Here is a 56,899-nt window from a genome sequence, read left to right on the forward strand (position 1 = left end):
CCCCCCTTTGGCGATCAATTTGCCCAGATCAACCATTATGCCGTGCGCTCTGCGCAGGCCTATCTGCTCAAACGGTATCGCGGGCGGGCCAATCACGAAAGCCATGTGCTGGACACCGGCTATTGGGACCGCTGGAACCGGGGCGGCTGCGAGGATAGGACAATTCAGCGCTATGCCGCGCTGACACAGGGCCTGCTGGATGTGTTCAAGGCCGATCCGGTGCTGGCGCGGATGCATCGCAAAGGGTTCCGCTGGCACAAGGCCAAGCTGGTCGAATTGCTGCAAGACGCGGCCTATGCCACGCTTTATGGCAAGATCGCGGCCTCTGATCCGGCGCTTGTGGTGCATAAGGATCGGGCTATCCGCGAATCGCGCGCATTGCTTTCCCAAGATCAGGATCAGACAGATGACGCGCCCCGCGCTTAAAGGTATCGGCACGCTCTGGATCGGTGGGCCGCTCAGCTTTCTGGAACAGATGTGCCTGTTGTCCTTTGTCGCCCAAGGCCACAAGGTCACGCTGTTTCATTACGGCGAGATCGCCAATGTCCCCGCCGAGATAGCGCTGGTCGACGCGCGCGAAATCCATGATCCCGCGATGATCATCTATAACAAGCAATTCGGCACCCCGGTCGTGCAATCCGATATCTTCCGGCTGCATATGCTGCGCCAGACCAATCTGATCTGGGCGGATTCCGATGTCTTGTGTCTTAAACCCTTTGATCTGCCCGGCGCGCATATGTTCGGCTATTTCCGGCGGCGCGAATTATGCAATGCGATCATTGGCTTGCCGCAGGACAGCGCGGGGCTGCGGGCCTATCTGGATTATGTGCAGGATGAATATCCGATCCCGCCCAACCTGTCGCCCGAGGACCGCGACAAGATGCTGGCGCTCAAGGCGCAAGGTCAGATCAAACATGCCTCTGAACAGGCGCATAGCGTCTATGGGCCGGGGGTTTTCACCCATTTCATGCAAGACAGCGGCGAAATTGCCCATGCGACCCCGCCATCGGTGTTTTATCCGCTGCCATTCCGGCAGGCCGGACAGATCAGCGATATCCATGCGCGCGACTTTCGCAAAGCCTATCTCAAAGAGGATACGCTGGGCGTGCATCTGTGGGGGCGGCGGATTCGCTGGTGGGTGCGCGGGCGCGGGATCGCGCGTTACAGCCTGATGGACCGCAGCCTGCGCAGCCTTGGCATCGACCCCAAATCCGCCCCGATCCCCGACCGCAGCGCGGCCTGATCCGCCCGTGGTGCAAGACTGCTTCCATCCGGGCATGAAATGATGTTACCACCGGGATGTTGTTTTGAACCAGTGCCGCAGGATAAGTTGTTATGACCAGTAAAGTGATCGGCGTTTTGCCCGGCAGTCCCGACCAAGACCCGCCGAAAAAGGCCCGCCGGATGTCCAAGGACAATGTCAGGCGCAAATTCCTCGAAAAACTGCCCAAAGGCGGCATTGCCGTTGAAATCGGCGTCTGGCAAGGCGCGTTTTCGCCCACGATCATCGAATTGATCGCGCCGGATAAATTGGTGCTGATCGACCCTTGGGCGCATATCGAGGATGACAGCCATGCCGAGGCTTTTGTCGGCCGCACCGGCAAGACCAAGATGGACAAGATATTTGACGGCGTGGTCAAGCAATTCGCCCCCGAAATCGCGGCGGGGCAGGTGGCGGTGATCCGGGATTTCTCGGTCCCGGCGCTGGCGCAATTCGCGGATCAGACGATTTCCTTTGCCTATGTCGATGGCGATCATTCCTATGAAGGCGTCAGCGCCGATCTGGCGGCATTGTTTCCCAAGATGAAACGCGGCGGGATCATGGCCTTTGACGATTACCACCGGCGCGGCTGGTGGGGCGATGGCGTGATCCGCGCGATCAATGAATTTCTGGGCGCGCATCCGCGTGATCTGCGCATCCGCGCGGTTGTCGGCGCGCAGATCGCGATCGAAGTGCTTGATCCGACCGACGCGCCCGCGTGACGCCAGCATCATGACATCGCCAGCCATGGGTGCCGCTTGCGTCTGATCGTTTCCACCATGAAGGACGAAGGCCCGTTCATCCTTGAATGGGTGGCGCATTATCTGGCGTTGGGCTTTGATCATTTCATCATCGCCAGCAATGATTGTTCAGATGGCACCGAGCGGATCCTGCAACGCTTGCAAGCCATCGGATTGGTGACCCATATCGACAATCCGGGGCCTTGGGATCAAGGGCCGCAGGCCAGCGCCTATCACCGCGCCATGGCCCATCCCAAATTCGCCGAGGCCACATGGGTGCTGGTCTGCGATGCGGATGAATTTCTGGATATCAAATGCGGCGATCACACATTGGACGCGCTTTTTGCGGCCTGTCCGGAGGCGAGTGTCTTTACCTTCATCTGGCAATTATTCGGCCATAACGGCGTGATCCAGTTCCGCGATCAGCCGGTGACAGCGCAATTCACCCGCTGCGCCGCGCCCCAGCAGATCCATCCGATGCAATCGCGCGCGATCAAGACGCTGTTTCGCAACAATGGCCATTACCGCCTGATTTCGACCCATCGGCCCAAAAGCATCCTGCCAAGACATGCGCGACAAAGCTATTGGGTGGACGGCAATGGCGCGCGGCTGACAGGTTTCGAACAGCAGGGCTGGGCCTTTCTGGGCACCGGTCAGGGCTATGGCGACGCGCTGGCGCGGATGAACCATTATGCGGTGCGCAGCATGGAATCCTATATGATGAAACGACTGCGCGGCGATGTGAACACGACCTCTTTTCATGGCAAAATGGAAAGCAGCGGTGAAATCTACTGGCGCTTGCATTGCTGGAATGATGTTGAAAATCATAACCTTGCGCAGCGAAGCGGCATTCTGGCGGCGGTGTTGGCGCGGTTGAAATCGGATGCTGTCCTGCTCCAGCTGCACCAGCAATCCGTCGCCTTTCACCAGGACCGCATCGCCGATCTGCGGGATCGGCCGCAATTCACCGCCTTTGTCACGAAATACGGCGATTATATGGGCGAGCGCAGGCATCTGCTCAAAGACAATGTGCTGACCGATCTTGATCAGGCCTATGACATCTCTACCTTTGACGCCGCCAAGGTTCTGTCGGATTTCCGGATCAGCAGATACCGCGAAATGCGCAAGCGGCGTCTGGTGCGCAAATGGCCCTGGTTTGCCGCCATGGACGCGCTGGAGACATCGACAGATCCCGCGGTTTTCAAACATATCGCCCAGGCTGGCGCGATCCCTGGCCCCCAGGCCGATCTGCCCAAGGCGCTGATCCAGGGCATTGCGGATGCCATCAGCGCCGCGCGCCCCCAAGCCCCCGCAACCCGCCGGTTTCTGGCGCAGGCCAGCACGCCGAAATGCCGGAACTGGCTGTTGATCGGGGGCAGGGACCGCGTCTTGATCGATGCCATTCTGGCCCGCGACGAGGTGGCGACATTGATCGTGGTTGACCCCTGGGGGTTTCGCGAGACCCAATTGGTCAGCGATCACATCATCGCCGATCCCGGCCGTCTGGCGCTGGATCATGCGTTTTTCCAGACCATCGCCATCTATGCTGATGCGCTGAAATCAGGCCGTTTGCGGATTGTGCGGTCCACGGCAGCCTCGGCCTTGAAACTGATCGAGGATCGCTCGCTGGATGTCGTGATGATCGCCGGCACCAAACCCGCAGGCCGCGTCATGCGGCTGATGGACCGCGCGACGCGCAAATTGCGCAAAGGCGGTCGGTTGATGTTCAACGGATATCGTATCCACAGCAATAATGGCCGCGAAATGATTGCTGCCATTCACAAATTCGCCGCCGCATCACCCGGTAACTGGCGCTTTATGGCCGCGCATGGGCCGCATCTGGCGCTGGAACGGCTGCCAAAGCGGTCGCAGGATGATGGCTAAGTTAACATAATACTTATTATGCGCCTTATTGATGCCCGGACAGGGCCGCGCCATCCGCCGCCCTGTCACGCCTCCGAGACATAGGATGTGCGGTCGCCTTTGGGTCGCGCCTCTTCGGGCATGACGCCGGTGACCAGATAGATCACCTGCTCGGCCATATTGGTGGTCAGATCGCCCATCCGTTCGATATTCTTGGCCATGAAATGCAGATGCATGCAGGCCGTGATATTGCGCGGGTCTTCCATCATGAAGGTCAGGAATTCGCGAAACAGCGCATTATACATCTGGTCGACTTCCTGATCGCGCTGGCGCACTTCTTCGGCCAGCGCCACATCGCCGCGCACATAGGCGTCGAGCGTGTCTTTCAACATGCCTTCGACCTCGCGCGCCATGCGGCGCAAAGCGGCGTCCGATCCGCTGACGGGTGGCATTTCGACCAGCACGCTGGTGCGTTTGGCGATATTCTTGGCGTAATCGCCGATCCGTTCCAGCGAAGCAGCCAGCCGCAGCACGGTCAGGATGGCGCGCAGATCCTTGGATACGGGCGCACGCAGCGCGATGGTGCGCGCGGCCTCTTCGTTGATCTGTTCTTCCAGCGCATCGATCACCTTATCGGCCTTGCGCACCACCTCAGCCAATTCGACATCGCGTTCGCCCAGCGACCGGGCCGCATTCATGATCGCATCCTCGACCAGCCCGCCCATCTTGACGATCAGCGTCGTGATTTCTTCGAGATCACGGTCATAGGCAGAGGAGATATGGTCATTCATCGCGGACTCCTGTGGGGAAAGATTCCATCGCTCGCACGGCGGATTGCTCGCTTTTGTGTCAATTGTGTAAATGTTTTATGACACCATTTCCACCGGCAAAAACACCGAGACCCGCGTGCCCTGTCCCAGCTCGCTTTCGATCAGCAGATGGCCCCGGTGCCGGTTGATGATATGTTTGACGATGGCAAGGCCCAGCCCGGTGCCCCCCACCTCGCGCGAGCGGTGCGTATCGACACGGTAGAATCTTTCGGTCAGCCGCGCGATATGATGCGCGGCAATACCGTCGCCCTTGTCGGTGACGCTGATCTGCACCCCCTGCCCGCGCAGCCGCAGATGATTGGTTGGTTCATGCAGCGCGACGATCAGCACCTTGCCGCTGCCGCCGTATTTGATGCCATTCTCGATCAGATTGGCAAAGACCTGCGTCAATTGCCCCGCATCGCCCGGCACGCGTAGCATCTCTTGTGCCAGATCCAGCCGGACCGTGACATCGGCGGCGGCGGCCTGCGGTTCCAGCCCCTTGATGACCGAGGCCAGCAAGCCGCAAAGATCGACCAATTCGCGCGGGCGGACGCGTTCATCCTCTTCCACGCGACTGAGCGAGAGCAGGTCATCGACCAGCCGCGTCATGCGTTCGGCCTCATGCGCCATGATCCCCAGAAACCTTGCGCGCGCCGCCGCGTCATCACGCGCCGCCCCGCCCAGCGTTTCGATGAACCCCAGCAAGGCAGTCAACGGCGTGCGCAATTCATGGCTGACATTGGCCACGAAATCGCGCCGCATCTTGCCGACATCCTCGGCCGCGCTTTGATCGGCAAAAGACAGCACGATATCGCGCCCCGCCGCAACGATATGCACCAGAAACGGCGTGTCCTTGTCCCGTTCGCGCGCCACGAACCGCACCGAGACCGCCCCCCCACAGCCCTGACCCGCGCGATCGCATCGATCACGCCGGGCTGGCGCAGCGCGGTGATATGGTGTTTGCCGGTCAGGTCGCGGCCCAGAATAGCATCCAGCGCGGGGTTGGTGGCACGAATGCGTTCATCCTGGCCAATCACCAGCACGGGCATCGGGATGGCGGCGATCAGCGCCGGGATGGTTTCGGTCAAGACGGGCCCTTTCATCTGTTTGACTGCTGTAGTGCGATCTTGATACCACACAGGCAAGAACAAATCTTGCCGGTGCAATCTGCGCGACAGGCCGGGTCACGATATGCTAGGTTTGTATCAAATACGTTAGATGGTTGAGAGGGCCCAAGGTTTTGCGGCGTCCTCAGGGTAATGGTGTTGATGATGAATGGCGCAGATGCGGCCTGCCTGCAGGGCATAGATATTCTGGTTGTCGGGGATCTGGATCAATGGCAGGCAAGTGGGCGATTGCGCGGGATACCGGCGGGTTGCGCCTATCTGGGGATCGCCCAGCTGACGCCTTTCACGCTGCGCCGCTATGCGCCCGCGCTGGTGCTGTCGCCCTTGGTCTGTGACGGGTTTGATGCGGTGGATGTGGCGCAACGCTTGCAGGCGGCGCGCTATCAGGGCCTTTACCGGGTGATCGCCGATGATTTGCCCGATGCACAGATCATCCGCAATGATATCCGCAACGCCGCCCCCGATCTGAATTTCGATCTGTTGGTGCTGCCGCCTGCCAGCCCCTAAAACGCGCGCAGATCCTGCCGGAACCGTGCCGCGTTTTGCTGATATTGCAGCGCCGAGGCTTGCAGCCGCGCAATAGCCGCCGCATCCAGGCTGCGCACCACCTTGCCCGGTGCGCCCATGACCAATGATCCGTCGGGGATCACCTTGCCTTCGGTCACCAGCGCCCCTGCCCCGATCAGGCAATTGTCCCCGATCACCGCGCCGTTCAACACAACGGCCCCCATGCCGATCAGGCTGTTGGCGCCAATGGTGCAGCCATGCAGCATCGCCTTATGGCCAATGGTACAGCCCGCGCCGATCACCAAAGGATGGCCCATATCGGTATGCAGGACGCAGTTTTCCTGAATATTGCTGCCTGCGCCGACCGTGATCATCTCATTATCGCCGCGCAGCGTGCTGCCGAACCAGATCGATGCCCCCGCCGCCAGCGTGACCCGCCCGATGATATGGCAACCGGGCGCAATCCAGGCATCATCTGCGATCACGGGTTCCAGATCGCCAAGCGCATAAAGGCTCATGTCAATTCTCCGAATTGGGCTTGCAGGCTGCGGACATGATCCACCAGCTGCGGTTGCTGGCTGCGGCGCAGCCGTTCGGCGCTGATGATGGTTTTCAGCGCATTTTCCGTCGCGTCGATATCGGCATTCACCAGCACATAATCATAGCCGTCCCAATGGCTGATTTCATCCCAGCTTTTCTGCATCCGCTTTTCGATCACCTCGGCGCTGTCCTGGCCGCGTGTGACCAGACGGCGGTGCAATTCGGGGATCGAGGGTGGCAGGATGAAGATCGACAGCACATGCGGGCTCAGGCTGGAATTGCTGATCTGCTGCGCGCCCTGCCAATCGATATCGAACAAGACATCGCGGCCGGCTTCAATCGCCGCCTGCACCGGTGCCTTGGGAGAGCCGTAATAATTGCCAAAGACTAGCGCATGTTCCAGCATGTCACCCGCCGCAACCTGGGCCTGGAAATCATCCTTGCTGACAAAGCAATAATCGCGCCCGTCCAGTTCGCCTTCGCGCGGGGGCCGCGTGGTGGCGGATACCGAAAAGCGCAGGCTGTCGTCCCACTGGCGCAAGCGCCCCGCAAGCGTCGATTTGCCCGCACCCGAAGGCGAGGAGAGGATGATCAAAAGGCCGCGGCGCTGCATGGTTTACTCCACATTCTGGATCTGTTCGCGCATCTGGTCGATCACCGCCTTGAGATCAAGGCCGATCGCCGTCAAAGGCGCTGATTGCGCCTTGGCGCATAATGTATTGGCTTCGCGATTGAATTCCTGCGCCAGAAAATCCAGCTTGCGCCCGGCGGGCTGGTCTTGCGCCAGCAGCGCCTGGGCGGCGGCGACATGGGCGCGCAGACGGTCGATTTCCTCGGTCACGTCGGATTTGACCGCGATCAGCGCCAGTTCCTGGGTGATCCGCGCGGGGTCGGTTTCGGGTACACTGTCGGTCACCTTTGCCAAGGCTGCGACCAGTGCCGCGCGTTGCTGGGGTGCGCGGTCTGCGGCGGCCGCTCCGGCCAGATCGGTCAGATCGGCGATCTGTGCCAGCTGCGCGGCAATGACAGGATGCAGCGCAGCACCTTCGGCGGCGCGCATCTGCAGGAAATCCGCCAAAAGCGCGCTGAAATCCTGCGTCAGCGCCGCCACCAGATCGGCGCTGTCATCGCCCGCCACGGCCGCCCCCAGCACGCCGCGTTGCGCCAGCACATCGGCGGCGGTGGGCTGCGCCAGCGTGACCCCCATCGCAAAGGCGCGTTCCTGCACGATATCCAGCGCCTTGAGCACAAAGGCCAGCTGGGTTTCATTCACCGCCAGCGTGTTTGCAGTTTCATCCCGCGTCAGGCGCAGCGCCACATTGATTGATCCGCGCGCGATCATCGGGCTGATCGCGGCCCGGATGGCCCGTTCCAACCGATCCAGCCCATCGGGCAGCCGCAGCCGCAGATCCAGCCCGCGCGCATTGACCCCGCGCATGTCCCAGACCCAGCTGACCGGCCCCAGATCGCCGGTTCGGCTGGCAAAGGCGGTCATGGAACGGATCATTGCGGCACCTCTTGTTGGCCCTGTCCCCTTACGGGAAAACCACCGCTTGGGGCAAGTCTGCTGTCACGGCACATTAACCCGTTAACACTTTGTTAAGTGAATCCATCGGTAACTTGGTCTAGGGTGGCCCTATGTCACGAGTATCCGCCCTTTTGCCGGGCATTTGTTAACAAGGTCGAGGTGTCCATGTCCATTCATCACGACAGTTCCGGTCATGGTCACCACGGCCTGCCCGGGGCTGGTCATCCTGTTCTGCGCAATCTTGAAACCTATTGGCAATCTTTGCGCCATGCGCGCCATATCCCCGCGCGCAACGATATCGCGCCGCATGGGATCGACGCGGCGCTGCCCTATGCGTTCATCCTGCAACGGGTCGCCCCCGGCGTGGCGCGGATGCGCGTGGCCGGGCAGAAGATCCACAACCTGTTATGCATGGATGCGCGCGGCATGCCGATCAGCGTGCTTTTCGCGCCCGACAGCCGCGACCAGCTGCGCGATCTGGTGGAAACCGCCTTTGCCCAGCCCGCCATCGTCGCGGCCAGCCTGATTTCGCCCGCGCAAAGGTTCCGCCCTGCCCTGTCCGCCACGATCCTGTTGCTGCCCTTGCGCGATGAAAAAGACCAGACAAGCCGCATCCTGGGCGCGCTGGTCAGCGATGGCGATAATGATGACAGGCCGCGCCGTTTTGATCTGGCCCCGGGCCGGGCGCTGCGGATCGAGCGGCTGGCAATCACCTTGGCCAGCAGCCAAAAGCTGCCAGATCCGGTCCCGGTGACAGCGCCGGTTTCGGCCCCTGTCACAGCATCAGGGGCGGGCCCAAGCCAAAGGCCGGACGCAGAACGCCCGGCCTTGCGATTGGTCGTCGATAACAGCTGATCAGCTGGCCTTGGCCTGTGCCAGCTTGTTGCGGCGTGCGGATAATTCCTCGGCCACCAGAAACGCCAGTTCCAGCGATTGCGACGCGTTCAGCCGCGGATCGCAGGCGGTGTGATAACGGTCCGACAGATCCTCATCCGTGACCGCGCGCACGCCGCCGGTGCATTCGGTCACATCCGCGCCGGTCATTTCGAAATGCACGCCCCCCGGGATCGTGCCTTCGGCATTATGGACGCCAAAGAATTCCTTGACCTCGCGCAGGACCGATTCAAAGGGCCGGGTCTTATAGCCGGTCGAGGATTTGATCGTATTGCCGTGCATCGCATCACAGGTCCACACGACATTGGCGCCCTCTTCCTGCACCGCGCGCACCAGCCGTGGCAGATGATCGCCCACCTGCCCCGCACCAAAGCGCGCGATCAGCGTCAGCCGGCCGGGTTCATTGCCGGGGTTCAGCGAAGCCATCAGCGCCTTCAGATGGCCGGATGTCATGCTGGGGCCGCATTTCAACCCGATCGGGTTCATCACGCCTTTACAAAATTCAACATGCGCGCCGTCTGGCTGGCGGGTGCGATCCCCGATCCAGATCATGTGGCCAGAGCCGGCCAGCATCTTGCCGGATGTGGAATCAAGGCGGCACAACGCCTCTTCATATTCCAGCAACAAGGCTTCGTGGCTGGTATAGAAATCCACGGTCTGCAATTCGTGGTTGGTGTCGGTGCTTAGCCCGGCGGCCTGCATGAAATCCAGCGTATCGCTGATCCGGCTGGCCATATCGGAATATTTCTTGACCTCATTGGCATCGGTAAAGCCAAGGGTCCATTTGTGAACCTCGTGGACATTGGCGAAACCACCGGTGGAAAAGGCGCGCAGCAGGTTCAGCGTGGCGGCGGCCTGTAAATAGGCCTGCAACATGCGGTCGGGGTCGGGATTGCGCGCCTCTGGCGTGAAATCAAAGCCGTTGATGATATCGCCGCGATAGCTGGGCAGTTCCACACCGTCAAAGGTTTCGGTCGGGGCCGAGCGCGGCTTGGCCATCTGGCCTGCCATGCGGCCAACCTTGACCACCGGCACTTTGGCGCCATAGGTCAGCACCATCGCCATCTGCAACAGCACTTTGAACGTGTCGCGGATACCATTGGCGGAAAATTCCGCAAAGCTTTCGGCGCAATCGCCGCCTTGCAGCAAAAACGCCTCGCCACGGCTGACGGCGGCCAGCTGCTTGGTCAATTTGCGGGCCTCGCCTGCAAAGACCAGCGGCGGATAGCTGGCAAGACGCGCCTCGACAGCCGCGAGTGCGGCGGGGTCGGTATAAGCGGGCATCTGGACCCGTGGCTTTTTGCGCCAATCCGTTTTCTGCCAGTCGGTCATGGTCTTGCTCCATCATCTGCGGTACCGTTGCGCGGTATAGCCTGCACCGCCGTCAAGGCCAATCCGAAACTGCGCCGTCCTTTCAAAATTGCCATTTGCCCCTTGTCGCGGATGTCGAAAACTGATGATGTCCGCCGACACCTGAGCCAGAGTAACAGCCCATGAGCCAAGCGCCGCAAATCATCGACGTCGGACCGACCGGCAAACCCCGTCGCTTCGTCTTCGTGCTGATGGACCAATTCACCATGCTATGCTTTGCCTGCGCGGTCGAAAGCCTGCGCATCGCGAACCGCACGGCGGGCAAAAAGCTTTATGATTGGGTGATTATCGGCGATGGCGGCGATGTGGCCTCTTGTTCGAACGGCTGCGCCTTCAAGCTGGAATCGGATCTGGTCGAGCTGGACCGCGACGATACGATCATGCTGTGCGGCGGGATCAATGTGCAAAAAGCCACCACCAAACGCGTGTTGAACTGGCTGCGCCGCGAGGCACGGCGCGGGGCCACCGTGGGCGGGCTTTGCACGGCGGGGTATACGATGGCCAAGGCCGGGCTGCTGGACGGCAAACGCGCGACGATCCATTGGGAAAATCAGGATAGTTTCATCGAGGAATTCGAAGAGGTCACGCTGACCAAATCGGTCTTTGTGGTGGATGGCAACCGGATCACCACGGCGGGCGGCACCGCCTCTATCGACCTGATGCTGAAACTGATCGCGGATCATCACGGCGAGGAATTGGCCAATGCGGTCGCCGATATCCTGATCTATTCCTCGATCCGCACCGATCAGGACACGCAGCGCCTGTCGATCCCGACCCGGATCGGCGTGCGCCATCCCAAATTGTCCCGCGTGATCCAGCTGATGGAAGGCAATATCGAGGAACCGATCAGCCCGGCGCTGCTGGCCCGCGATGTCGGCATGTCCACGCGCCAGCTGGAACGTCTGTTCCGCCGCTACCTGTCACGCAGCCCGAAACGCTATTACATGGAATTGCGCCTGCAAAAAGCGCGCAACCTGTTGATGCAGACCGATATGACGGTGATCAATGTGGCGCTGGCCTGCGGTTTTGCGTCACCGTCGCATTTTTCCAAATGCTACCGGTCGCATTATGACACGACCCCCTACCGCGAACGCGGCAGCCATGCGGCGCGTCTGTCAGTCTGAAAGGATCGCGGCGGATGGCACAAGGCCTTGCGCAGCAGCTGCCGCTTCGGGTTGCGGGGCTGACCAGCACCGGCGTGGCGGTCTATGGCGGCGGGCTGGGGCATATCGGCTTTTTGCTGGGCGGGTTGGGCATTGCGGGCATCGCGGCCTGGTATCTGTGCCGCCCGCCTGCCCTGCCCGCCCCGCCACCACCTGCCCCGCGCGAACCGGTGCTGCCGCCTGCCCCCGATCACGCCTATCTGGACACCGCCGCAGCGCATGATCTGACCAGCGGGGTGGCCTTTGCCGCGCAGATCAACGCGCTGGCGCCGCGGGCCAAGCTGCCCGTGCTGGGCCAGGCCGATCTGGCGCGGCTGGCGGCGGTGATCGACGCGCGCCAGCGCAAGAAAGCCCTGTTTCGCATGGCCCCGCCGATCGCCGTGATCCGCCAGCCGCGCCAGGGCATCGACATCACCCGCGCCGGGCGCAGCTGGCTGGGCGGGCTGCCGCAATTGGGCGGCGCGCCATGGCCGCGCGGGGCGCAGGATCAGCCGCTCCAGCATCTGGCACAGATCGCGCTGGACGATCTGCCCGCCCATCAGCTGCCGCCCGCGCTGCCGCGCCAGGGCAGCCTGTGTTTCTTTGCCAGCCCAATGCCCGGCGGCGATCTGGCGCATAAAGTGCTGTATATCCCGCCAAAGCGGCAGATGACCCCCGATCACCCCGCCCAAACCGCCGCCGCGCCGGTGCTTGCGCGCTGGCCGGTCGGGTTTCATCCGCTGCCCGCCCATGACAGCGCGGCCGCCATGGCGCTGGCCTTTGCCGATGACAAAGGCGGCGTGCCGGATGTTGATATCCCCTGGCTTTGGGATAGCGCGCAACGGGTGGTCCGCTCGCTGGTGCTGGCCGAAAAGGACATCCCCCGCACCATCGCAGAGGCCCGCACCCGTGTCGCCGATCACGGCGACAGATATGCCCCCGAACTGGATTTTCTGATCCAGAATGAACCCGCCTTCCGGCGCTATGTGCAGGCGGCGGTGCACTGGGTTGCGCAGCACGCGCCTTTCACGCCGATGGCCCCGGATGATGTGGCATTGCTGGAAGCTTTGTTCGGCCAGATCAGCACAAGGCCGCATCGCCAGCCCGGTTTCGCGCTTTTCTACCGCTATTCGCGCGGCCAGATCACGCGATTGCGCGCGGCGCGCAGGGCGACGCTGTTGACGCTGGCCCGCGCGGAGCCGGCGATCTATGACCTGCTGCCCGCAGCCGTCAAAACCGAACTGGACGCCCACCACCGCCTGCCCGCACGGGGCCAGTGGCACCAGATGTTTGGCCGCCCGGCGGACGGATCAGACAGCATCGGCGCGCATGAACATGACCATATGCTGCTGCAATTGCAGGCCGACCCGCTGCTTGACTGGGGCTGGGGCGACAGCGGGGTGATCCGGTTCTGGATCAGCACCGAGGATCTGGCGGCACGGCGCTGGGACGCGGTCGCCGTGACCTTGCAAAGCCCATGAGCCGGGCCTTGTGCCTGCTTTTGCGGCACGGGCCAATTTCCCCCGATCATCCACGTCTTAAGGCCAATTGCCTTTGCGTTCCGGCTTTCCTTTTGGAAACGGCCTGCTAATCTGCGCGCTAGGATAAAAAGTCCGATTAAGGGAGACGACAATGAAAAAATTGATGATGGCCACCACTGCCATGACATTGATCGCTGGCGGCGCTTTTGCGCAGGACGTCAAGATCGGTATCGTTCTGGGCTTCACCGGCCCGCTGGAATCGATCACGCCAGCCATGGCCGCCGGTGCCGAACTTGCCATGGCCGAAGTCACTGAATCCGGCCTGCTGCTGGATGGCGCAACCGTGACATCCGTGCGCGCGGACAGCACCTGTATCGACGCCAGCGCCGCAACCGCCGCGGCCGAACGTGTGGTCACCTCTGACGGTGTGACCGCGATCATGGGGGCCGATTGTTCCGGCGTCACCGGCGCGATCTTGCAAAACGTCGCACGGCCCAATGGGATCGTGATGATCTCGCCTTCTGCCACATCGCCCGGCCTGTCCACCGCCGAGGATGACGGCCTGTTCTTCCGCACAGCACCGTCTGATGCGCGTCAGGGCGTGATCATCACCAATATCCTGCAGGACCGTGGTTTTGATACTGTCGCCGTGACCTATACCAACAACGATTACGGCAAAGGTCTGGCCGATGCGTTCCAGGCCGAATTCGAGGCTGCTGGCGGCACCGTGACCATCTCGGCGGCGCATGAAGACGGCAAGGCCGATTATTCCGCCGAAGTCGGTGCATTGGCCGCTGCTGGCGGTGAAGTGCTGGTTGTCGCCGGTTATGTCGACCAAGGCGGGTCCGGCGTGATCCGTGCCGCGCTCGACACTGGCGCGTTTGATACGTTCTACCTGCCCGATGGCATGGTCGGCTCGGTGCTGAATGACCGTTTCGGCGCGGAATTGAACGGCACTTTCGGCGCCTATCCCGGCACTGACAGCCCGGGTGCTGCGCTCTTTGTCACCATGGCCGAAGGCGCGGGTTTCGATGGCACCAGTGCGTTTGCCCCCGAATCCTATGATGCGGCAGCGCTGATCATGCTGGCGATGGCCAAGGCCGGGTCCAGCAATTCGGCCGATTTCAAGGACCATGTCTTTGACGTCGCCAATGCACCGGGCGAAGTGATCTATCCGGGTGAACTGGCCAAGGCGCTGGAACTGATCGCCGCTGGTCAGGACGTCAATTACGAAGGCGCATCCGCCGTCGAATTGATCGGACCCGGCGAATCCGCTGGCAATTATCAGGAAATCGAATTCGTGGATGGGGTCTATTCCACCATCGGGTTCCGTTGATCTGACCGGATCATGACCTTGACGGCGCGGGGCCAGTCCCCGCGCCGTTTTTTCAAAGCAAGACGGGCGATAACGCCCGCGCGCGGGGAGCTAAAATGATCGTCGTTGAAAATCTGGTGAAAACCTTTGGTGGTTTTCGCGCTGTCGATGGCGCATCCTTGCGCATCGAACAAGGGTCGATCACCGGCCTGATCGGGCCGAATGGTGCCGGAAAAACCACGCTATTCAATGTGATCGCGGGCGTTCTTCAACCTACATCTGGCCGCGTGACCATGCTGGGCGAGGATATTACCGGCCTGCCGCCGCATGAATTGTTTCACAAGGGCCTGCTGCGCACCTTTCAGATCGCGCATGAATTTTCATCTATGACGGTGCGCGAAAACCTGATGATGGTCCCTGCCGGCCAATCGGGCGAAACGCTGTGGAACGCCTGGTTCGGCCGCAAGCGGATCGCCGATGAAGAACGCGCCCTGCGCGCCAAGGCCGATGAGGTCATCGAATTTCTGACCATCGAACATCTGAAAGACGAACGCGCGGGCAACCTGTCGGGCGGGCAGAAAAAGCTGCTGGAACTGGGCCGCACCATGATGGTGGATGCCAAGATCGTCTTTCTGGACGAGGTTGGCGCCGGTGTGAACCGCACCCTTTTGAACACGATTGGCGATGCGATCATCCGGCTGAACAAGGAACGCAATTACACTTTCGTCGTGATCGAACATGACATGGATTTCATCGGACGGCTGTGCGATCCGGTCATCTGCATGGCCGAAGGCCGTGTTTTGGCCGAGGGCACGCTGGCCGAAATCAAGGCCAATGAACAGGTGATCGAGGCCTATCTGGGCACCGGCCTGAAAAATAAAGACAAGGTAGCTGCGTCATGAATATCTGGATGCCCCCTCTGGCGGAGATCGTAACAAAGTGACCGAACCTTTCCTGATTGGCGACACCATGACCGGCGGTTATGGCAAAGGCCCCGATATTCTGCACGGCTGCACCATTGCCGTCGAAAAGGGCGAAATCGCCGTGATCGTCGGCCCCAATGGCGCAGGCAAATCCACCGCGATGAAAGCCGTGTTCGGCATGTTGAACGTCAATAGCGGTGCGGTGCGGCTGGATGGTGAAGACATCACCCATCTGACCCCGCAACAGCGCGTGGTCAAAGGCATGGGTTTTGTGCCGCAGACCTCGAACATCTTCACCTCGATGACGGTCGAGGAAAACCTCGAAATGGGCGCTTTTATCCGGCGCGATGATTTCAGCGATACGATGGCGCAGGTCTATGAGCTGTTCCCGATCCTGAAGGAAAAGCGCCATCAGGCGGCGGGCGAATTATCGGGTGGCCAGCGCCAGCAGGTCGCCGTGGGCCGCGCGCTGATGACCAAGCCCAAGGTGCTGATGCTGGACGAACCCACCGCAGGCGTCAGCCCGATCGTGATGGATGAACTTTTCGACCGTATCATCGAGGTTGCCCGCACCGGTATCCCGATCCTGATGGTGGAACAGAACGCGCGCCAAGCGCTTGAAATCGCAGACAAAGCCTATGTGCTGGTCCAGGGCCGCAACGCCCATACCGGCACCGGCAAACAATTGCTGGCCGATCCCGAAGTCCGCCGCAGCTTTTTGGGGGGATAGGCTATGGATGTCATCAATGCTTTGGTCGTGCTGGCCAATTTCGTGATCGTGCCGGGGCTGGCCTATGGCGCGCAGCTGGCGCTGGGGGCGCTGGGGGTCACGCTGATCTATGGGATCTTGCGGTTTTCCAATTTTGCACATGGCGACACGATGGCCTTTGGCACTGCGATCACGATCATCGGGACCAATGCGCTGATCGCCGCCGGTATCACTTTTGGCCCGCTGCCCACCGCGCTGATCGCCTTGCCGCTGGGGATCGCGGTCACGTGCCTTTTGCTGCTGGGCACCGATTGGGCGGTCTATAAATTCTACCGCAGCAAGAAAGCCGCGCCTGTGATCCTTGTCATCGTCTCGATGGGCGTGATGTTCGTCATGAACGGGGTCGTGCGTTTCATCATCGGGGTTGGCGATATCAATTTCGCCGATGGCGAGCGTTTCGTCGTCACCGCGCGCGGGTTCCGCGAAGCCACTGGCCTGGCCGAGGGGCTGGCGATCCGCACCACGCAGGTGATCACCGTTGTCGTGGCCCTGTTCGCCATGGCGCTGTTGTTCTGGTTCCTCAACAAGACCCGCACCGGCAAATCCATGCGCGCCTTTTCCGATAACGAGGATCTGGCGCTGTTGTTCGGCATCAATCCCGATTGGGTGGTCAAGGTGACATGGATGATCGTCGCGGCCTTGGCCACCACGGCGGGCGTGCTTTACGGATTGGACAAATCCTTCAAGGCATTCACCTATTTCCAGCTGTTGCTGCCGATCTTTGCCGCCGCCATCGTCGGCGGGCTGGGCAGCCCTTTGGGCGCCATTGCCGGGGGCTTTGTCATCGCCTTTAGCGAGGTCACCGTGACCTATGCCTGGCGGCGCGTCGTGGCCTATCTGCTGCCCGAGGATATGGCCCCAGAGGGTCTGTTGCAGCTGATGTCCACCGATTATAAATTTGCCGTCAGCTTTGCGATCCTGATCGTGGTCTTGCTGTTCAAGCCGACCGGCCTGTTCAAAGGGAAATCCGTATGAACCCCGCTATTCGCTCCCCGCTGCTGTTCGGTTTCGTCGCCATCCTGATGATCGGGACCGGCCTTGTGCAGGGCTGGAATTCGGCCTTGCTGATCCTCAATATGGGGCTGATTTCCGCGATCATGGCGCTGGGGGTCAACCTGCAATGGGGCTTTGCCGGGCTGTTCAACATCGGGGTGATGGGGTTCGTGGCCCTTGGGGGTCTGGCTGCCGTGCTGATCTCGACCCCGCCAACGACGGGTGCTTGGGCCGCGGGTGGCCTGAATATCGTGATCGGGCTTTTGCTGGGGGCGGCCACGGTGATCGGGGCGATCCTGGCGCAAAGCCGGATGGCGCCGGGCCGCGTGCGCAACCTGACGACGCTGGCCATTCTGGTGGTCGGTTTCTTTGTTTACCGCGCTGTGTTTGATCCGGGCGTTGATGCGATCGAGGCGATCAACCCATCGGTCAGCGGCAATATCGGGGGGCTGAACCTGCCGGTGCTGCTGTCCTGGCCTGTGGGCGGTCTGCTGGCTGCGGGGGCCGCATGGATCATCGGCAAGACCGCATTGGGGCTGCGGTCGGATTATCTGGCCATTGCCACGCTGGGCATCGCGGAAATCATCATCGCCGTGCTGAAAAACGAAGATTGGCTGTCGCGCGGTGTGAAAAACGTGATCGGTCTTGACCGGCCCGTCCCCTTTGAGATCGAATTGCAGCAAGACCCGGGCTTTGTCGAACGCGCCGTGGGGCTGGGGCTTGATCCGGTGACCGCCTCGGGGATCTATACCAAACTGGCCTATTCGGGGCTGTTTGTCGTGGTGCTGCTGATCCTGCTCTGGATGGCACAGATGGCGCTGAAAAGCCCTTGGGGCCGCATGATGCGCGCGATCCGCGACAATGAAACCGCCGCCCGGGCGATGGGCAAGGATGTCACCGCACGGCATTTGCAGATCTTCATCCTCGGATCCGCGATCTGCGGGATCGCGGGGGCGATGATGACCACGCTGGACGGGCAGCTGACGCCCGGCAGCTATCAGCCTTTGCGCTTTACCTTTCTGGTCTGGGTGATGGTGATCGTCGGCGGTTCGGGCAATAATTTCGGCGCGGTGCTGGGCGGTATCCTGATCTGGTGGCTTTGGGTGCAGGTGGAACCGATGGGGCTTGCCTTGATGCAACTTCTGTCCAGCGGGCTGGAAGATGGCAGCGCCTTGCAGACACGGATGATCGACGCGGCCGCCCATATGCGCCTGTTGACCATGGGGCTGCTGATGCTGATCGTGCTGCGGTTCAGCCCACGCGGGCTGATCCCCGAACGCTGACTTGTTCTTGGCCCCCGCCTTGATAGAAAGGCGGGGGAAATGAATAGGGTATTGCATGTTCACGTTGTTTCGCTGGGCTGTCCGTCTGACCACGGCCATGATCGTGCTGGGGGTCGGCCTGGCCGTGCTGGCCTGGTATTTCGCCACAAGGTCCCTGCCCGATTATAACGCCACGACCGCGGTCGCAGGCATCGCCGCCCCGGTCGAGATCGTGCGCGACAATGCCAATGTGCCGCATATTTTCGGGGCAAGCGATGACGACGTGTTCTTTGGCCTTGGCTATGCCCATGCGCAGGACCGGCTGTGGCAGATGACCATGCTGCGCCGCACGGTGCAGGGGCGGCTATCGGAACTTTACGGCAGCCGCACGCTGGGCATTGATAGCGTGCTGCGGCGCTATGATCTTTATACGGCGGCCACCGCGTCAGTCGCGGCGCAGGATGCGCGCACGCTGGCAGCACTGAATGCCTATGCAGCAGGTGTGAACGCCTGGCTGGACGAGGTGAACACGGGCGCCCTGGGCCGGGGCGCGCCGGAAATGTGGCTGTTCAACCATCCCATTGCCCCCTGGCAGCCCGCCGATTCCATCGCAATCTTGAAATTGATGGCGCTGCAATTGACATCAAGCCTGGAAAACGAGGTTTTGCGCGCAAGGGTCTCGCTGGTGATCAACCAGGACCGGCTGCGCGATATCCTGCCCGATGATCCGGGCAGCGGTGTGGCGGCCCTGCCGTCCTTCGCCGCATTGGTGCCCGGTGTCGCGCCGAACCAGCCCGGCACGCGCATGGCCCATGATCCGCTGATGCCGGTGCCGCAGCGGGCTTTTGCGGGGGCGTCGAACGCCTGGGCCGCCAATGCGACGCGGTCTGCGACGGGATCGACCCTGCTGGCCAATGACCCGCATCTGGGGCTGACCGCACCCAGTATCTGGTTTCTGGCGCGGCTTGACCTTGCGGATGGCGGCGTGATCGGTGGCACAATCCCCGGTGTACCGGTGGTGCTGACAGGGCGCAGCGCCAATCTGGGCTGGGGGCTGACCACGGCCAATGTCGATGATCAGGATGTGTTTCTCGAAGAGGTGAACCCCGCCAATCCCGCCGAATATCGCGGGCTTGATGGCTGGGAAAATTTCCGGACCCGCGATGCGATCATCACCGTCAAAGATGCGCCCGCCGTCACGATCCGCCTGCGCTGGACCCAGAACGGGCCGGTGATGCCGGGGGATCAATTCGATCTGGGCACGATCACCCCCCCCGGCCATGTCACCGCCATCGGCTGGACCGCGCTATCGCCAGCGGATACGTCAATGTCGGCGGCCATGGCGCTGATGCGCGCGCGCAATGTCGATCAGGCGATTGCGGCGGGGCAATTGCATGTCGCACCTGCGCAGAATATCACGCTGGCCGACCGCAACCGCGTGGCGATGCAGACCATCGGTGCCATGCCGATCCGCGATGCGGCGCATCAAAGCCAGGGGCGCTATCCCAGTTTCGGCTATCTGCCGCAAAACCGCTGGCAAGGCATTTTCCCCTATGAAGACAACCCCCGTTTCGTGAACCCCGCAGGCGGGATCGTCGGCAATACCAATAACAAGATGATCGACCGGCCCTTTCCGCGCCATGTATCCTTTGACTGGGGCGACACCCAGCGCGTGATCCGCTGGCGGCGGTTGATGCAGGCGCGCGAGGTTCATACCCGCGACAGTTTCATCGAGGCGCAGCTGGATAGTGTCAGTTTCACCGCGCGCACCTTGCTGACCTTCATGGGGGCCGATCTGTGGTTCACCGGCGATGCCGCCCCTGACGGCACGCCCGAACGCCGCCGCCAGATCGCGCTGGAATTGCTGGCCGCCTGGAATGGCGAGATGAACGAACATCTGCCCGAACCCTTGATCTATGCCGCTTGGGCACGGGCCTTTCAGGCGCGGGTGATCCGGGACGAGCTGGGGCCGCTGGCGGCCGAATTCACCCATCTGGACCCGGTGTTTCTGGAACGGATTTTCCGCGATATCGACGGCGCATCCATCTGGTGCGACGTGATCCAATCCGCCCCGGTCGAGACCTGCGCCGATATCGCGCGCCAAGCGCTGGACGAGGCGCTGATCTGGATCACCGAGACCCAAGGCAAAGCGGTCGAGGCTGTCCGCTGGGGCAATGCCCATGAGGCGATGCATGATCATCCGGTGCTGGGCACGACCCCGATCCTGGGCTGGATCGTCAATATCCGCCAATCCACCAGCGGCGGCGATAATACGCTGATGCGCGGCCGCACCCGTGGCACCGGCCCTGCGCCGTTCCAGAATGTGCATGCGGCGGGTTATCGCGGCGTTTATGATTTCGCCGATCCCGATAGTTCGGTGTTCATTTCCGCCACCGGCCAATCGGGCCATCCGCTGTCGCGCTATTACGACAATCTGGGCGAATTATGGCGGCGCGGTGAATATATCCCTATGTCGCTCGACCCCGATCTGGCCCGTGCGGCGGCTGTGGGTATCACGACATTGGTGCCGGTGGAGAGCGCGGAATAGAACTTTTATGCCTCCGGCGGGGATATTTGGGCTCGGAAGATGATGTTACAGGCGGTTGAACCGTTCCTGTTGCAGCGCGGTCCACAGCACTGTCATCCGGTAACCGTCTTCTGTCTGCTGGTCATCGGTGACGATGCCGGCCTCGAAGAGCCAGGCGCGTTTGCGCCCTTCGGCGAAGGTCAGGGTCAGGACCTGTTCTGCGCGCGGGTCTTTGAGCTTTTCAGGGATCGCGGCCAGCAGGGCGGCCATGCCTTCGCCATTTAGCGCCGAGACCGCGAAAAGATCCTCGGTGCGCGCGGCCTGATTGACGCGGCTTTCATAGGCTTCGCCTTGCAGCAGATCGACCTTGTTCCAGACCTCGATCAGGGGCGCGTTTTCGGCGACGCCCAGTTTTTGCAGGATCGCCATGACATCGCGCGCCTGTTCCTCGGTCTGGTCATGGCTGATATCGCGGATATGCAGGATCAGATCGGCGTCGAGCACTTCTTCCAATGTGGCGCGGAAGGCGGCGACCAATTCGGTCGGCAGATCAGAGATGAACCCCACCGTATCGGACATGATCACCTCGTCGCCCGTGGGCAGGGTGATCTTGCGCATCGTGGGGTCAAGGGTGGCGAAAAGCATATCCTTGGCCAGCACATCCGCGCCGGTCAGCATGTTGAACAAGGTGGATTTGCCCGCATTGGTATAGCCCACCAATGCCACGATCGGGAACGGCACTTTGGCGCGGGATGCGCGGTGCAGCGCGCGGGTTTTACCCACCTTTTCCAGCTGGCGGCGCAGACGCACCAATTGATCGTCGATGGCGCGCCTATCCGCCTCGATCTGGGTTTCGCCGGGGCCACCCACAAAGCCAAGCCCACCGCGCTGGCGTTCAAGATGGGTCCAGGCCCGCACAAGCCGGGTGCGTTGATAGGACAAAGCCGCCATTTCGACCTGCAACACGCCTTCGGAGGTGCGCGCACGGTCGCTGAAGATTTCCAGGATCAGCCCGGTCCGGTCCAGCAGTTTGACCCCCCAATCCTTTTCCAGATTGCGCTGTTGCACGGGCGTGACCGGCCCATCGACCAGCACCAGTTCCACATCGGCCGCCGTCAGCCTGTCCTTGAGTTCTGCAATCTTGCCTTTGCCGAATAATTTGCCCGCATGCAATTTTGGCAGGCGCACGATCTCGGCGCCGACGACATCAAGGTCGGGCAAGGCCGCGGCTAGCGCCACCGCTTCGGCCAGCGCCGGCACCGGGGCGCGGCGGCTGTGATCGGATTTCAGTTCAGGGTGCAGCACCCAGGCCCGCGTGACGGGCTTGTCGTGTTCGAGCAAAGCTATTCTTCGCCTTCATAAAGGCTGATCGGCTGCGCTGGCATGATCGTGGAAATCGCGCTTTTATAGACCAGCTGTGATTGACCATCGCGGCGCAGCAAGACGCAGAAGCTGTCGAACCAGGTGATCACACCCTGCAATTTGACACCATTCACCAGAAAGATCGTGACCGGCACCTTTGTCTTGCGGACATGGTTCAGAAATGCATCTTGCAGGTTTGCTTTATCGGCGGCCATGACGACATCCTTTGTCATTTTTCTTGTTTTTATGGCCGTGCTCCGGCCTTGCGGTCTGGCTGCCAGTATGTCGTGCCGGGCACAGAGTTTCCAGCCCCAAAAATGCAAAGCCCCCCGCGCCTAGCGTTGCCAGATCTCGGGGTTGAAAAGTGCGATGATCGCCAGCGTCTCGAGCCGGCCCAGCACCATGGCCCCGGCCAGCACCATCTTGGCGGCATCGGGCAGATCGGCATAGAAAATGGGCGTTTCGGCGGCAACCACGGCCAGCGGGCCGGTTGTTGACAGGGCCGCAACGGTCAGGACCATGGCAGTTTCAAACGCCACGCCGGTCAGCGATAAAAGCAGCATCACCGCCGCGATGCTGATCGCGAAAAGCATGAAGAACACCCAAGAGATATGCGCGCCCTGTCGCCGGATGCGCCGCGCATCGCGCCCGCCGCCGCCCACCGATGAGGGCGACAGCAACCGTTCCTGTTCGCGTTCCAGATGCCGGAACAGCGCATAGATCCGCAGCAGTTTCACCCCGCCGGCGGTGGTGGCCACCCCGCCCCCGATCAGCGCCAGCCCGATCAGGAACAGCCCCGGCGTGGACAGCCGCGACCAATCTGTCGCCGCGCCCCAATATTGCGATTCAAACCCTGTCGTCGTCAGGAAAGAAGTCACCGAAAACAGCGTCCCCCAAAGCGCGCTGAGCATGTCGGGCAGGTTGAAATCGGCCTGCCCTTCGCTCGCACCGAAGAAATGCCGCAAGAACAGCGCCGCCGTCGCCAGCCCGATCAGCACCAGCGCGGTCTTGAATTCGGGATCATGCCACAGCCGCTGGCGGCGTTCCCCTGCCAGCCCGCGCGAAAAGGTCAGCCGCGACAGGGCAAAGACGAAAAACGCAAAGATCAGCAATTCGCCAAGAAAGCCCGAGGCCGCGAAAGCCAGCCCGCCAATCGGCGTGATCCCCGATGTGGACAGCACCGCCATCGCATGGGCCAGCGCGATATAGGGCCGCTCGCCCAGGATCACCAGCCCGATCCACAGCATCGCGGTCAGCCCGGCATAGACCGGCGTCAGCGCCAACGTATAGCGCACCAGCCGTTCAGACGGGTCAGCGACCGCGCCGATCTGGGTGAAACTGCCGGTGGCCCCGCGCCCGACGGCGGCGGTGGCGCGGACCTCGAAGCCGCCAAGGTTCATCGGGGCAAAGATTGACACAGCCGTGATCCAGACCAGCAGCCCGCCCAGCCAGCCCACCATCGACCGCCACAGATGCTGCGAGGGTGTCAGATCAGCCCCGCCCGGATAGACGCTTGCCCCGGTGGTGGTGAAACTTGACACCATTTCGAACCAGGCATCCAGAAAGCTGGTATTGCCCACCGCCTCGTAGAAGGGCAGCGCGAACATCAAGGGCAGCACCGAAAAGGCGGCCAGCAAGCCGATCAGCTGGCTGCGCGCGATATTGGCGGGGGCATAGCCCGACATGGTCAGCCCGATCAGCAGCGTCAGCACCGAAAACAGGATGAAGCCGTAGAAAAACACCCGCATCGTGGTGAAATCCTCGACCACGGCGGCATGGGCGGCGGGCAGCAGCATGGCGATGGCGCCCAGCCCCATCAGCACCACAAAGAACGGAAGGCGGATGATCCACTGCATCAGAAAAAGTCGATACTGACCTGCAACAGCCGTTCCACCTCTGGGACATCGGCGGTCATGGCGAAAATGGCGATGACATCGCCTTCTTCGATCCTGGTCTCGGCGGTGGGGCGGATCACCTTGCCTTCCTTCATCATGCCGCCGATCAACGTGCCTTCGGGGAAATCGATATCCTTGATCTTCTGGCCCGCGATGGGCGAGGTGCTGAGAACCTGCGCCTCGATCACCTCGGCCTCGGCATCGCCGATGGAATAGACATTGCGCACCCGGCCATGCCTAATATGGCGCAGGATGGAACTGACCGTCGTGGCGCGCGGGTTGATATAGGCGTCGATATCCAGCGGCCCCATCAGCGGCACCAGCGTCGGGTCATTGACCAGACAGATCGCCATGGCACAGCCCATTTCCTTGGCGCGCACAGCGGCCAGCAGGTTGGTTTTATCGTCATCTGTGACCACCAGCACGGCATCGGCATTCATGATCCCGGCCTCGTCCAGCAGCGCGGTATCCAGCCCGTCGCCATGCAGCACAATGGTCCGGTCGAGCGCATCAGCGGCGCGTTCGGCGGCGGTGCGGTCTTTCTCGACCACTTTGACGCGGACCCGTTCAGAACGCGATTCCAGCGCCAGCGCCACGCCAAGCCCGACATTGCCGCCGCCGATAATGACGATCCGTTCCTGTTTCGACTGCGTCTTGCCAAAGATTTCCAGCGTGCGGTTCAAATCCTCGGTATGGGTGAACAGATAGCATTCATCGCCCGCGAAGATCTGATCCCCGGCAGAGGGAACGAACAAGCGCCCCTCGCGGCGGATGCCCACGACAATGGCGCGCAGGGTCGAAAACAGATCCGTCAGCTGGCGCAGCGGCGTGTTGATCACGGGGCAATCATCGGCAATCGTGATCCCCAGCAATTGCGCCCGCCCGTCTAGAAAACTTTCGGTATCAAAGGCGGCAGGGGCGGCAAGGCGCTGCAAGGCGGCCTCGGCCACTTCGCGTTCGGGGGAAATCACCACATCGATGGGCAGATGGTCCTTGCGGTAAAGATCGCCGTAGGCGGGGTCCAGATAGGTCTGCGCGCGCAGCCGCGCGATCTTGCGCTGCACGGCAAAGACCGAATGGGCGACCTGACAGGTGACCATATTGACCTCGTCCGAATAGGTGGCGGCGATCACCATATCGGCATCGCGCGCCCCTGCCCGTTCCAGCACATCGGGATGGCTGGCAAAGCCGGTCACGCCCTGCACATCCAGCGTATCGGTGGCACGGCGCACCAATTCGGGGTTGTTATCCACGACGGTGACGTCGTTTTGTTCGCCCGACAGATGGCGCGCGATCTGCCACCCGACCTGCCCTGCGCCGCAAATGATGACTTTCATGCAAGATCACCGTCGATATAGGCGACACGGCCGCCCGATTTCGATGTGGTCACCACGCCCAGCGATTTAAGCTTGCGATGCAGCGCCGAGCGTTCCATCCCCACGAAAGAGGCCGTGCGGCTGATATTGCCGCCGAACCGGTTGATCTGGGTCAGCAGATATTCGCGTTCGAACAATTCGCGCGCCTCGCGCAGGGGCAGCGTGGCCAGCCCGCCTGCCAGCACGATCCGGCCGGAATCGTCGGTGTTTTCCTCGGTCGAGGGCAATTCGCGCGCGGAGATGTCACCGCGACTTTCACCAAGGATCAGAACACGTTCCATGACGTTCTTCAACTGGCGCACATTGCCCGGCCAATGCATCGTCTGCAACAGCGCGCGCGCATCATCGGCCAATTTGCGCAAAGGCAGCCCTTGGGCCGTGTTGAACAGCGTGATGAAATGTTCCGCCAGCACGGGGATATCCTCGCGCCGTTCTTCCAGCGACGGGACCGCGATGGGCACGACATTCAGGCGGTGATATAATTCCTGCCGGAACACGCCTGCCACGATCGCGGCTGAAAGATCGCGGTTGGTGCTGGAAATCACGCGCAGATCGACCTGCACCTTATCGGTGCCGCCCACGCGCTGGAACCGCTGATCCACCAGAACCCGCAGGATTTTCGACTGCGTGCCCAAGGGCATATCGGCGACTTCGTCAAAATAGATCACCCCGCCATTGGCCTCTTCCAGCAGGCCGGGTTCGATCCCGCGGCCCGCATCCTCGCGGCCGAAAAGCACCTCTTCCATGCGGTCGGGGGCGATGGTGGCGGAACTGACGGTCACGAAAGGCGCATTGGCGCGGGCGGAATTGGCATGGATATAGCGCGCGGCGATTTCCTTGCCCGCACCCGCAGGGCCGGTCAGCATCACGCGGCCATTGGATTTCGTCACCTTGTCCAGCTGCGATTTCAACATCCGAAAAGCCGCACTTTCACCGATCATTTCGGCATGGACACCCTCGCCACGTTTGAGTTCGCTGTTTTCGCGGCGCAGGCGCGCGGTTTCCATCGCGCGGCGAATAACGACCATCAACTGGTCGATATTAAACGGCTTTTCGATGAAATCATACGCCCCCTGCTTGATCGCCGCGACCGCGATCTCGATATTGCCATGCCCCGAGATGATCACGATCGGCACATCGGGATGGTCGCGTTTGACGGTCTTGAGGATATCGATCCCGTCCATGCTGCTGTCTTTGAGCCAGATGTCGAGGATCATCAGCGCCGGCACCTCTGCCGCGATCTGCGCCATGCATTCATCCGACGTGCCCGCCAGCCGCGTGGTGAACCCTTCGTCGCGCAGGATATCGGAAATCAATTCCCGGATATCGCGTTCGTCATCTGTGATCAGGATATCGCCCATATCGTCCTCATGCTGGAATTCTTGCTTTTTCGTTCAATCGCTGCACCGCCGGCAGATGGATCACCGCCTGCGCGCCTGCGTGGCTATTGCCCGCAAAGATCGCGGCATCGGTCAGGATCAGCGTGCCGCCATGTTCTTCGATGATCTTTTTGACAATAGAAAGGCCAAGCCCGGTGCCTTTGTCGCGCGTCGTCACATAGGGTTCAAACAGGCGCGCGCGGTCTTCGGGCAGGCCGATGCCATTGTCGGAAATCGTGATGCTGACGCGGTTGGCCTCTTGCTGCATGGCGACCTTGATCTGCGGCGCGTAATCTGTGGCGCCGTGTTTTTCGATATAGGTTTCCGTGGCTTCGCCTGCGTTCTTGATCAGGTTCAGCAAGGCCTGCGAGATCATCGTCGCATCCATATCGGCCAGCACCGCATCACCTGGCAGATCGCTGGTGATCTTGACCTGCGGCTGGCCTGCGCGTTGCAGGGTGATCGCATCGGCCACCACCTTTTTCAGATCATTGAGCACCAGCACCGGTTCGGGCATCCGCGCGAATTTGGAAAATTCGTCAACAATCCGGCGCAAATCATTGGTTTGGCGCACGATCACATCGGTCATCTGGTCCAGCGCCTCGGCATCGTCACCGACCTGCGCGCGGAATTTGCGCTTGATCCGTTCGGCGGACAGCTGGATCGGGGTCAGCGGGTTCTTGATCTCATGCGCGATGCGGCGGGCGACATCGCCCCAAGCGGCCATGCGCTGCGCACTGACCAGATCGGTCACATCGTCAAAAGCCACCACATAACCTTCAAGCGCGCCACGTTCGGTGCGCCGCGGCGACATGCGCACCAGCAGGCTTTCTTGCTGGCCTTTGCGGATCAGGTTGATCTGGTCCTGCACAGACTCGTTGCCCGATTGGCGGACCTGTTCAAAAAGGGCGGCAAATTCCGGCACGGCGACCGAGAGCGAATGATCCGCGCTGTCGTCATTGACCGACAAAAGCCGCCGCGCCGACGGGTTCACAAAGGCCACGCGCCCATCCGCATCCAGCCCCACAACCCCCGATGTCACAGAGCTGAGCACCGAATCAAACAGCCGCCTGCGCCGTTCGGACATGCGGTTGCTGTTCAACAAAGCCTCGCGCTGGCCATGCAGCTGGCCGGTCATCTGGTTGAAATAATGGCCTAATTGCGAAATCTCGTCATCGCCTTCATCCTCGATCACGCGCACATCCAGATCGCCTGCCCCGACGCGCTGCGACGCCGAGACCAGCCGCCCGATCGGCCGCGACAACCGTTCGGCAAACCACAGCCCGCCCCAGACCGCCCCCAGGATCAGGATCAGCGCAAAGCCCAGATAAAGCAGCCCGAACTGGAACAACATCCGCCCCCGGTCACTGGCCAGCTGTTCATATTGCTGCACCGTTTCGGTGGTTTCATCCAGCAAGGCCAGCACATTGCCATCCACATCGCGGGTGACATAAAGAAACCGGTCGGGAAAGGTTTCCAGCGGGATCAGCGCACGGAATTCGTTATTCTCGGCATCCTCGAAAATCACCAGCCGTTCGGCGCGCGCGCGGGCGAAATCATCGGCGCCGGGGCGTTCGTAATCGAATTCATAAGACCCGACCGCCCGCGCCGCGATGGTCCCGGCACTGTCGATGACAAAAGCCTCGCTTAACCCGCGGTCGATCTGGCCCTGCACCTCGCCCAAGGCCAGCCGCAGATCGCCGTCATCCATGAACAGATCGCGCTGGCGTTCGCGGTTCAGATAGGCGGCCAGCCCCTGCGCATCGCGGGTCAGGTCCTGAATATGTTCATCCTCATAGGCCTGCGCGGTGGTCAGCGAGGTGCGCAGCACATTGCCCACAGGTTCCGAAAACAGCCCGTCCAAGGCCACCGACAGCAACAGCACCGAAAACACCGCGACCAGCACGGTGGGGATCAGCGCAAAGACCGCAAAAACGCTGGTCAGCCGCAGATGCAGCCGCGATCCGGCCGATTTCGCGCGCCGTGCCGCGATCATCCGGGCGACCAGCCGCATCACCAGCGCCATGACGATCAGGATATAGACAAGGTCGATCAGCAGCATCACCTGCAAAGCGCGCGAGGATGTCCCCTGCCCCAACGGCCCGACCACCCAATAGGTCAGCCCCGCCAGCACCGGCGCGCAGAGCAATAGCGTCAGCGTCAGCGCATTTTGCACATGCCGCTGCCGGAACCAGCGGCCCAGTCGCGTGAAATCCGTTCTCAGAAGGGTACGCTGCACGCGTGCCGCCTTTGATTGAGGCGGGGACGCCCCCCGCATGACCGCATTTGCCGTGGTGCCCCGCCTGCTGACGCAGGAAGGCCACGGTTCTGTTGCGCTTTTACATCAATTTGCGGCGGCGTGTCACGCGGATATCAAGGTCTGTGATCTTCTTGCGCAAAGTATTGCGGTTGATCCCCAGCAGATCGGCGCATTTCGCCTGATTGCCGCCGGTGGCATCCAGGGCGATTTCGATCAGCGGTCCTTCGACCTCTTTGAGGATGCGGTTGTAAAGGCCGGGTGGCGGCAGCACCCCGCCATGCAGGTCAAAATAGCGGCGCAGATGCTTGCCCACGCTGGCCGAGAGTTTTTCACCCTCCCCGCCAGAGCGCAAAGGCTCGATCGCGGGCTGGTTGCCCAGCACCATTTCCACCTCGGCGCGCGAAATCTCTTCCTCGGCGGCGGTAAAGACCAGACGGCGCACGGCATTTTCCAGCTGGCGCACATTGCCCGGCCAGCTATAGGCGCGCACCATATCGATGGCGGCTTGGCCAAAGCGGCGGGCGGGCGCGCCTTCGCGTTCGGCGCGGGCCAGAAAATGTTCGGCCAAAAGCGGGATATCATCCACCCTTTCGCGCAAGGATGGCACCGCGACAGTGACGCCGCCCAGACGGTAGAACAGGTCTTCGCGGAAAGACCCCTCTTCCATGCGGGCCATCAGGTCGTTTTGCGATGTGGCCATGATGCGCGGCGCGTTATCGCCCAGACTGTCCAGCATCCGCACGATCCGCGCCTGATCCGCCTCGGTCAGGTCGCTGACCTCGTCAAACAGGATCGTGCCGCCGCGCGCGCGCGACAGGATCGTGGATGGCCCGTCCATCCCATCCAGATCAGCGGGGGCGACAACGATAAACGGCAGGCTGCGCCGGTCCGAAAAATCATGCACGGCGCGCGCGATCAGGGATTTGCCAGTACCGCTTTCGCCGGTGATCAGCACCGGCAGCTGGGTGTTCATCACCCGCGCGACCAAGCGGTAAAGCGCCTGCATGACACCGGTGCGCCCGACCAGCGGCAGATCACCGGCCTGTTCCGAGGCCGCCATATCCGGGGCGCGCGAAATCCCCGCGCGGCGTTTGGTTTCCAGCGCGCGCGCGGCGCGTTTCATCAGATCGGGCAGATCAAAGGGTTTGGGCAGGTAATCATAGGCATCCGCCTCGGCGGCCTGAATGGCGGTCATGATCGTGTTTTGCGCCGAAATCACGATCACCGGCAGACCGGGGCGCAGGGCGGCGATTTTCGGCAGTTGATCCAGCCCGTTGCCATCGGGCATGACGACATCGGAAATCACCAGATCGCCCTTGCCCTCATCCACCCAGCGCATCAGCGTCACCAGCGAGGACGTGGCATGGACCTTGCAGCCCGCCCGCGTCAGGGCCTGTGTCAGGACGGTGCGAATCGTGCGGTCATCATCGGCAACCAGAATTGTCCCGTCCATCAATCTTCTCCTGTTTCAGTCTCTTTGGGCGCAAGCGGCAACGAGATGCGGAAACAGGTGCGCCCCGGCACCGAATCCACCGTGATCCACCCGCCACCATCCCCGATCAGTTTCGACACCAGCGCCAGCCCAAGGCCGGTGCCGTTTTCCTTGCCCGATACGAAAGGTTCAAACACATCGCCCGCGATGGCAGGCGGCAGGCCGGGGCCATCGTCGATAATCTCGATCTGCAGGGGCAGCCGCGATTGGGTGCCATCGGTGCGCCGCACCCGCAAAGAGGTGTCGTAAAACGTATGCAGCCGGATCGCGCCGCCGTCCTTATTGGCCTCGGCTGCGTTTTTCAGCAGGTTCAAAAACACCTGCAACAGCTGATCCGCATCCGCCATGGTGCGCGGCAGAGAGGGATCATAATCCTCGATATAAAGCATATGCGCGCCGAACCCGACCGAGGCCGATTGCCGCGCGCGGTCCAGCACATCATGGATATTCACCGGCTTAAGCAGCGGCGGGCGCAGATTGCCGAATTGTTCGACCTGTTCCAGCAATTTGACGATCCGGCGGCTTTCCTCGACGATCAGATCGGTCAATTCGCGGTCTTCGCTATTCAGCCCCATCGACAAAAGCTGCGCCGCCCCGGTGATCCCCGCCAGCGGGTTCTTGATTTCATGGGCCAGCATTTCGGCCATGCCGATCGCAGATTTCGCCGCCTTGGCCGAGGAATGGTTCTGCGTCACACGGCTGGCAATCTCGCGCGGGCTGATCATCACGATCATCACGTCATCGCTGCCTTGCAGCGGGGTGAATTGCAGATTGCACATCATTGGCGGGTTTTCCCCGCTGCCGACATCGACATCATTCACGAACAGCGACGTGCGGTTCTGGCGCGCGCGGGCGAAAGGCGCCTCTAGCGGGGCGTCGATCATCACCTTTTCCCAGATCCGCTGGCCGATCAGCGACCGTGTGGACAGGTTCAGGAAACTTTCCGCCGCAGGATTGCTTAGGATGATCGTATCCTCGCCGTCCAGCAGCAGCGCCGGCACCGGCAGCGACGACCAAAGTGCGGTATCTTGAATCATGCGGCCACCTGCATCGCCAAAGCATCCGCCAGATCGCGCAGCACCGCGTCGGGGTTGTCATGCGTCAGGATCGCCTTGCGCAGACGAATGGGCGTGCCAGCCGCATCCATATACCAGCCCAGATGTTTGCGCGCGACACGCCGCCCCAGATCCAGCCCGTAGAACGACAGCATCGCGCTGTAATGGCATGCGACCATATCGACCAAGGCTGCGCCCTGCGGCACCACTGGCAAGGCCGTGCCATGCAGCCGCGCCGCGACCTGCGCCAGCACCCAAGGCCGCCCCTGCGCGCCGCGCCCGATCATCACGCCATCGGCCCCCGACAGCGCCAGCGCCTTTTTCGCGGCCTCTGCCCCGGTGATATCGCCATTGGCGATGACGGGGATGCTGACCGCATCCTTGATTTGGCGGATCGCGGCCCAATCGGCAGCGCCTTTGTAGAATTGGCAGCGCGTGCGCCCGTGGATCGTGACCAGCCTGATGCCCGCATCCTGCGCGCGGCGCGCCACATCGGCGGCATTCAGGCAATCATGGTCCCAGCCCAGCCGCGTTTTCAGCGTCACGGGCAGTTTCACCGCTTTCACCACCGCATCGATCAGCCGCAAGGCGTGGTCGGGGTCGCGCAGCAAGGCCGACCCGGAATAGCCATTGGTGACCTTTTTCGCGGGACAGCCCATGTTGATGTCGATCATCGCGGCGCCATTGGCTTCGATCATGCGGGCGGCCTCGGCCATCCAATGCGCCTCGCGGCCCGCGATCTGCACGGCCGTGCCGGCCTGGTCATAGCCCAGTTCCGCCCTTTCGCGCACGCCGGGCTTGGCCTGCACCATTTCCTGGCTGGCGACCATTTCGCTGACGACCCAGCCCGCCCCGAAAGAGGCCACCAATTGCCGGAACGGCAGATCAGTGATCCCCGCCAGCGGCGCAAGGGCGACGGGCGGTTGCAAACGGACCCGGTCAAGAAGGATGGCGGTTGTTTCGGTCAAAAGATACTACATCTGCCTAAAGGGTAAGCGCTGCTGCGTGAGTAAGCCGGAAAGCACCACATCACAACGTCAGACGCATAGGATTATCACGCATTAAAAGCATATGCTTAAAAATTAGTCAAAGCGCCTGACAAAGAGACGAATTGCACCGCAGGGCGCAGCGGCTTACACCAAGCCAAACAACCACGGAACCGCCATGACCACCACCGCCATCATCGTCGCCGCAGGCCGCGGCAGCCGCGCAGGCGGCGACATTCCCAAGCAATGGCAATGCCTTGGCGGGCGCAGCATTGCCGCGCGGGCGATGCAGCCTTTCGCGGATCATCCTGACGTCGCGCATCTGGTGCTGGTGCTGCATCCGGACGATCTGGCCAGCGATATCTGGCGCGACACGCCCGCAGCGCAGGTTGTCGCGGGCGGGGCCACGCGCAAGGCCAGCGTGATGGCGGGGCTGGCCGCGGTGCCTGCGGGGACCAGCCGCGTGTTGATCCATGATGCCGCGCGCCCGCTGGTCAGTGCCGCGATCATCGACCGGGTGCTGGCGGCGCTTGGCACCCATCAAGGGGCTGCCCCGGCGGTGGTGGTGACCGATACGTTATGGCATGGCGCGGGCGATCTGGTGACCGGGGTGCATCCCCGCGACGGGCTCTACCGCGCGCAGACGCCGCAGGGGTTTCAGCTGGCCCCGCTGCTGGCCGCGCATCAGGCGCAGCAGGATGACGCCACCGATGATGTGGCCGTGGCCCGCGCCGCAGGGCTGGACGTGGCCATCGTGGCGGGCGATGAAAGCAATATAAAGATCACGACACCGGATGATTTTGCCCGCGCGGCACGCTTGATGAGGCAAGAGATGGATATCAGATGTGGCAATGGCTATGACGTGCACCGTTTCGGGCCGGGCGATCATGTCTGGCTTTGCGGGGTCAAGGTCCCGCATGGGCGCAGCCTGCAAGGGCATTCGGACGCCGATGTCGGCATGCATGCCGTGACCGATGCGATCTATGGCGCGCTGGGCAAGGGCGATATCGGCCAGCATTTCCCGCCATCCGATCCGCAATGGAAAGGCGCTAAAAGCCATATTTTCCTGCGCCATGCGGTTGGTCTGGCGCAGGATGCAGGCTATCAGATCAGCAATGTCGATTGCACCTTGGTCTGCGAATATCCCAAGATCGGCCCGCATCAAGGCGCGATGAAAGCCGCCCTTGCCGCCATCATGGGGCTGGACGCGGACAGGATCAGCGTCAAAGCCACCACATCCGAACGCTTGGGCTTTACCGGCCGCGAGGAAGGCATCGCCGCGCTGGCAACCGTGACCTTGGTGAAACCATGAGCAGGATCATCGCCACATTCTTTTATATCGGCCATCTGCGCCCTGCCCCCGGCACTTGGGGCTCGCTTGCCGCCCTGCCCGTTGCTTGGGCGCTGGTCATGCTGGCCGGTCCTTGGGCGCTGGTTGCGGGAATCCTGCTGGCCTATGGCCTTGGCCATTGGGCGACGGGGGTGCAAACCGCTGGCAAGGCCGACCACGACCCCTCCGAGATCGTGATCGACGAGGTCGCAGGCCAATGGGTCGCCTTGCTGCCTGTCGTCTTTGGTGCCGCGATGCGCGATGCGGACCTGCTGGCACTCTGGCCCGGCTGGGTCGCGGCCTTTGTGCTGTTCCGGCTGTTTGACATTACCAAATGGGGGCCCATCGGCTGGGCCGACCGGATGCATGGCCCCACGGGCGTGATGCTGGATGATGTGATCGCGGGCTTTTTCGCGGCCATCGGTGTCGTGGCTTTGGCCGCTTTGTTCCATCTGGTGCTGCTGTGACGGCAGCGGCGATCCTGACGGCCGCAAAAGCGCGCGGCATCCTGATCGCCACCGCCGAAAGCTGCACAGGCGGCATGGTCAGTGCGGCGCTGACCGATGTGGCGGGCAGTTCCGCCGTGTTTGACCGCGGCTTCGTGACCTATACCAATGCCGCCAAGATGCAGATGCTGGGTGTGCGGCAAAGCACGCTCGACGCCCATGGCGCGGTGTCCGAAGAGGTGGCAGGCGAAATGGCGCAAGGGGCGCTGGCCCATTCCACTGCGACGCTGGCGGTTGCGATCACCGGCATCGCAGGCCCCGGCGGATCAGAGCATAAACCCGAAGGCCGCGTCTGTTTCGGCCTTGCCATGCGGGATAGCTGCACCACCCAGACGGTCGAATTCGGTCCCTTGGGGCGCGCGCAGGTGCGCAGCGCCGCCCGGGATCACGCCTTGGGATTGCTGCTGGCGGCGCTGGCGCCGTAAAGATCCTGCGCGCGGCGTTCAAAGGCGCGCACGATCCGCTGCATCGCCTCGTTGAAAAACATGCCCGCAGCCCCCTGCAACAACCGGTTGCGGAATTCGAAATCCACAAAGAACGACACTTCGCAGCCGCCGTCCACATCGCGGAAATTCCACTGGCTTTCCATATGTTTGAACGGGCCGTCCAGATAGGCGGTGTCGATCCGCTTGATCTCGGGCCAGAGCGTGACCTTGGAGCCGAAAGTTTCGCGAAAGACTTTGAAGGAAATCACCAGATCGGCCAGCATCACCAGATGATCGCCGTGATCCTTGGTCTCGCGGATGCGGGCGGCCGCCGTCCAGGGCAGGAATTTGGGGTAATTGGCGACATCGCCCACAAGGGCATACATCTGGTCTGCGGAAAACGGCAGCACGCGGGTTTCGGAATGTTGTGGCATGGTCTGGCCCCTCTCGTGCGCGATGTCGGCCAAAACGCGGCCGGTTTCAAGGGCTTTGGTCCAGAAAGCCGCGGCATGGATTGTCGCAGCCGGGGATTTGCGGCACAACGGCGCAGCCAAAGACCGGAGACAGCCATGCCCACCGACCATCCCCCCTATGTCATCGACCAGATGATCAGCGCCAAATCCATCGCGGCGCGGATCGAAAGCCTAGCCCGCGAGATCGCGACCGAATTTGCCGGCACCGACAAGCTGGTGGTCGTGGGGCTGTTGCGCGGCTCTTTCGTCTTTATCGCCGATCTGGTGCGCGAGCTGGATCTGCCGGTCGAGGTCGATTTTCTGGAAGCATCATCTTATGGCGACGGCATGACCAGCAGCCGCGAGGTGCGGATCCTCAAGGATCTGCGCGGCCAGATCGAAGGGCGTGACGTGCTGGTGGTCGAGGATATCGTTGATACCGGCCATACGCTGGCCCATGTCACCAAATTCCTGTTGTCACGCAATCCCGCACGGCTGCGCAGCATCGCGCTGCTGGACAAGCCCGCCCGCCGCGAGGTTGATTTCAAGGCCGATTGGATCGGCTTTGAAATCCCCGATGAATTTGTCGTGGGCTATGGCATCGACTACGGCCAGCGCAACCGCAACCTGCCCTATATCGGCAAGGTCCGGTTCACGCAGTAAGCCGCCCTATCCGCGATGCGCCCCGGACTTGATCTGGGTGCCCGCCCCGGACTTGATCCGGGGCCTCGCGCTATTGAGTATTTTTGGAAAAAAGAAGCCAGGGCGTCAGCCGCGGCCGAGCTTTTTGTTTCGTGCCTCGCGCAGCCGCGCGAAATCATCGCCTGCGTGATAGGACGACCGGGTCAGCGGCGTGGCCGAAACCATCAAGAAGCCTTTGCCATAGGCGGCTTTTTCATAGCCTGCGAATTCTTCGGGCGTCACGAAGCGGTCGACCCGGTGGTGTTTCGGCGTCGGTTGCAGATATTGCCCGATGGTCAGAAAATCGATATCGGCGGCGCGCATATCATCCATCACCTGTTGGACCGATTGCTTGTCTTCGCCCAGCCCCACCATGATCCCCGATTTGGTGAACATCGCAGGGTCCAGTTCCTTGACCCGTTGCAGCAGGCGCAGGCTATGGAAATAGCGCGCGCCGGGCCGCACCTGCGGGTAAAGGCCGGGCACGGTTTCAAGATTGTGGTTGAACACATCGGGGCGTGCCGCGACCACGGTTTCCAGCACGGAGGGATCGCAGCGGATGAAATCGGGGGTCAGGATTTCAATCGTGGTGCCGGGCGATTGGCGGCGGATCGCGCGGATCGTCTGGGCGAAATGTTCCGCCCCGCCATCGGCGATATCGTCGCGGTCCACCGAGGTGATGACCACATGGTTCAGCCCCAGTTTCTTGACCGCATCGGCGACGCGGCCGGGTTCAAAGACATCCAGTGCCTCGGGCGGTTTGCCGGTGGCGATGTTGCAAAAGGTACAGGCCCGCGTGCAGATTTCGCCCATGATCATCATCGTGGCATGGCCCTGTGACCAGCATTCGCCGACATTGGGGCAGCCGGCCTCTTCGCAGACGGTGACCAGCTTATGTTCGCGCATGATGTCGCGGGTGGCTTTATACCCTTCAGAGGTCGGGGCCTTGACCCTGATCCAATCGGGTTTCTTGGGCTGGGGCGCATCCGCGCGGCGCTGTTTTTCCGGGTGACGCTGGGCCGGAATCTTTAGATCGCGTGGGGACATGGTTTCGCTCCGGTAAGTCATGTCTTACAGCTAGCCTTGCCGGGGCGATTTGTCCAATGCCAAGCATGGCCCGCATGGCGGACCTGCGGCCTGCGCATGGGATCAGCCGATCATCGGCCCATAGCGCCCCGCATTCTGCGCATAATGCCGCGCCAACCGGTCCAGCGCGATGCGCAGCACGATCTTGCCAGATCGCGCCGACCAGCCCATGGTCTTTTCGGTCTGTTCCAGCCCTTCAAGCAGGCAACAACAGCGCAGCACCACATCGCCCAGGCCGGGGCCGAGATCGGCAAGCGCGCTGCACACCCTGTCATAAGCGGCCCTGGCCGCCGGGGCCGCATCCGCCTGCAGCACTGGCACTTGCCCCAGCGCGGCCTGATCCCAGCCTGCCCCAGCGCCGGTTGCCAGCTGCGCCAGTTCGAAATCCTCGCGCAGCCGCTCGCCGGTGGCGACAAGCGCGCGCGACAAGAACAGCGCCCCGTCGCGGTCCCGCCGCCGGGCCAGCCCGACCAGCGGGCTTTCGGTGACATGATAGCGCGGTGCCGCTTGCTGTTCACGCCCCAGGCTGACCATGTCCCAGCAGCGATCCCGCGCCGCCGTGGCGCGTTTGTCGTCAAAGCCCCCGGCGCGGTTTTCATCCTGCGCGGTCAAGCGGCGCAATGCGGCGCGCCCGGTATGGGTGATGAAATAGCGCGCGACCCGCGCCTCGGGATCGGAGCAGGCGATCCAGTCTTTCAGCGCCATCGCCTGGGCAATTTCGCGGTCGACCTTGGTCGTGCAAAGCTGGTCGCCGGATTGGTCCTGGCGCACCACCACCGCGGCCGCCATATCGCGCGCCGCCGCCAGCACTGCCCCCGGTTCGCACAGCCGCCGCAGGATGCGCCGTGCCTCATGGTTGATGCGGGTTTGGGTCAGAGGGGCGGCCTGGTCGGGCGCGCCCAGCGGGATATCCAGGGTCATTGGTCCGGCTCCTTTGGGCTGCTGGCGGGGACCGGCGCTGGCCTGCGCCGAGAGGGATTTCAACGCGCCGTCGATCAGCAGGTCATCGCGGCGGATTTCCAGCTTGCGGACCTGGCGCAGCACCGTCGAGGGGTGACAATCCTGCGCCCGCGCAAGCGCGCGGATCGACATCCCGGATTCTGTATGCACCAGGTAATTGCGGACTGCCTCGGGCAGCCAAGCGGGGTAAGTGTCGGACCGTTCTGGCCCCGGCCGTACCGTCATTTTCCTGTTCCTTTCCTGTCCCCATCGCAGCCAGGCAAGACCCGCAGCCTGTCAGAGGCGGCGACTCAACCTGAACATGTGTGGTTACCCAATTGTCAACACAGCTTTGCGTCCGTCAATCATTGTTACGAAAGGATAAATAAATCTGAGGGCAGCGTTCTTAACTTTTGATGAATAGGCAACACCCGTTTGGGTTGTGCCATGCTCTGGGCAGAATCTTACCCGAAAGGCCCAAATATGCTTGATGTCATGACCCTGATCCGCAACCTGCGCCGCCCCAGCCTGCTGGCGCGCGCGGCCCGTTTTGGCGCGGATGATTACCGCCGCGAGACAATGCTGCCACGTTTGTTGAAAACGGAAAAATTGCCGCGCCCGGCGGCGGCAGTGATGGCGCTGCTGGACCTCGAGGCCGCCGTCGAAGACCAGCGCCGCGCGCAGACGGGCGATTATTCGCCCGCCCGCCATGTTGAATTGCTGATCGCGATCACCGGCGAGGCGCGGATGCTCTCGGCCAGCGCGTTGCGCGCGGTTTAGCCGAAAGCATCCGGCATAGAGGCTTTCTTGGCGGCGACATAGGCGCGCAGCCGCGCCTCGATCTCGGGATCAAGGGGGGCTGCTGATAGGTGTCGACCAGTTTCTGCACCCTTGCGCTGGCCAATGCGACCGTATCGCGCGCGCCTTCTTCGTCCCAAGTCTCGAAGGGTTTGTAATCGAACAGATCCGACCGCCAGAAGGCCGCTTTGAAATTGGATTGCGTATGTTCGCAGCCCAGGAAATGCCCGCCGGGGCCGACCTCGGCCAAAGCATCCATCGCCTGCCCGTTTTCGGACATATCCACGCCGCGCGCGAAATGATGCAATGTGCCCAACTGATCGGCATCCATGACGAATTTTTCAAAACTGGCGACCAGACCGCCTTCGAGCCAGCCACAGGCATGCAGCATGAAATTCACGCCCGACAAAAGCCCCATATTCAGGCTGTTGGCGGTTTCATAGGCGGCCTGCGCATCGGGCAGTTTACTGCCGCAGAACGACCCCGCAGAGCGGTATGGCAGGCCCATGCGCCGCGCGAGCTGCCCCGCGCCATAGGTGATCTGGCTGGCCTCTGGCGTCCCGAAGGTCGGCGCGCCGGAATTCATGTCGATCGAGGCCACGAAAGTGCCAAAAACCACCGGCGCGCCGGGGCGGATCAATTGCGAATAGGCGACGCCCGCCATGACCTCGGCCAAGACCTGCGTCAGCGTGCCGGCGACCGAAACGGGTGCCATCGCGCCGCCGACGATAAAGGGGCTGATGATCGAGGCCTGATTATGCCGCGCAAAAACCTCGAGCGCGCCCATCATGATACTGTCAAAAGTCAGCGGCGAGTTGATATTGATCAGCGAGGTCATCACCGTATTGTCGCGCACGAAATCCGCGCCGAACAGGATTTCGCACATCTCGATACTGTCTTGGGCGCGGCTGGGTTCGGTGACAGAGCCCATGAAGGGTTTGTCGCTCAGCACCATATGCGCCAGCAGCATATCCAGATGCCGCTTGTTGACCGGCACATCGGTCGGCTCGCAGACCGTGCCGCCCGAATGATGCAGCCATTTCGACATATAGGCCAGTTTCACGAATTTTTCGAAATCGGCCATGGTCGCATAGCGCCGCCCGCCTGCGGCATCGCGCACGAAAGGCGGGCCGTAAACCGGGGCCAGCACCAGATTCTTGCCGCCGACCACGACATTGCGTTCGGGGTTGCGGGCATGCTGGACATATTCCGATGGCGCGGTGGAACAGAGCTTGCGCGCCAGCCCGCGCGGGATGCGCACGCGTTCGCCGTCAATCTGCGCGCCCGCCGCTTTCCAGCGCGCCAAAGCATCAGGGTTATCAACGAAATTCACGCCGATTTCAGCCAGCACGGTTTCGGCATTCGCCTCGATCACGGTCAAGGCCTCTTCGGTCAAGACCTCGTAATTGGGGATATTGCGCGCGATATATTTCGCGGTTTCGACGCTGACCGCCGTGCGTTCGGCCCGCCGTGCGGCCCCGCCGCCACCGCGCGCGCGACGTGGTGAAGTAACAGCTGCATCCGACATGGCGATTCCTCTTTGGGCAAAGTTCGGGTCTTTCTACCGCCACCTCTGCCGCCGCCCTGCCGTGTTTACGCCCCTTCACAAGCGAAAACGACATCGCCCACGCGCGTCTTGCTCTTGCGCAAGGGCGCGACTGGCTTTACCGACTGCGGCATGGAAAACAGCACATATGAACGCTTGCTGATCATTGATTTCGGCAGCCAGGTGACACAATTGATCGCGCGGCGGCTGCGCGAATTGAATGTCTATTGCGAAATTCACCCGTTCAACAAGGTAACGGATGCATTTCTGGCCGATTTCGCGCCCAAGGCGGTGATCTTTTCGGGCGGCCCGGCCTCGGTTTTTGCCGAAGGCGCGCCGATGCCGCCCAAATCGGTCTTTGATCTGGGCGTGCCGATCCTGGGCATTTGCTATGGCCAGCAGGTCATGATGCATGTGCTGGGCGGCAAGGTGGAACGCGGGCATGGCACCGCCGAATTCGGCCGCGCCTTTGTGACGCCTGTCGAAAAGCTCGACCTGCTCGAAGGCTGGTTTTTGACCGACCGCGAACAGGTCTGGATGAGCCATGGCGACCATGTCTCCGCCATCGCGCCCGGTTTCGCGGTCTATGGCACCTCGCCCAATGCGCCTTTTGCGATCACGGCGGATGTGAACCGGCATTTTTATGCCGTGCAATTCCACCCCGAGGTGCATCACACCCCGAATGGCGCGCGGCTTTATGAAAACTTCGTGCGCATCGCAGGCTTTTCCGGCGATTGGACGATGAGCGCTTACCGCGACCAAGCCATCGCCGCGATCCGCGAACAGGTAGGCGATAAACAGGTGATCTGCGGCCTGTCGGGCGGCGTTGATTCCTCGGTCGCCGCCGTGCTGATCCACGAAGCGATCGGCGACCAGCTGACTTGCGTTTTCGTCGATCACGGGCTGTTGCGTCAGGGCGAGGCCGAAGAGGTCGTCACCATGTTCCGCGACCATTACAACATGCCGCTGATCCATGCCGATGAAAAGGAATTGTTCCTTGGCAAGCTCGAAGGGGTCTCTGACCCTGAAACCAAGCGCAAGATCATCGGCGGGCTGTTCATCGACGTGTTCCAGAAATATGCGAATGGCATCGAAGGTGCGGAATTTCTGGCCCAGGGCACGCTCTATCCCGATGTGATCGAATCGGTGTCGTTTTCGGGCGGGCCATCCGTGACGATCAAAAGCCATCACAATGTCGGCGGCCTGCCCGAGAAAATGGGCCTGAAACTGGTCGAACCCCTGCGCGAATTGTTCAAGGACGAAGTCCGCGCCTTGGGGGCCGAACTTGGCCTGCCGCCCAGTTTCATCGGGCGTCACCCCTTCCCCGGCCCCGGCCTTGCGATCCGCTGCCCCGGCGAGATTACCCGCGAAAAGCTGGACATCCTGCGCAAGGCCGATGCCGTGTTCATCGACCAGATCCGCAAACACGGGCTTTACGATGATATCTGGCAGGCTTTCGTCGCGATCCTGCCGGTGCGCACCGTGGGCGTGATGGGCGACGGGCGCACCTATGATTTCGCCTGTGCCCTGCGCGCGGTCACATCCGTTGACGGGATGACGGCGGATTATTACCCCTTCACCCATGATTTTCTGGGCGAAACCGCGACACGGATCATCAACGAGGTGACGGGGATCAACCGCGTGACCTATGATATCACCAGCAAACCCCCCGGCACGATTGAATGGGAATGATCCCCGCCAGACATTAAACACCAAAGCGGTCGTTCGTTGCATGGATGGCCTGTGATTGCTATCGTTTTACAGCTTAAGAGAGAATCTTCTTAAGCTTTTCAACTTTAGGAATGTGCCAATGTCAGTAAAATTTGTTTTAACTCTCACCACACTCATCGGACTTGCCGCATGTGGCGGCGGTGGCGGCGGCGGTGTTGCTGTGCCAAACAGCCCACAGCCCACGCTGATCCCGCTAGCGGCCGAAGGGTCGTACGACGGTTTGCGCAATACAGAAGCGACCGTGCTGAACCGTTTTTATAACGTGAACGGCAATCAAATCCGAACACGGGTCGCAGAAATGCCAACGCTGGGCAGCGTCACCTATGCCGGCATGGCCGCTTTTCCGACAAGAAACCGCACCACCACCGTTATCACCACCAACAATAATACCACGATCCGCCGGCCTGCTCCACAAATTGCCGCGCGTGCCACGATGGTGGCCGATTTCGCAAACGGCACTGTCAGCGGCACCATCGATCAATTCCGCGATTCCGCGAACACAGCCCTGCCGGGGTCACTGACCTTGAACGCCGCCCCCATCACCGGCAATACCTATGCCCGCACCACCCTGAGTGGTACCTATCCGGTGAATGGCACAGCACAAACGATCACCGGCGTGCAGCATTCAGGACGGTTCCTCGGACCAGACGCAAGCGGGATCGAGGGCACAATCGGATTCTTTGCCCCGCGCGCCGAAGGCGGGGAGCAACTGATCAACGGCACCGTGTTCGTCGGACGCTGACCCACCCAAAACGCCGCCCTGTCTCGGGGCGGCGTTTTGTTTGCATCAATAATGGCAAAGATGACCTCTGGCAGGCTTTCGTCGTGATCCTGCCGGTGCCCACCCTGGCTGTGACGGGCATCTACCGCGTGACCTATGATATCACCAGCAAACCCCCCGGCACGATTGAATGGGAATAGCCTTGCCAGCCGGTCCATCGCCGGTCTAGACCAAAGCGGTCATGCAGCGGCATGGCCGGTTTAGGGTTTTTGTGATGAGTCGCTGGTGTTTTGTTTCTGCCGCGCTGTTTGCGCTGCTACCTGGCTGTATGGGCGGCGCTGCCGTGATCGGCGCCCCGGCCTATCTGAGCCCCGCACCAGCGGGATCGTTTAACGCCTTGGTCAATGTCGAAACGCGGTTCCTGAACAGCTATTACGACCATGATTTCGTCTTGCGACAGACATCCGCCAGCCAGATGCCCCAGAATGGCACGGTCACCTATCAAGGTGCGGCTGCCTTTGCGACAGATGCGCGGGAAACCACGTTCCAAAGCAATGGAAGCGATCTGGTGGTGGCCCGCACGCTGCCAGCGATCACCGGGCGCGCCGTTTTGACGGCCAATTTCACCACCAATCAGGTCAGCGGCCATATCGCGGATTTCCAAGGCGCGGATGGCAGCGCCCTGCCCGGGCACGTCACCTTGCAAGCCGCAGATATCACGGCCAATCGCTATGGCAGCGGCATGGTTGCGGGGTCTTTCGCGGTGGACGGCACGGCCACCACCGTCACGGGCGGTGGCCATGGCGGGCAATTTGTCGGCAGCGATGCGGCGGGGATCTATGGCAATGTCACGCTGATCCTGCCACAGCCAAGCGCTGCGACCACGATCATCACCGGCACGATCACCGTCGAAAAGTGACCGCAATATGGTGCAATCTGGCTTGCGCGGCACAGCCCGCCATGCCGGATGATTGATCCGGTTTTCACCAGATTTGCACGGGCTTCATTGGCAGAGCGCTTAGATTCAGCGCGCCGTTATTGCGCACACGTTTCTCGGCGGCATCGGCCAAAATCAACGCCTCTTGAAGAGCATTTTGCAGCCAGAGTGATGATTGGAGCGTCAACAAACGTCGCGCCAGCCGGTCTTCGTTTTGGGCCAGCAAAATCTCTGCTGTTTTTGTGACATCTCGCAATTCGATTTCAAAAAACCGCTCTGCTCTGCGCCAATGGGCATAAGTTTCACCAAGCAATGGCTCTGGCATTTGAAAGGCCAGATGCATGAGGCGCTTGTAAACTGCGACGGCAGATTGCGTGACTTCGGCACCTTGTGGCACATGGCTGATCGTATCGGCGTTTTGCCCCGCATGGCGCGGGTCCAGAAAACGCGCGCTTTCGCCGGTGGTCAGATAGCGGTGCATGCCATATTCCAGCGGAATCTCGGTCATCCCCATGAAAACAGGCACAAGCGGCGCCGTGACAGCCCCCACTGGCGCATGCCACATGACGCGCAAAGCATCATGGCTGGGATGGACCAGCGGGACGACCTGGCCATAGCCGGCGGTATCCCCGGTCAGGCGTTCTGTCGCAATCGCCCAGATCATATCGTGAAGCCCAATTTTTTCCGGGCGGGCGGCGCGTTGGCGCATGGCGTCCTCGACCCAGGCTACCCCCTCCCAGCGGCCTTTGCCATCGCCATAGACCGCATTCACATCGAATGGCCCTTGCGCGGGATCATACCAGCCCTGATCAATCGCAAAGCTGATAAAATGATCGGGAAACAGAAAATCATCACTCGGGCAATCCGGCACGATCCCGATATAACCCGGCCTGCTGGCGCGGATACTGTCCGGCCCCAGCCTTTCAGCGACCCAGAGCTTGCGCGCGCCACTGAATTCGATCACCACCCAGGCCTCTTCGGGGTCTGCGATGATATGGGAATTGCCGCCATAGCAGGAATAACCATGTTCGGCGATCAGCATCGCGATCAGATCCACGCCTTCACGGGCATTGCGCGCGCGTTCCAGGACCAGCCGCGCCAGATCGGAATAATTCGGCCCGCATTGGTCGGGCGGGGTCATCTCGATCAATTCCTTGCGCGAGCTTGACCAGATATCGCGCACAGCAACCCCGTGTTCATTCAAGCCGCCATTGGTGATCGGGGCCGGGACGCCAAGATAATAGCTGTAGCTGACACGCAGATGCCGCAAGGTCTGTGGCACCTGCGGGATCGTGCTGCGCAAGCCCGGCAGATCCGCATTTGCCGAGACGCCAACCGCGATACTTGCCCCTGCTGGATGTTGCGCGCGCGGCGCGATTTCCAACCAATGGCTGGACGGCTCATCGCCATATCCGGCCAGCCAGGCGTGACCATCTGCGCTGTGATTGCGCCCAACATAAATGCCGTAGCTCATAAGCCCACTTGGATTGGATAATGACAAGACACCGCAGATGTCCCCTTGGTGGTCAGTTGCGGAACACGGCTGCTGCAATCCGCGCGCACAGCCGGGCAGCGCGGGTGAAATTCGCAGCCCCGCGGCCGTGCCGTCAAGGCCGGAGTTTCCCCCTGCAGAACGATGCGCTGGCGCCGCGTTGTCGGGTCTGGTTCGGGATTGGCTGACATCAGCGCCGCCGTATAGGGATGGCGGGGCTTTTCCATGATCTGCGCCACCGGCCCAATTTCAACAATCCGCCCCAGATACATGACCGCGATCCGATCCGCGATATGGCGCAGGATATTCAGATTATGGGTGATGATGACGGTGGTCAGCCCATGTTCGGCCTTGATCCCGTTCAGCAGGTTCAGAATTTCGCCCTGCACCGAGACATCCAGCCCAGCGGTCGGTTCATCCGCCAGCACGATCGCCGGTTGCAATGCAAGCGCCCGCGCGACACCCACGCGCCGCGCCTGACCACCCGAAAGTTGATGCGGATAGCGATCAAGGAAATCTGCGTTCAAACCCGCGCCTTCCAGCAACCTTTGCGCCGTTGCGATGGGGTTCCCGACATCCTGCCGGTGAATGGCGAAGGGTTCCAGCACCAATTCGCGCACCGTTTTGCGCGGGCTGAGTGATCCCACGGGATCTTGGAACATCATCGCCATCTGTCTGCGGACGGCCTGCCAATCGGGTCTTTGATGCAATGCGATGTCGTTGAAACAGATCTCACCCGCCGCCAAGGGCACCAATCCGTTTATCGCGCGCGCCAATGTTGTCTTGCCAGAACCGGATTCGCCCACGATGGCCAGGGTTTCGCCGCGCTGCACATCAAGCGATATCCCGTTCAGCGCCTGGACATTGCGCGCATCGCGCGGGGCCATCATGGCCTTTAGCCCGCGCAAGGATGGAAATGTGACCATCACATCGCGCAGCGTCAGGATCGGGGCGGTCATCGCAACGCCTCTGTCGCGAAATGACAGCGCGCCCAATGCGCGCCATTGATTGCCATCGGTGCGGGTCTTATGCGGCACAGATCTTTGGCCTTGTCGCAGCGGTCGCGGAAAATACAGCCCTCTGGGGGCGCGGTCAGATCCGGCAGATCGCCCTGAATAGCGGGCAAAACCGCGACCTTGGTTTTCATCCGGCCGGGATCGCATTCGATCAGCTTGGCCGTATAGGGATGGCTGGGATGCGCAAAGACTGCGGTCACCGGTCCTTCCTCGACCGCCTCGCCGGCATACATGACCACCACATTGTCGCACAGTTCCGCAATCACCCCCAGATGATGAGAGATAAAAAGGATCGCACAGCCGATATCGCGCTGCAATTCTTTCAGCAAGGCGATGATCTGCACCTCTAGCGTGGCATCCAGCGCCGTGGTCGGTTCATCCGCGATCAGCAATTTGGGGCGCATCAAAACGGCCATCGCGATGGCCACGCGCTGGCGCTGGCCACCAGAAAGCTGATGCGGATAGGCCGCAAGCTTGGCTTTGGGGTCCGGCAGCCCGACACGGGCCAGCGTTTCTGTCGCACAGCGCAGTTTTTCGGCGCGGCTGCGCCTTGCGCGGTATTGGATGTCCAGCATCTGGCGACCGATTGTCAGAACCGGGTTCAGCGATGTCATCGGATCTTGAAAAACCACTGAAATGTCACGGCCGCGCAGGTCCCGCAACCGCCGCCGAGAGGCGCCGACCAGGTCTTCGCCTTCCAGCCGGATCGTACCGGCGGCGATACGGGCGTTTTGCGGCATCAGCTGCAGCAGCGCATTGATCAAGGTGGACTTGCCGCAGCCCGATTCACCGACAATGCCGACAATCTGGCCCGGCGCGACATTCAGCGCGACATCGCGCAAGGCCTGCACCGCGCCTTGCTGGGTGGCGTAATGGACCGTCAGTCCTGCGACATTCAGGGTATCGGTCATCGTGACTTCCTCAATTTGGGATCAAGCTGGTCGCGCAGTGCCTCGCCCAGAAAGGTAAAGCCAAGGGTGACCAGAATGACCGGCAGCCCGCCTGCAACGATGATCCAGGGCGTTGTGCGGATGAAATCAAAACCGTCTTTCAGCGTGGCGCCCCAGCTAGGCGTGCCCGGTGGCACGCCGATGCCCAGAAAGCTCATCCCCGCTTCGATGGTGATGACGACGGGCAAATTCATCGCGGCAAGAATGAAGAATGGCCCCAGAACATTCGGAAGCACATGATGAAAGATGATCCGCGCCGATGATGCGCCCATCGCATGTTCCGCCAGAATGAATTCGGCATTTTTCAGCGTTAATGTCTGCGTGCGCACCACCCGCGCATATTCGGAAAACGACGTGATGACGACGACGATGATCACCGTGGACAGACCTCGCGGCAGCAGCGCCGCCAGCGCAAGCGCCAGAATGATGGTCGGATAGGCGCGCAGCGTGTCGAAAACGAACAGCAGCATATTGTCCAGCCAGCGCGGCCCAAACCCCGCAATCATCCCCAATGTCAGCCCGATCACGCTGGATATGCTGACCGCCACCAGCGCCACATAAAGCGCGATCCGGCTGCCCTGCGCCAAACGAGAGAACGTATCGCGCCCCAGATTATCCGTGCCCAGCCAATAGCGCGACGATGGCGGCGCAAAGCGGTCAGCAAGGTTCATCGCGCTGTAATCATGCGGCGAGATCACATCGGCGCATAGCGCCACCAAGATCAACGCTACGATGATGATCATGGCGAAAACGGCCATCGGTTCGGCCAGCAGCCGCCCCGGCAAGCTATGTCTGAAAGACCCCATCATGTGACCCTTTGCCTGGGGTCAAGTGCGGCATTGACCAGATCCGCGATCAGCGCGCAGGTGACAAAAAAGCCGATGGCGACCAGCATGGCCCCCATCACGACAGGGTAATTGCGCCCTGACACGCTTTCATAGATCAGTGACCCGATACCCGGACGCGAAAACACGATTTCCGCAAAGACCGCGCTGGATAACATGCCGCCAATGCCGACGCCCAGAACCTGCACCGCGGGCAGGATCGCCACGCGCAGCGCATATTGATAAATCACCATGCGGCGCGGCAGACCGAAAGCGCGCGCCGTGCGGATATAGTTTTCGCCCAATGTCTCTAGCATCGCGGCGCGCACGATCCGCGCGATATAGCCCACCCATGCCAGCCCGATGGCAAAAGAGGGCAGCGCCAGATGAAAAAGCCGGCTGCCCAGATCGCCGGACTCGCCCGCACCGATGGTCGGAAACCAGCGCAGGATCACGCCAAATAGCAACAAGGAATAAAGCGCGACAACAAATGACGGCGCCGCAATAAAGCCCACCGACAAGATGCCGCTGATCCTGTCTAGCCAGCTGTTGCGGTTATCTGCCGAAAATGCGCCAAGCATGATACCCAGCGCGGCCGACCAGAAAATCGCGCAAAAGACCAAGGCCATCGTATGCGGCAAAGCGTTGAACACAGCTTCGGCAACGGGGCGGTTGCGGTTGTAATCCGTCCCCATATCGCCGCCAAGAATACGCCCCCAGAAATTGACGATCTGCACCAGAACCGGATCATCCAGCCCCATATTCGCGCGAAACGCGGCGCGTAATTCCGGGGTGGCCCGTGGCCCCAGCAAGATCGTCGTGGGATCGCCCGGCAGGGTGATCATGATCGTGTATAAGGCCGATATGGCCACAAAGATGATGGCCAGCGCCAGTAGAACACGCTGAAAGGCATATTGCAGCATATCGTCCCCTTCCGACAAAACGACATGCCCCGCCTTGGTCACGGCAGGGCATGTTTTCACAGGGTCACGCGCGGCGGAAGAATTGCAACAGCGGCTGACCATCGGGGCGGGTGGCTGGCACAATGCTGTCGGCAAAAAGATTGGCGGTCACGCCATGCGTCAGGAACCGATAGCCGCCCGATTGCTCCATCAGATCCTGCATATGACGATACATCTCGTCACGCCGGGCCGGATCGCCTTCGGACAGCGCCGCGTCATGCAGCTGGTCGAATTCCGCATTGGAAAATTGTTCCCAGTTCCAGTCGCCGATCTGGTCAGACACAAACCATGCGGTGGCATAATAGGGGTCCGGCGTCATCGAAAAGCGCTTGATCGTCAGTTCAAGATCTTTCCAGCGGTCGCCATCGGCAGCGACGCCCAGGCTCCAGAAGGATCCGGATTCGTGGACAGTGATGTTCAGATCAATCCCCGCCTGCGCCATCATGGCCTGCATCACCTGCGCTGTGGTCGTATGGGTGACGTTGTTCAGCACATCGACATTCAGCGCCAGCCGGTCAATGCCTGCCGCATCCAGCAAGGCGCGGGCGCGGGCAAAATCGGCTTGTGGCGGGATCAATGTCGCTGGCCGGTGGCCGATCAGACCGGGGGCAATGATCCCGGTCGACGCCTCGGCCACATCAAAAAAGGCCGCTTGCAGGATCGAGGGCACATCGATGGCATACATGATCGCCTGACGCACCCGGATATCTTCGAATTTCGGATTCTGGATGTTCAGCCCGACCCAATGATAAAACAGCGCCGGATGCACATTCATCTGCGCCCCGATGGGCGGGTTGTCCCGCAGCCGTTGGACAGAGCCAGCCCCGATAGATGTAAAATCCACATCACCGGCATCCTTGGCGATTTCAGCCGCAGATTCATCGACAACAACGATCAGATCGACCCGTTCGAATGCGGCAGGCGCGCCAGAAAAATCGGGGTTGCGTTCCAGAACCCAGCGTTCGCCAAGGCGATGTTCAACGACTCGGTAAGGGCCGCAAACCGCTGGTGGCACCGCTGTAGTGATCTTGCCGCCCGCAGCCTCGACCGCTGCCTTGCAGATCACGGTGCCAGCCAGATACGGCAGCGCGATGGTCCAGATCGGCGCAAAGGGGCGGTCCATATGGATAATGCCCGCATAACGCCCTGTCACCTCGACATGCGAAAACGGGCCCAGATCGGGTTTGATGCGGGAATTATTCGCCTCGACCATATGGCGATCCATCGAGAATTTGACATCCTCGGCCGTGATCTCGCCAAATCCATCCGACCACATCTGCCCTTCTTTGAGGGTGAAGGTAATCGTGGTTGGGCTGGATTGCGTCATGCTTTCCGCCAGATCAAGCTGCCAATCCCATTCCTGACCCGGAACATATTGGATCAACTTGCGGTAGATGCAGCCATATAGCAGTTCTTCGAGAAATCCTGATGCATCCAGCGGATCATAATCATCAGGTTCGAGATAGGTCCGCACATTCAAGCGGCTGCCATCTGCCCAGGCGGCAATCGGGAACATGGCTGCGGCGCTGAGCGCTGCGGCCCCCGCAAAGACCTGTCGGCGTGTCGGGTCCGGTACGAACGAAAAGGTTTTCTGGTTACTCATGATGAACTCTTTCGGTGGTGGAACAGCGCGGTGGGTTGCGCGCATTCTGCGACGATGATGTGCCATCCTGCTGCCCGTGGCTGTTTGCATGCAACTACGCATTCCGCGAAAACTGCTTATGTCTGACGCGCTTGCTGCGTCATCTCGCGTCAGGCGGGCAGCTCTAGCGCGGTCAGCATATGCTGCCCCTCGCCGCCCGCTGCCAGCATCCGCGCCACATGCCGGGGCAGCGCCGGGCATTGTGGGGCGAAAATGCCGGTCTGTTTCATGCTTTTGCGCTTATCGATGGTCTTTCCCAGATATTCGAGAAACACCTGCGCCGCGAAAGGGGATCTGGCGCTGCGGCCCTGCACCCCAAGCGTCATACCTGTCAGGTATGCGGGCACCTCTGCCGCGGCCGGGAACAGGATTGTCTGCGACAGCGACCGCAACGCATTGGCATTATGGTCGATAATGAAGATCCGCCCCCCAAGCATCAGCGCGGTGCCAATATACCGGATGAAATGCGAGCGTCCCAAAAGGCTTTCTTCGGGCTGGATCCGCTCGGACAGGCGGGTGTAATAGACGCCTTTATATTCAACGATGCGCAACAGCGACCGGCGGATCATGCCCGGCCGGCTGGGGGTGTAATAGTAATAAAAGTAATAGCCGCAGTAAGGTTTCAGACTATCTGCCGACCCGACGATCATCCGGTCGATATGGGTCGCCGCCGGCCCGAGCGCACGCAGCAGATGCCGCGCACGCGGGCGCAAGGACACAAGATCGGCAAAGCGGCCATGGGGCAAAAGCAGCTCTTCTTCATCGACGCCGAAATAATCACAAATCCGCCGGGTATTGCGGGCCGAGGGGCGCGATGTCCCGCTCAGATATTTGGTGAATTGTTGCCGGTTGATACCCAGCCCCCGACAGACATCGGCGATGGAGGGGGCATAGCTGCACAGCAGCTTCAGATTGCGCGCAATATTGTCTTGCATATGCAAGTTGTATCTGGCGGCAGCAATTGCGCAAGCTGTATCGCGCCTGTTCGCGTCAGTTGACCGATCCGCCGTTCTGTTTTGCGTCAATCTGCGATCTAGGTTCCATCACGCGGGACAGAAAACTGCCAGTCGCGCGCGACAAGGCAATCCTTGCCTTCATATGCCTGCAGGCATGCGGCGATATGGAAAGACGTCGCATCGCAGGTCATGACCGTGCGCGTCTCGGTGCGGGTCTGCCAATGGGCGCGGCCGATTGTATAGCGCCACCGGGTTTCATGGCGGGCCGTCAGCGGGTCATCGGGATGGATGTCCCAGATTTCGGTGATCACCTTGCCCGATTCAATGCCCGTGCTTTCATGGCGCGTCAGCCCCGCATCCGTGATCAGTTGCAGCCTTTGGGTGCCATCGGGCAAGATCTCTGCCTGGCGGGTATACGCGGCGGCCCGCAAAACATGCGAGCGGCCTTGGCGCATCTGTTCAGGCGGGCCGAATTGCGGGCTGGCTTCGTTGATATCGGGCCGGACAGGAAGCGTCAGGGCACAGCCCGTTGGGTCCAATTGCAGTGACAAGGGCGCGGCAGAGGGCCAGATCATCGGCCAATAGGCCGTTGACAAGGACAGCCGCAGGCAATGTCCCGCCGGTAAGCGATAGGCGATATCATTCAACGAAAACGTCACGTCGACGGGCCTGCCCGGTATCAATGGCGTCACCCTGACATGCCCGTCATCATGGGTCAGGTTCATAACCCCCATGGTGATAAAGGCGACCGACCCATCCGGGCGGAGGTCACAAAGCCGCGCCACGACGAAACCGCTGGTCTGATCCGCTATCAGCCGCAGTTTCAACCGCGCCGCCCCGACAATATCCTTGCCGGTCACAAAGGGGGACGTGTCCAGCGTCAGGCATTGCGCATCATCGGCGCGCTGGTCATCGGCAAGTTCATCAAGGCTGCGCATCCCGGGGCAGAAACGTTGCCCCGCCAGCCCGATGGTCTGCGGGTTCGTGACATAAAGGGGTGCATCGCCCTGTGTCTCGCCAAGCCCGTGTTGTGACAGATAAAATATCTCGGTTCCAATCCGGGGCGATGGCCAGGATTGTTCGGCAATCCAGCGCCCGTTGCGGGCCGGCATGTGACGCGCGGGCGGATCGGATTCCATGACAAACATCCGGTAGGACATGTCGGGCGCGGTGCCTTCGCCTTTCAGCCAATGGTCAAACCATGCTTTCACCTCTGACAGAAACCCGATTGCCGGTTCCGGCCAAGCCACATTGGGATATCGATGCGCCCAAGGGCCATTGATCCCTGCAACGGGTGATGACAGCCCCGCAATCGTGCGCGGCACCGCGTTGGAATAGGCATCTGCCCAGCCGCCCACGGCAAGAATGGCCGCCGTCACCCCGCCATAATCCTCGCAGACAGAGCCGCGCTTCCAATAGGCATCCCGGCGCTGATGGGCCAGCCATGTCTCGATATGCAAAGGCTGGGTCCGCAGCCTGTCCAGCCAGATGTCACGCCATGCTTCGCCCAGGATTTCAGGGTCCGGCGGGCGCGCCGAATAGGCCAGCATCTGCGACGACCAGCCCTTGTTTTCCGTCAGCAGGCAGCCGCCCATGTAATGGATGTCATCGGCATAGCGGTCATCGGTGAAACAGATCGCGACAGCGGCTTTCAGGGCGGGTGGTGCCAGCTGCGCCAGTTGCAGCGCATTAAAGCCGCCCCAGCTGATGCCGATCATGCCGACCGCGCCGTTGCACCAGCTTTGTGCGGCCAGCCATGCGATGACTTGCAGACCATCATCCAGCTCGGCTGCGGAATATTCATCGCTCATATGGCCGTCGGAATCGCCGCTGCCACGAATATCGACGCGCACGCCCACATATCCGTTCTGGGCCAGCCAGCTATGGGTCAGCTCGTCGCGGGGCAAGGTGGCGTCGCGCCGGCGATATGGCAGATATTCCAGCACCGCTGGCGCAGCGTTATGCGCGGCTGTCTTCGGCATCCAGATGCGCGCCGCAAGGCGTGTCCCGTCGCGCATGGTGATCCAGACCGGGTCCAGCACCCGCAGGCCTGCAGGGTCGGTTGATGCGCCAGCGCTTTGTGCCATGGGTCCCCCTTGCATGTCGGCAAAGTAAAAGCCGCCCCAAGGCAAGACGCAATCGCGCAACCACGATCTGGCAGACGCGATGAGACGCGACAACAGGCGCGGTTTTGCAGGCACACTGCTGGATATCACAGCCGTGCCAGCCGCGCGGGAAAGTCTGTGTTCTGTACTGAAATGGTGCACCCGACAGGATTCGAACCTGTGGCCTCTGCCTTCGGAGTGCGTGGGTAAGGCGCATGATCACACTTACCAGATCATACTATAGCCTTGTTTTATAACTTATAATGCTTACTTTCGTGTAATTGCGAGAGGTGAGTAATTTACTATTTTTTACCCCTCGCTGCTGAACTGGTGCTGAACCAGCGCTGAACTACAGGAAGGGGTAAAGGCAGATGCCAAGAATAGCTAAGCGACTGATTGATAGGATCGAGACGCCTGACAAGCGCCACATAATCTGGGACGATAAAATTGCCGGCTTCGGTATCGTGCTGCGACCTACTGGGACACATTCCTATGTGTTCAACTATCGGGACAAGCATGCCTCCATGAGAAACATCACGATTGGCAAGGTGGGCACAATGACGCCCGATGAGGCAAGAAAGCGCGCTGAACTCCTGCGCCGGGATGTGATGGATGGACGATCACCAATTGCAGAAAAGCGGGCCGCGAAACAGGCTATGACGGTCGGGGAATTGCTGGACGCCTACCTGTCGAGCGAACGGTTCAAAAAGAAAGCTACTTCGACGCAGGCCGTTGATCGTGGGCGGATCAAGGGGCACCTTCGCCCTCTGCTAGGCAAGATCGTTCTCGAAGCTCTGACCCCCCGCGACATCGAGAGGGCACATAGCAAAATCGTTGCGGGCAAGACTGCGATGGAAGCGCCCAGCGAAAACAAGCGGGGCCGCATACTGGTGAAGGGCGGCGAAGGCACAGCGCGCATGGCCGTCCGACTGCTGCGCGCGATCTTGTCTTGGGGCAAGGCGGCAAAGGTGCTGCCCGCCAGTGTCACCCCTGATCTGGTTGCCGGGGTCGATATTGGCCGAGACGGCAAGCGCGACCTGATCCTTGACGATCCCGAAGTCTATGCGCGCCTCTGGCGGGTGCTGGACCGTCTGACCGATCCTGACAGTCTGGAAGAAGGTGAGAAGCTTGTCCGCTTCGAAGTCGCTGACGCGATCCGGGTGATCACCCTGACAGGCGCACGCAAGGGCGAGATCATCGGCCTGCGATGGCGGCATGTAGACCTCAAGGGCGGGACGCTCACCCTGCCGCTGGACGCCCACAAGACGGGCCGCAAGACCGGGCAAGAGCGTATCATCGGCCTCCCTGCCCTCGCGTCCGCAATCATCGCCCGTCAGCCTGCCGGTGGTCCGGACGATCTGGTGTTCACCCCTGCGCGTGGCGGCGATCGGCTGGACCTGTCGAAGCCTTGGCGGATCATCCGTGATGCTGCTGGCCTGCCTGCCGGTATCGGCTTGCATGGGCTGCGGCACTCGCTGGCCACTCAGATGGCTATGAACGGCGCTGAGGCGGCTGAGATCATGTCTGCCCTCGGGCACCGGGACATCACCACGTCCCAGAAATATGTCCATTGGGCGCGCGACAAGCGGCAAGCACTGGCCGAGAAGGCTGCGGCTGGTATCACCGCCGCAATCACTGGAAGCGTGGCTGATACCGTCAAGGTGGTGAAGCTGTCCGAGGGTCAGAAGTTATCTAAGACTTCTCAGAAGGATTAATTTTAGTAAACAACCATTCGCGGTGCAACCTTTTCTCTGGCGATACCAGAGAGGATTTCACCAATGACTGACAAACCATACCTGACCCGCGCCGAAGCCGCTGAGTATATCACTAGCATGGGCGCTCAAACCTCGAAGAACACCCTCCAGAAATTCGCAACTGTCGGCGGTGGGCCGGTCTACCGGCGGTTTGGCAACAAGGCGCTTTATACCCGCGCTGATCTCGATAAGTGGATTTCTGCGAAAATGAGCGCCCCGATGCGGTCAACAAGCTCTGCCACTTGATGCTCTCCAGCCGGACGCAAAGCGCCCAGCCCTTCATGAACAGAACCAAGCAGGAACCGTGAGGCAGAACTTCATCACGCAAATGTAATGGAAAAACAATCACTGACCTGTTTTAGCACGCTGAAAGGTTCCGCCATGAGCGAAACACAATTACACCCCGGCTTGCTGGAGGTCTCTCGCCGACTTTGCAATCTGCTGCTGTCAAAGCGGCTTACGGAGACTGAGGCGCTCCATATGTCCTCAGGCATCAAAGGCCTATCCGACGTGTGGCTGGTCTTCTGGGACGATCTCAATGCTCTGGCGAGTCAAGACTTGCCAGAAACCGACTGTCGCCCCGCCGGGACAGAGGTTTTTACATTCCTCAGCGATCGTTCCATGCCCCGAAATTTCAACTTGGCGCTGGGCTATCTGCACCGGCTGTGGGAATACGCCGAGCGTCTAGAAGCCAAGTATAGGCTTTGCGAGGGCGCAGCATGACCTACCGGTTTGAGGACTGGAAATCCGGCGAACCTTTGCCGAAAGGCTGGGACGCTGCTGACGCGGTGCGCGACGGATGGACAAAGAAAGACATCGACGATTGGCTGAGGGCGACGGTGAAACCGTGGAAGCCGAAAAGTGCCACAGAGCTGGCTGCTGGTGGGCGTAAAGGCGCGGCGGCGCAGGATGATGAGCATCTTGGTCAGGATCACGCCTCTGCTGGCCCCTCTGAAGGGCCTGAGCCGGATCAGCACCCGTTTCTTCCTGACGCGCCGATCGGCGGCCAGGACGATGCGGACATCTTGCCTGACACCGGGCGCCGCGGTGTGCCGCGTGACAGCGGTGGACACCCGATCCTCGATCCGCGCGATCCGATGCCCTCGGCCCGGGCACTTCTGGCCGATTGCTACACGGCAAAGGGTTTGCGCGCGATACATCACTATCGCGGCACGTTCTGGCGATG

Annotated in this window: 51 protein-coding genes and 3 pseudogenes (2 of these 54 only partly in view); 27 read left to right on the top strand and 27 right to left on the bottom strand. The window is 61.3% G+C overall.

Annotated features, from left to right (window positions below; translation table 11 throughout):
- The 4 genes from LOKVESSMR4R_RS07450 to LOKVESSMR4R_RS07465 form a co-directional block, all read left to right on the top strand.
- Positions 1–426 carry the 3' end of a glycosyltransferase family 2 protein gene (locus tag LOKVESSMR4R_RS07450; protein WP_237331930.1) on the top strand. It extends 633 nt beyond the left edge of the window, so 426 of the gene's 1,059 nt are visible here — the last part of the coding sequence; its start codon lies beyond the left edge, outside the window; the stop codon is at positions 424–426.
- Positions 407–1,243 carry a hypothetical protein gene (locus LOKVESSMR4R_RS07455; RefSeq protein WP_087207126.1) on the top strand — a complete coding sequence of 279 codons (837 nt, stop codon included), beginning with the start codon at positions 407–409 and terminating at the stop codon, positions 1,241–1,243. The genes LOKVESSMR4R_RS07450 and LOKVESSMR4R_RS07455 overlap by 20 nt, the downstream gene beginning before the upstream one ends.
- Before the next feature lie 92 nt (positions 1,244–1,335).
- A complete protein-coding gene (locus LOKVESSMR4R_RS07460; RefSeq protein WP_087207129.1) occupies positions 1,336–1,983 on the top strand; it encodes a class I SAM-dependent methyltransferase in 648 nt (215 codons plus the stop codon).
- A gap of 36 nt (positions 1,984–2,019) precedes the next feature.
- On the top strand, positions 2,020–3,885 hold the full coding sequence (locus LOKVESSMR4R_RS07465; RefSeq protein WP_157898154.1) for a glycosyltransferase family 2 protein: 1,866 nt from the start codon (positions 2,020–2,022) through the stop codon (positions 3,883–3,885).
- Between the two features lie 65 nt (positions 3,886–3,950).
- On the opposite strand, the gene phoU is transcribed toward LOKVESSMR4R_RS07465, so the two are convergent.
- On the bottom strand, positions 3,951–4,655 hold the full coding sequence (phoU, locus tag LOKVESSMR4R_RS07470; protein ID WP_087207134.1) for a phosphate signaling complex protein PhoU: 705 nt from the start codon (positions 4,653–4,655) through the stop codon (positions 3,951–3,953).
- A 75-nt stretch (positions 4,656–4,730) separates the two neighbouring features.
- Positions 4,731–5,779, bottom strand: a pseudogene (locus LOKVESSMR4R_RS07475) (ATP-binding protein).
- Between the two features lie 165 nt (positions 5,780–5,944).
- Here LOKVESSMR4R_RS07475 and LOKVESSMR4R_RS07480 point away from each other — a divergent pair.
- Positions 5,945–6,310 (top strand): hypothetical protein, encoded by a 366-nt coding sequence (locus tag LOKVESSMR4R_RS07480; protein ID WP_237331931.1) that lies wholly within the window; start codon positions 5,945–5,947, stop codon positions 6,308–6,310.
- Here the strand turns inward: LOKVESSMR4R_RS07480 and LOKVESSMR4R_RS07485 are convergent.
- The 3 genes from LOKVESSMR4R_RS07485 to LOKVESSMR4R_RS07495 are packed head-to-tail and all read right to left on the bottom strand — an operon-like array spanning position 6,307 to position 8,357.
- Positions 6,307–6,828: a gamma carbonic anhydrase family protein gene (locus tag LOKVESSMR4R_RS07485; protein WP_087207136.1), complete on the bottom strand. Its 522-nt coding sequence runs from the start codon at positions 6,826–6,828 to the stop codon at positions 6,307–6,309. The genes LOKVESSMR4R_RS07480 and LOKVESSMR4R_RS07485 overlap by 4 nt on opposite strands.
- The gene (gmk, locus tag LOKVESSMR4R_RS07490; protein ID WP_087207138.1) at positions 6,825–7,463 is read right to left on the bottom strand and encodes a guanylate kinase; all 639 of its coding nucleotides are present in this window, start codon (positions 7,461–7,463) and stop codon (positions 6,825–6,827) included. Before gmk ends, LOKVESSMR4R_RS07485 begins: the two co-directional genes overlap by 4 nt.
- Positions 7,464–7,466: 3 nt before the next feature.
- The gene (locus tag LOKVESSMR4R_RS07495) at positions 7,467–8,357 is read right to left on the bottom strand and encodes a YicC/YloC family endoribonuclease (protein WP_087207140.1); all 891 of its coding nucleotides are present in this window, start codon (positions 8,355–8,357) and stop codon (positions 7,467–7,469) included.
- 186 nt (positions 8,358–8,543) lie between these two features.
- Between LOKVESSMR4R_RS07495 and LOKVESSMR4R_RS07500 the strand changes: the two genes are divergently transcribed.
- Positions 8,544–9,233 carry a PAS domain-containing protein gene (locus LOKVESSMR4R_RS07500; RefSeq protein ID WP_087207142.1) on the top strand — a complete coding sequence of 230 codons (690 nt, stop codon included), beginning with the start codon at positions 8,544–8,546 and terminating at the stop codon, positions 9,231–9,233.
- Here LOKVESSMR4R_RS07500 and LOKVESSMR4R_RS07505 read toward each other — a convergent pair whose 3' ends face one another.
- Positions 9,234–10,604, bottom strand: a complete 1,371-nt coding sequence (locus LOKVESSMR4R_RS07505) for a class II 3-deoxy-7-phosphoheptulonate synthase (RefSeq protein ID WP_087207144.1) — start codon at positions 10,602–10,604, stop codon at positions 9,234–9,236. It lies immediately after the preceding gene.
- A gap of 161 nt (positions 10,605–10,765) precedes the next feature.
- Between LOKVESSMR4R_RS07505 and LOKVESSMR4R_RS07510 the strand changes: the two genes are divergently transcribed.
- From LOKVESSMR4R_RS07510 to LOKVESSMR4R_RS07545, 8 genes are all read left to right on the top strand, one after another.
- On the top strand, positions 10,766–11,767 hold the full coding sequence (locus LOKVESSMR4R_RS07510) for a GlxA family transcriptional regulator (RefSeq protein WP_087207146.1): 1,002 nt from the start codon (positions 10,766–10,768) through the stop codon (positions 11,765–11,767).
- A 14-nt stretch (positions 11,768–11,781) separates the two neighbouring features.
- Positions 11,782–13,266, top strand: coding sequence for a DUF1963 domain-containing protein (locus LOKVESSMR4R_RS07515; RefSeq protein WP_087207148.1), 1,485 nt, complete (start codon positions 11,782–11,784; stop codon positions 13,264–13,266).
- Positions 13,267–13,417: 151 nt separating this feature from the next.
- Complete coding sequence (locus LOKVESSMR4R_RS07520) at positions 13,418–14,602, top strand: ABC transporter substrate-binding protein (protein ID WP_087207150.1); 1,185 nt, start codon at positions 13,418–13,420, stop codon at positions 14,600–14,602.
- A gap of 95 nt (positions 14,603–14,697) precedes the next feature.
- Positions 14,698–15,483 (top strand): ABC transporter ATP-binding protein, encoded by a 786-nt coding sequence (locus tag LOKVESSMR4R_RS07525; protein ID WP_087207151.1) that lies wholly within the window; start codon positions 14,698–14,700, stop codon positions 15,481–15,483.
- 37 nt (positions 15,484–15,520) lie between these two features.
- Positions 15,521–16,234 carry an ABC transporter ATP-binding protein gene (locus LOKVESSMR4R_RS07530; RefSeq protein WP_087207153.1) on the top strand — a complete coding sequence of 238 codons (714 nt, stop codon included), beginning with the start codon at positions 15,521–15,523 and terminating at the stop codon, positions 16,232–16,234.
- Positions 16,235–16,237: 3 nt separating this feature from the next.
- Positions 16,238–17,248, top strand: a complete 1,011-nt coding sequence (locus tag LOKVESSMR4R_RS07535; protein ID WP_087207154.1) for a branched-chain amino acid ABC transporter permease — start codon at positions 16,238–16,240, stop codon at positions 17,246–17,248.
- Positions 17,245–18,549 carry a branched-chain amino acid ABC transporter permease gene (locus LOKVESSMR4R_RS07540; protein WP_087207156.1) on the top strand — a complete coding sequence of 435 codons (1,305 nt, stop codon included), beginning with the start codon at positions 17,245–17,247 and terminating at the stop codon, positions 18,547–18,549. The genes LOKVESSMR4R_RS07535 and LOKVESSMR4R_RS07540 overlap by 4 nt, the downstream gene beginning before the upstream one ends.
- 55 nt (positions 18,550–18,604) lie before the next feature.
- Positions 18,605–21,076: a penicillin acylase family protein gene (locus tag LOKVESSMR4R_RS07545; protein WP_087207158.1), complete on the top strand. Its 2,472-nt coding sequence runs from the start codon at positions 18,605–18,607 to the stop codon at positions 21,074–21,076.
- 45 nt (positions 21,077–21,121) lie between these two features.
- On the opposite strand, the gene hflX is transcribed toward LOKVESSMR4R_RS07545, so the two are convergent.
- The 9 genes from hflX to dusB all read right to left on the bottom strand — a co-directional run bounded on the left by hflX (position 21,122) and on the right by dusB (position 32,842).
- A complete protein-coding gene (gene hflX, locus LOKVESSMR4R_RS07550) occupies positions 21,122–22,396 on the bottom strand; it encodes a GTPase HflX (protein ID WP_087207160.1) in 1,275 nt (424 codons plus the stop codon).
- 2 nt (positions 22,397–22,398) lie between these two features.
- Positions 22,399–22,632, bottom strand: a complete 234-nt coding sequence (hfq, locus tag LOKVESSMR4R_RS07555; RefSeq protein WP_007204924.1) for an RNA chaperone Hfq — start codon at positions 22,630–22,632, stop codon at positions 22,399–22,401.
- 120 nt (positions 22,633–22,752) lie between these two features.
- Positions 22,753–24,273, bottom strand: coding sequence for a TrkH family potassium uptake protein (locus LOKVESSMR4R_RS07560; RefSeq protein WP_087207163.1), 1,521 nt, complete (start codon positions 24,271–24,273; stop codon positions 22,753–22,755).
- Complete coding sequence (trkA, locus tag LOKVESSMR4R_RS07565; RefSeq protein WP_087207165.1) at positions 24,273–25,649, bottom strand: Trk system potassium transporter TrkA; 1,377 nt, start codon at positions 25,647–25,649, stop codon at positions 24,273–24,275. The genes LOKVESSMR4R_RS07560 and trkA overlap by 1 nt, the downstream gene beginning before the upstream one ends.
- Positions 25,646–27,049, bottom strand: a complete 1,404-nt coding sequence (locus LOKVESSMR4R_RS07570; protein ID WP_087207167.1) for a sigma-54-dependent transcriptional regulator — start codon at positions 27,047–27,049, stop codon at positions 25,646–25,648. The genes trkA and LOKVESSMR4R_RS07570 overlap by 4 nt, the downstream gene beginning before the upstream one ends.
- Before the next feature lie 7 nt (positions 27,050–27,056).
- A complete protein-coding gene (locus tag LOKVESSMR4R_RS07575) occupies positions 27,057–29,306 on the bottom strand; it encodes a sensor histidine kinase NtrY-like (RefSeq protein ID WP_087207169.1) in 2,250 nt (749 codons plus the stop codon).
- Between the two features lie 100 nt (positions 29,307–29,406).
- Positions 29,407–30,780, bottom strand: a complete 1,374-nt coding sequence (locus LOKVESSMR4R_RS07580; protein WP_162290723.1) for a response regulator — start codon at positions 30,778–30,780, stop codon at positions 29,407–29,409.
- Positions 30,780–31,856: a two-component system sensor histidine kinase NtrB gene (locus LOKVESSMR4R_RS07585; RefSeq protein WP_087207174.1), complete on the bottom strand. Its 1,077-nt coding sequence runs from the start codon at positions 31,854–31,856 to the stop codon at positions 30,780–30,782. The genes LOKVESSMR4R_RS07580 and LOKVESSMR4R_RS07585 overlap by 1 nt, the downstream gene beginning before the upstream one ends.
- A complete protein-coding gene (gene dusB / locus LOKVESSMR4R_RS07590) occupies positions 31,853–32,842 on the bottom strand; it encodes a tRNA dihydrouridine synthase DusB (protein ID WP_204248740.1) in 990 nt (329 codons plus the stop codon). The genes LOKVESSMR4R_RS07585 and dusB overlap by 4 nt, the downstream gene beginning before the upstream one ends.
- Before the next feature lie 196 nt (positions 32,843–33,038).
- Between dusB and LOKVESSMR4R_RS07595 the strand changes: the two genes are divergently transcribed.
- From LOKVESSMR4R_RS07595 to LOKVESSMR4R_RS07605, 3 genes are read left to right on the top strand one after another with little or no spacing between them, the layout of a single operon-like run.
- Positions 33,039–34,172, top strand: coding sequence for a bifunctional 2-C-methyl-D-erythritol 4-phosphate cytidylyltransferase/2-C-methyl-D-erythritol 2,4-cyclodiphosphate synthase (locus tag LOKVESSMR4R_RS07595; RefSeq protein ID WP_087207176.1), 1,134 nt, complete (start codon positions 33,039–33,041; stop codon positions 34,170–34,172).
- Positions 34,169–34,657, top strand: a complete 489-nt coding sequence (locus tag LOKVESSMR4R_RS07600; protein WP_087207178.1) for a phosphatidylglycerophosphatase A — start codon at positions 34,169–34,171, stop codon at positions 34,655–34,657. Before LOKVESSMR4R_RS07595 ends, LOKVESSMR4R_RS07600 begins: the two co-directional genes overlap by 4 nt.
- Positions 34,654–35,121: a CinA family protein gene (locus LOKVESSMR4R_RS07605; RefSeq protein WP_087207180.1), complete on the top strand. Its 468-nt coding sequence runs from the start codon at positions 34,654–34,656 to the stop codon at positions 35,119–35,121. The genes LOKVESSMR4R_RS07600 and LOKVESSMR4R_RS07605 overlap by 4 nt, the downstream gene beginning before the upstream one ends.
- Here the strand turns inward: LOKVESSMR4R_RS07605 and LOKVESSMR4R_RS07610 are convergent.
- Entirely contained in the window at positions 35,082–35,555 is a 474-nt protein-coding gene (locus tag LOKVESSMR4R_RS07610) for a type II toxin-antitoxin system RatA family toxin (RefSeq protein ID WP_087207182.1), read from the bottom strand. The genes LOKVESSMR4R_RS07605 and LOKVESSMR4R_RS07610 overlap by 40 nt on opposite strands.
- 135 nt (positions 35,556–35,690) lie before the next feature.
- On the opposite strand from LOKVESSMR4R_RS07610, the gene hpt reads away from it, so the two are divergent.
- Complete coding sequence (gene hpt, locus LOKVESSMR4R_RS07615) at positions 35,691–36,236, top strand: hypoxanthine phosphoribosyltransferase (RefSeq protein WP_087212823.1); 546 nt, start codon at positions 35,691–35,693, stop codon at positions 36,234–36,236.
- 105 nt (positions 36,237–36,341) lie between these two features.
- Here hpt and lipA read toward each other — a convergent pair whose 3' ends face one another.
- Positions 36,342–37,301: a lipoyl synthase gene (lipA, locus tag LOKVESSMR4R_RS07620; protein WP_087212827.1), complete on the bottom strand. Its 960-nt coding sequence runs from the start codon at positions 37,299–37,301 to the stop codon at positions 36,342–36,344.
- A 102-nt stretch (positions 37,302–37,403) separates the two neighbouring features.
- A complete protein-coding gene (locus tag LOKVESSMR4R_RS07625; RefSeq protein ID WP_087207183.1) occupies positions 37,404–38,525 on the bottom strand; it encodes a DUF6456 domain-containing protein in 1,122 nt (373 codons plus the stop codon).
- A gap of 237 nt (positions 38,526–38,762) precedes the next feature.
- On the opposite strand from LOKVESSMR4R_RS07625, the gene LOKVESSMR4R_RS07630 reads away from it, so the two are divergent.
- On the top strand, positions 38,763–39,059 hold the full coding sequence (locus tag LOKVESSMR4R_RS07630; protein WP_087212830.1) for a DUF6477 family protein: 297 nt from the start codon (positions 38,763–38,765) through the stop codon (positions 39,057–39,059).
- Here LOKVESSMR4R_RS07630 and LOKVESSMR4R_RS07635 read toward each other — a convergent pair.
- Positions 39,056–40,605 (bottom strand): annotated as a pseudogene (locus LOKVESSMR4R_RS07635) (trimethylamine methyltransferase family protein). The gene LOKVESSMR4R_RS07630 and the pseudogene LOKVESSMR4R_RS07635 sit on opposite strands and share 4 nt — an antisense overlap.
- Before the next feature lie 150 nt (positions 40,606–40,755).
- Between LOKVESSMR4R_RS07635 and guaA the strand changes: the two are divergent.
- The 4 genes and pseudogenes from guaA (at position 40,756) to LOKVESSMR4R_RS07650 (ending at position 43,994) form a co-directional block, all read left to right on the top strand.
- Positions 40,756–42,315, top strand: coding sequence for a glutamine-hydrolyzing GMP synthase (gene guaA, locus LOKVESSMR4R_RS07640; protein ID WP_087207185.1), 1,560 nt, complete (start codon positions 40,756–40,758; stop codon positions 42,313–42,315).
- Between the two features lie 55 nt (positions 42,316–42,370).
- Positions 42,371–43,096 (top strand): transferrin-binding protein-like solute binding protein, encoded by a 726-nt coding sequence (locus LOKVESSMR4R_RS20110; protein WP_157898155.1) that lies wholly within the window; start codon positions 42,371–42,373, stop codon positions 43,094–43,096.
- A gap of 59 nt (positions 43,097–43,155) precedes the next feature.
- Positions 43,156–43,275, top strand: a pseudogene (locus LOKVESSMR4R_RS20115) (hypothetical protein); the annotation flags it as partial.
- 74 nt (positions 43,276–43,349) lie between these two features.
- On the top strand, positions 43,350–43,994 hold the full coding sequence (locus tag LOKVESSMR4R_RS07650; RefSeq protein ID WP_087207190.1) for a transferrin-binding protein-like solute binding protein: 645 nt from the start codon (positions 43,350–43,352) through the stop codon (positions 43,992–43,994).
- A 64-nt stretch (positions 43,995–44,058) separates the two neighbouring features.
- Here the strand turns inward: LOKVESSMR4R_RS07650 and LOKVESSMR4R_RS07655 are convergent, their stop codons facing one another.
- The 8 genes from LOKVESSMR4R_RS07655 to LOKVESSMR4R_RS07690 form a co-directional block, all read right to left on the bottom strand.
- The gene (locus tag LOKVESSMR4R_RS07655; RefSeq protein WP_087207192.1) at positions 44,059–45,486 is read right to left on the bottom strand and encodes a C69 family dipeptidase; all 1,428 of its coding nucleotides are present in this window, start codon (positions 45,484–45,486) and stop codon (positions 44,059–44,061) included.
- Positions 45,483–46,541: an oligopeptide/dipeptide ABC transporter ATP-binding protein gene (locus LOKVESSMR4R_RS07660; RefSeq protein ID WP_237331933.1), complete on the bottom strand. Its 1,059-nt coding sequence runs from the start codon at positions 46,539–46,541 to the stop codon at positions 45,483–45,485. Before LOKVESSMR4R_RS07660 ends, LOKVESSMR4R_RS07655 begins: the two co-directional genes overlap by 4 nt.
- Positions 46,460–47,431 (bottom strand): ABC transporter ATP-binding protein, encoded by a 972-nt coding sequence (locus LOKVESSMR4R_RS07665; RefSeq protein WP_087207196.1) that lies wholly within the window; start codon positions 47,429–47,431, stop codon positions 46,460–46,462. Before LOKVESSMR4R_RS07665 ends, LOKVESSMR4R_RS07660 begins: the two co-directional genes overlap by 82 nt.
- The gene (locus LOKVESSMR4R_RS07670) at positions 47,428–48,279 is read right to left on the bottom strand and encodes an ABC transporter permease (RefSeq protein ID WP_087207198.1); all 852 of its coding nucleotides are present in this window, start codon (positions 48,277–48,279) and stop codon (positions 47,428–47,430) included. The genes LOKVESSMR4R_RS07665 and LOKVESSMR4R_RS07670 overlap by 4 nt, the downstream gene beginning before the upstream one ends.
- Complete coding sequence (locus LOKVESSMR4R_RS07675) at positions 48,276–49,217, bottom strand: ABC transporter permease (RefSeq protein WP_087212832.1); 942 nt, start codon at positions 49,215–49,217, stop codon at positions 48,276–48,278. The genes LOKVESSMR4R_RS07670 and LOKVESSMR4R_RS07675 overlap by 4 nt, the downstream gene beginning before the upstream one ends.
- A gap of 64 nt (positions 49,218–49,281) precedes the next feature.
- Positions 49,282–50,859 carry an ABC transporter substrate-binding protein gene (locus LOKVESSMR4R_RS07680; protein WP_157898157.1) on the bottom strand — a complete coding sequence of 526 codons (1,578 nt, stop codon included), beginning with the start codon at positions 50,857–50,859 and terminating at the stop codon, positions 49,282–49,284.
- A 149-nt stretch (positions 50,860–51,008) separates the two neighbouring features.
- Positions 51,009–51,833: a helix-turn-helix domain-containing protein gene (locus tag LOKVESSMR4R_RS07685; RefSeq protein ID WP_087207202.1), complete on the bottom strand. Its 825-nt coding sequence runs from the start codon at positions 51,831–51,833 to the stop codon at positions 51,009–51,011.
- A gap of 98 nt (positions 51,834–51,931) precedes the next feature.
- A complete protein-coding gene (locus LOKVESSMR4R_RS07690; RefSeq protein ID WP_157898158.1) occupies positions 51,932–53,941 on the bottom strand; it encodes a CocE/NonD family hydrolase in 2,010 nt (669 codons plus the stop codon).
- Positions 53,942–54,330: 389 nt separating this feature from the next.
- Here LOKVESSMR4R_RS07690 and LOKVESSMR4R_RS07695 point away from each other — a divergent pair, with 389 nt between their 5' ends.
- The 4 genes from LOKVESSMR4R_RS07695 to LOKVESSMR4R_RS07710 all read left to right on the top strand — a co-directional run.
- Positions 54,331–55,674 carry a site-specific integrase gene (locus tag LOKVESSMR4R_RS07695; protein ID WP_087207207.1) on the top strand — a complete coding sequence of 448 codons (1,344 nt, stop codon included), beginning with the start codon at positions 54,331–54,333 and terminating at the stop codon, positions 55,672–55,674.
- 63 nt (positions 55,675–55,737) lie between these two features.
- A complete protein-coding gene (locus LOKVESSMR4R_RS07700; RefSeq protein WP_087207209.1) occupies positions 55,738–55,959 on the top strand; it encodes a helix-turn-helix domain-containing protein in 222 nt (73 codons plus the stop codon).
- Between the two features lie 135 nt (positions 55,960–56,094).
- The gene (locus LOKVESSMR4R_RS07705) at positions 56,095–56,436 is read left to right on the top strand and encodes a hypothetical protein (protein WP_087207211.1); all 342 of its coding nucleotides are present in this window, start codon (positions 56,095–56,097) and stop codon (positions 56,434–56,436) included.
- Positions 56,437–56,810: 374 nt separating this feature from the next.
- Positions 56,811–56,899, top strand: the start of a protein-coding gene (locus LOKVESSMR4R_RS07710) for a DNA primase family protein (protein WP_420645910.1). Its footprint extends 1,276 nt past the window's final position; only the first 89 of its 1,365 coding nucleotides appear in the window; its start codon is at positions 56,811–56,813; its stop codon lies off the right edge, out of view.

Source organism: Yoonia vestfoldensis (assembly GCF_002158905.1).
GTDB lineage: Bacteria > Pseudomonadota > Alphaproteobacteria > Rhodobacterales > Rhodobacteraceae > Yoonia > Yoonia vestfoldensis_B.

What these genes read in the sequence shown, in the direction of transcription:
- LOKVESSMR4R_RS07455 (WP_087207126.1), top strand. Translation starts at nt 407, where the DNA reads ATGACGCGCCCCGCGCTTAAAGGTATCGGCACGCTCTGGATCGGTGGG.
- LOKVESSMR4R_RS07460 (WP_087207129.1), top strand. Translation starts at nt 1,336, where the DNA reads ATGACCAGTAAAGTGATCGGCGTTTTGCCCGGCAGTCCCGACCAAGAC.
- phoU (WP_087207134.1), bottom strand. Translation starts at nt 4,655, where the DNA reads ATGAATGACCATATCTCCTCTGCCTATGACCGTGATCTCGAAGAAATC.
- LOKVESSMR4R_RS07480 (WP_237331931.1), top strand. Translation starts at nt 5,945, where the DNA reads ATGATGAATGGCGCAGATGCGGCCTGCCTGCAGGGCATAGATATTCTG.
- LOKVESSMR4R_RS07485 (WP_087207136.1), bottom strand. Translation starts at nt 6,828, where the DNA reads ATGAGCCTTTATGCGCTTGGCGATCTGGAACCCGTGATCGCAGATGAT.
- gmk (WP_087207138.1), bottom strand. Translation starts at nt 7,463, where the DNA reads ATGCAGCGCCGCGGCCTTTTGATCATCCTCTCCTCGCCTTCGGGTGCG.
- LOKVESSMR4R_RS07495 (WP_087207140.1), bottom strand. Translation starts at nt 8,357, where the DNA reads ATGATCCGTTCCATGACCGCCTTTGCCAGCCGAACCGGCGATCTGGGG.
- LOKVESSMR4R_RS07500 (WP_087207142.1), top strand. Translation starts at nt 8,544, where the DNA reads ATGTCCATTCATCACGACAGTTCCGGTCATGGTCACCACGGCCTGCCC.
- LOKVESSMR4R_RS07505 (WP_087207144.1), bottom strand. Translation starts at nt 10,604, where the DNA reads ATGACCGACTGGCAGAAAACGGATTGGCGCAAAAAGCCACGGGTCCAG.
- LOKVESSMR4R_RS07510 (WP_087207146.1), top strand. Translation starts at nt 10,766, where the DNA reads ATGAGCCAAGCGCCGCAAATCATCGACGTCGGACCGACCGGCAAACCC.
- LOKVESSMR4R_RS07515 (WP_087207148.1), top strand. Translation starts at nt 11,782, where the DNA reads ATGGCACAAGGCCTTGCGCAGCAGCTGCCGCTTCGGGTTGCGGGGCTG.
- LOKVESSMR4R_RS07520 (WP_087207150.1), top strand. Translation starts at nt 13,418, where the DNA reads ATGAAAAAATTGATGATGGCCACCACTGCCATGACATTGATCGCTGGC.
- LOKVESSMR4R_RS07525 (WP_087207151.1), top strand. Translation starts at nt 14,698, where the DNA reads ATGATCGTCGTTGAAAATCTGGTGAAAACCTTTGGTGGTTTTCGCGCT.
- LOKVESSMR4R_RS07535 (WP_087207154.1), top strand. Translation starts at nt 16,238, where the DNA reads ATGGATGTCATCAATGCTTTGGTCGTGCTGGCCAATTTCGTGATCGTG.
- LOKVESSMR4R_RS07540 (WP_087207156.1), top strand. Translation starts at nt 17,245, where the DNA reads ATGAACCCCGCTATTCGCTCCCCGCTGCTGTTCGGTTTCGTCGCCATC.
- LOKVESSMR4R_RS07545 (WP_087207158.1), top strand. Translation starts at nt 18,605, where the DNA reads ATGTTCACGTTGTTTCGCTGGGCTGTCCGTCTGACCACGGCCATGATC.
- hfq (WP_007204924.1), bottom strand. Translation starts at nt 22,632, where the DNA reads ATGGCCGCCGATAAAGCAAACCTGCAAGATGCATTTCTGAACCATGTC.
- LOKVESSMR4R_RS07560 (WP_087207163.1), bottom strand. Translation starts at nt 24,273, where the DNA reads ATGCAGTGGATCATCCGCCTTCCGTTCTTTGTGGTGCTGATGGGGCTG.
- trkA (WP_087207165.1), bottom strand. Translation starts at nt 25,649, where the DNA reads ATGAAAGTCATCATTTGCGGCGCAGGGCAGGTCGGGTGGCAGATCGCG.
- LOKVESSMR4R_RS07570 (WP_087207167.1), bottom strand. Translation starts at nt 27,049, where the DNA reads ATGGGCGATATCCTGATCACAGATGACGAACGCGATATCCGGGAATTG.
- LOKVESSMR4R_RS07580 (WP_162290723.1), bottom strand. Translation starts at nt 30,780, where the DNA reads ATGGACGGGACAATTCTGGTTGCCGATGATGACCGCACGATTCGCACC.
- LOKVESSMR4R_RS07585 (WP_087207174.1), bottom strand. Translation starts at nt 31,856, where the DNA reads ATGATTCAAGATACCGCACTTTGGTCGTCGCTGCCGGTGCCGGCGCTG.
- LOKVESSMR4R_RS07595 (WP_087207176.1), top strand. Translation starts at nt 33,039, where the DNA reads ATGACCACCACCGCCATCATCGTCGCCGCAGGCCGCGGCAGCCGCGCA.
- LOKVESSMR4R_RS07600 (WP_087207178.1), top strand. Translation starts at nt 34,169, where the DNA reads ATGAGCAGGATCATCGCCACATTCTTTTATATCGGCCATCTGCGCCCT.
- LOKVESSMR4R_RS07610 (WP_087207182.1), bottom strand. Translation starts at nt 35,555, where the DNA reads ATGCCACAACATTCCGAAACCCGCGTGCTGCCGTTTTCCGCAGACCAG.
- hpt (WP_087212823.1), top strand. Translation starts at nt 35,691, where the DNA reads ATGCCCACCGACCATCCCCCCTATGTCATCGACCAGATGATCAGCGCC.
- lipA (WP_087212827.1), bottom strand. Translation starts at nt 37,301, where the DNA reads ATGTCCCCACGCGATCTAAAGATTCCGGCCCAGCGTCACCCGGAAAAA.
- LOKVESSMR4R_RS07625 (WP_087207183.1), bottom strand. Translation starts at nt 38,525, where the DNA reads ATGACGGTACGGCCGGGGCCAGAACGGTCCGACACTTACCCCGCTTGG.
- LOKVESSMR4R_RS07630 (WP_087212830.1), top strand. Translation starts at nt 38,763, where the DNA reads ATGCTTGATGTCATGACCCTGATCCGCAACCTGCGCCGCCCCAGCCTG.
- guaA (WP_087207185.1), top strand. Translation starts at nt 40,756, where the DNA reads ATGGAAAACAGCACATATGAACGCTTGCTGATCATTGATTTCGGCAGC.
- LOKVESSMR4R_RS07650 (WP_087207190.1), top strand. Translation starts at nt 43,350, where the DNA reads ATGAGTCGCTGGTGTTTTGTTTCTGCCGCGCTGTTTGCGCTGCTACCT.
- LOKVESSMR4R_RS07655 (WP_087207192.1), bottom strand. Translation starts at nt 45,486, where the DNA reads ATGAGCTACGGCATTTATGTTGGGCGCAATCACAGCGCAGATGGTCAC.
- LOKVESSMR4R_RS07665 (WP_087207196.1), bottom strand. Translation starts at nt 47,431, where the DNA reads ATGACCGATACCCTGAATGTCGCAGGACTGACGGTCCATTACGCCACC.
- LOKVESSMR4R_RS07670 (WP_087207198.1), bottom strand. Translation starts at nt 48,279, where the DNA reads ATGATGGGGTCTTTCAGACATAGCTTGCCGGGGCGGCTGCTGGCCGAA.
- LOKVESSMR4R_RS07675 (WP_087212832.1), bottom strand. Translation starts at nt 49,217, where the DNA reads ATGCTGCAATATGCCTTTCAGCGTGTTCTACTGGCGCTGGCCATCATC.
- LOKVESSMR4R_RS07680 (WP_157898157.1), bottom strand. Translation starts at nt 50,859, where the DNA reads ATGAGTAACCAGAAAACCTTTTCGTTCGTACCGGACCCGACACGCCGA.
- LOKVESSMR4R_RS07685 (WP_087207202.1), bottom strand. Translation starts at nt 51,833, where the DNA reads ATGCAAGACAATATTGCGCGCAATCTGAAGCTGCTGTGCAGCTATGCC.
- LOKVESSMR4R_RS07690 (WP_157898158.1), bottom strand. Translation starts at nt 53,941, where the DNA reads ATGGCACAAAGCGCTGGCGCATCAACCGACCCTGCAGGCCTGCGGGTG.
- LOKVESSMR4R_RS07695 (WP_087207207.1), top strand. Translation starts at nt 54,331, where the DNA reads ATGCCAAGAATAGCTAAGCGACTGATTGATAGGATCGAGACGCCTGAC.
- LOKVESSMR4R_RS07700 (WP_087207209.1), top strand. Translation starts at nt 55,738, where the DNA reads ATGACTGACAAACCATACCTGACCCGCGCCGAAGCCGCTGAGTATATC.
- LOKVESSMR4R_RS07705 (WP_087207211.1), top strand. Translation starts at nt 56,095, where the DNA reads ATGAGCGAAACACAATTACACCCCGGCTTGCTGGAGGTCTCTCGCCGA.